The 56,000-nt window shown below is 42.7% G+C and carries 62 protein-coding genes (2 of these 62 running past the window's edge); 38 read left to right on the forward strand and 24 right to left on the reverse strand.

What is annotated here, in order from left to right:
- Together yhaM and BQ5796_RS04145 are read left to right on the forward strand one after the other, a co-directional pair.
- Positions 1-776, forward strand: partial view of a 3'-5' exoribonuclease YhaM gene (yhaM, locus tag BQ5796_RS04140; protein WP_071459069.1) — the 3' portion only. Its footprint begins 169 nt before the window's first position; the window shows 776 of its 945 coding nt (coding positions 170-945); its start codon lies beyond the left edge, outside the window; the stop codon is at positions 774-776.
- Between the two features lie 136 nt (positions 777-912).
- Entirely contained in the window at positions 913-1,095 is a 183-nt protein-coding gene (locus BQ5796_RS04145; RefSeq protein ID WP_071459070.1) for a sporulation YhaL family protein, read from the forward strand.
- A gap of 45 nt (positions 1,096-1,140) precedes the next feature.
- Here BQ5796_RS04145 and BQ5796_RS04150 read toward each other — a convergent pair whose 3' ends face one another.
- Positions 1,141-2,010, reverse strand: a complete 870-nt coding sequence (locus BQ5796_RS04150) for a peptidylprolyl isomerase (RefSeq protein WP_071459071.1) — start codon at positions 2,008-2,010, stop codon at positions 1,141-1,143.
- Between the two features lie 206 nt (positions 2,011-2,216).
- Between BQ5796_RS04150 and BQ5796_RS17295 the strand changes: the two genes are divergently transcribed.
- Both BQ5796_RS17295 and BQ5796_RS04155 read left to right on the forward strand, forming a co-directional pair.
- Positions 2,217-2,330, forward strand: a complete 114-nt coding sequence (locus tag BQ5796_RS17295) for a YjcZ family sporulation protein (protein ID WP_074033893.1) — start codon at positions 2,217-2,219, stop codon at positions 2,328-2,330.
- 34 nt (positions 2,331-2,364) lie between these two features.
- Positions 2,365-2,454 (forward strand): YjcZ family sporulation protein, encoded by a 90-nt coding sequence (locus BQ5796_RS04155; RefSeq protein WP_071459072.1) that lies wholly within the window; start codon positions 2,365-2,367, stop codon positions 2,452-2,454.
- Positions 2,455-2,510: 56 nt separating this feature from the next.
- Here the strand turns inward: BQ5796_RS04155 and BQ5796_RS04160 are convergent, their stop codons facing one another.
- The gene (locus BQ5796_RS04160; protein ID WP_071459073.1) at positions 2,511-2,699 is read right to left on the reverse strand and encodes a hypothetical protein; all 189 of its coding nucleotides are present in this window, start codon (positions 2,697-2,699) and stop codon (positions 2,511-2,513) included.
- Between the two features lie 155 nt (positions 2,700-2,854).
- Between BQ5796_RS04160 and BQ5796_RS04165 the strand changes: the two genes are divergently transcribed.
- Positions 2,855-3,196 carry a DUF1878 family protein gene (locus BQ5796_RS04165; RefSeq protein WP_071459074.1) on the forward strand — a complete coding sequence of 114 codons (342 nt, stop codon included), beginning with the start codon at positions 2,855-2,857 and terminating at the stop codon, positions 3,194-3,196.
- Positions 3,197-3,203: 7 nt separating this feature from the next.
- Here BQ5796_RS04165 and BQ5796_RS04170 read toward each other — a convergent pair whose 3' ends face one another.
- Both BQ5796_RS04170 and BQ5796_RS04175 read right to left on the reverse strand, forming a co-directional pair.
- A complete protein-coding gene (locus tag BQ5796_RS04170; protein ID WP_071459075.1) occupies positions 3,204-3,779 on the reverse strand; it encodes an HTH-type transcriptional regulator Hpr in 576 nt (191 codons plus the stop codon).
- Between the two features lie 238 nt (positions 3,780-4,017).
- A complete protein-coding gene (locus tag BQ5796_RS04175) occupies positions 4,018-4,386 on the reverse strand; it encodes a YtxH domain-containing protein (protein WP_234969301.1) in 369 nt (122 codons plus the stop codon).
- A gap of 171 nt (positions 4,387-4,557) precedes the next feature.
- Between BQ5796_RS04175 and yhzF the strand changes: the two genes are divergently transcribed.
- Positions 4,558-4,749, forward strand: coding sequence for a membrane protein YhzF (gene yhzF / locus BQ5796_RS04180; protein ID WP_071459077.1), 192 nt, complete (start codon positions 4,558-4,560; stop codon positions 4,747-4,749).
- Positions 4,750-4,797: 48 nt separating this feature from the next.
- Here the strand turns inward: yhzF and BQ5796_RS04185 are convergent, their stop codons facing one another.
- The 3 genes from BQ5796_RS04185 to BQ5796_RS04195 form a co-directional block, all read right to left on the reverse strand.
- Positions 4,798-5,316 (reverse strand): tryptophan transporter, encoded by a 519-nt coding sequence (locus tag BQ5796_RS04185; RefSeq protein WP_071459078.1) that lies wholly within the window; start codon positions 5,314-5,316, stop codon positions 4,798-4,800.
- A 133-nt stretch (positions 5,317-5,449) separates the two neighbouring features.
- Positions 5,450-6,529, reverse strand: coding sequence for a 3-phosphoserine/phosphohydroxythreonine transaminase (serC, locus tag BQ5796_RS04190; protein ID WP_071459079.1), 1,080 nt, complete (start codon positions 6,527-6,529; stop codon positions 5,450-5,452).
- A gap of 136 nt (positions 6,530-6,665) precedes the next feature.
- Positions 6,666-7,085: an HIT family protein gene (locus BQ5796_RS04195; protein WP_071459080.1), complete on the reverse strand. Its 420-nt coding sequence runs from the start codon at positions 7,083-7,085 to the stop codon at positions 6,666-6,668.
- A 557-nt stretch (positions 7,086-7,642) separates the two neighbouring features.
- On the opposite strand from BQ5796_RS04195, the gene BQ5796_RS04200 reads away from it, so the two are divergent.
- Both BQ5796_RS04200 and BQ5796_RS04205 read left to right on the forward strand, forming a co-directional pair.
- Positions 7,643-8,383 carry an ABC transporter ATP-binding protein gene (locus BQ5796_RS04200; RefSeq protein ID WP_071459081.1) on the forward strand — a complete coding sequence of 247 codons (741 nt, stop codon included), beginning with the start codon at positions 7,643-7,645 and terminating at the stop codon, positions 8,381-8,383.
- Positions 8,376-9,587, forward strand: a complete 1,212-nt coding sequence (locus BQ5796_RS04205; RefSeq protein WP_071459082.1) for an ABC transporter permease — start codon at positions 8,376-8,378, stop codon at positions 9,585-9,587. Before BQ5796_RS04200 ends, BQ5796_RS04205 begins: the two co-directional genes overlap by 8 nt.
- 38 nt (positions 9,588-9,625) lie before the next feature.
- On the opposite strand, the gene BQ5796_RS04210 is transcribed toward BQ5796_RS04205, so the two are convergent.
- Positions 9,626-10,147 (reverse strand): antibiotic biosynthesis monooxygenase family protein, encoded by a 522-nt coding sequence (locus BQ5796_RS04210; RefSeq protein WP_071459083.1) that lies wholly within the window; start codon positions 10,145-10,147, stop codon positions 9,626-9,628.
- Positions 10,148-10,410: 263 nt separating this feature from the next.
- On the opposite strand from BQ5796_RS04210, the gene hemE reads away from it, so the two are divergent.
- The 5 genes from hemE to BQ5796_RS04235 all read left to right on the forward strand — a co-directional run bounded on the left by hemE (position 10,411) and on the right by BQ5796_RS04235 (position 17,313).
- Positions 10,411-11,457 carry a uroporphyrinogen decarboxylase gene (gene hemE, locus BQ5796_RS04215; RefSeq protein ID WP_071459084.1) on the forward strand — a complete coding sequence of 349 codons (1,047 nt, stop codon included), beginning with the start codon at positions 10,411-10,413 and terminating at the stop codon, positions 11,455-11,457.
- Positions 11,458-11,521: 64 nt separating this feature from the next.
- Complete coding sequence (gene hemH / locus BQ5796_RS04220; protein WP_071459085.1) at positions 11,522-12,451, forward strand: ferrochelatase; 930 nt, start codon at positions 11,522-11,524, stop codon at positions 12,449-12,451.
- 33 nt (positions 12,452-12,484) lie between these two features.
- Positions 12,485-13,900: a protoporphyrinogen oxidase gene (gene hemY / locus BQ5796_RS04225; RefSeq protein WP_071459086.1), complete on the forward strand. Its 1,416-nt coding sequence runs from the start codon at positions 12,485-12,487 to the stop codon at positions 13,898-13,900.
- Between the two features lie 182 nt (positions 13,901-14,082).
- The gene (locus BQ5796_RS04230) at positions 14,083-14,661 is read left to right on the forward strand and encodes a TetR/AcrR family transcriptional regulator (RefSeq protein WP_071459087.1); all 579 of its coding nucleotides are present in this window, start codon (positions 14,083-14,085) and stop codon (positions 14,659-14,661) included.
- A 72-nt stretch (positions 14,662-14,733) separates the two neighbouring features.
- Positions 14,734-17,313 carry a YhgE/Pip family protein gene (locus BQ5796_RS04235; RefSeq protein ID WP_071459088.1) on the forward strand — a complete coding sequence of 860 codons (2,580 nt, stop codon included), beginning with the start codon at positions 14,734-14,736 and terminating at the stop codon, positions 17,311-17,313.
- 161 nt (positions 17,314-17,474) lie between these two features.
- On the opposite strand, the gene yhfH is transcribed toward BQ5796_RS04235, so the two are convergent.
- The gene (yhfH, locus tag BQ5796_RS04240) at positions 17,475-17,603 is read right to left on the reverse strand and encodes a protein YhfH (RefSeq protein WP_071459089.1); all 129 of its coding nucleotides are present in this window, start codon (positions 17,601-17,603) and stop codon (positions 17,475-17,477) included.
- Between the two features lie 170 nt (positions 17,604-17,773).
- Between yhfH and BQ5796_RS04245 the strand changes: the two genes are divergently transcribed.
- The 10 genes from BQ5796_RS04245 to BQ5796_RS04290 all read left to right on the forward strand — a co-directional run bounded on the left by BQ5796_RS04245 (position 17,774) and on the right by BQ5796_RS04290 (position 27,854).
- Entirely contained in the window at positions 17,774-18,508 is a 735-nt protein-coding gene (locus BQ5796_RS04245) for an MBL fold metallo-hydrolase (RefSeq protein ID WP_071459090.1), read from the forward strand.
- 12 nt (positions 18,509-18,520) lie between these two features.
- Entirely contained in the window at positions 18,521-19,510 is a 990-nt protein-coding gene (gene lplA, locus BQ5796_RS04250) for a lipoate--protein ligase (protein ID WP_071459091.1), read from the forward strand.
- Between the two features lie 212 nt (positions 19,511-19,722).
- Positions 19,723-20,952, forward strand: coding sequence for an arginine deiminase (gene arcA, locus BQ5796_RS04255; protein ID WP_071459092.1), 1,230 nt, complete (start codon positions 19,723-19,725; stop codon positions 20,950-20,952).
- 27 nt (positions 20,953-20,979) lie between these two features.
- Positions 20,980-21,972, forward strand: coding sequence for an ornithine carbamoyltransferase (gene argF, locus BQ5796_RS04260; RefSeq protein ID WP_071459093.1), 993 nt, complete (start codon positions 20,980-20,982; stop codon positions 21,970-21,972).
- Positions 21,973-22,065: 93 nt separating this feature from the next.
- A complete protein-coding gene (gene arcD, locus BQ5796_RS04265) occupies positions 22,066-23,466 on the forward strand; it encodes an arginine-ornithine antiporter (protein WP_071459094.1) in 1,401 nt (466 codons plus the stop codon).
- A gap of 23 nt (positions 23,467-23,489) precedes the next feature.
- Positions 23,490-24,443: a carbamate kinase gene (gene arcC / locus BQ5796_RS04270; RefSeq protein ID WP_200792900.1), complete on the forward strand. Its 954-nt coding sequence runs from the start codon at positions 23,490-23,492 to the stop codon at positions 24,441-24,443.
- 197 nt (positions 24,444-24,640) lie between these two features.
- Positions 24,641-25,420, forward strand: a complete 780-nt coding sequence (locus BQ5796_RS04275; protein ID WP_428839286.1) for an enoyl-CoA hydratase-related protein — start codon at positions 24,641-24,643, stop codon at positions 25,418-25,420.
- A gap of 31 nt (positions 25,421-25,451) precedes the next feature.
- On the forward strand, positions 25,452-26,183 hold the full coding sequence (locus BQ5796_RS04280) for an AzlC family ABC transporter permease (RefSeq protein ID WP_071459096.1): 732 nt from the start codon (positions 25,452-25,454) through the stop codon (positions 26,181-26,183).
- Positions 26,170-26,478 (forward strand): AzlD domain-containing protein, encoded by a 309-nt coding sequence (locus BQ5796_RS04285; RefSeq protein WP_346190278.1) that lies wholly within the window; start codon positions 26,170-26,172, stop codon positions 26,476-26,478. The genes BQ5796_RS04280 and BQ5796_RS04285 overlap by 14 nt, the downstream gene beginning before the upstream one ends.
- A 95-nt stretch (positions 26,479-26,573) precedes the next feature.
- The gene (locus BQ5796_RS04290) at positions 26,574-27,854 is read left to right on the forward strand and encodes a M48 family metallopeptidase (protein ID WP_071459097.1); all 1,281 of its coding nucleotides are present in this window, start codon (positions 26,574-26,576) and stop codon (positions 27,852-27,854) included.
- Positions 27,855-27,949: 95 nt separating this feature from the next.
- Here the strand turns inward: BQ5796_RS04290 and BQ5796_RS04295 are convergent, their stop codons facing one another.
- Complete coding sequence (locus BQ5796_RS04295) at positions 27,950-28,186, reverse strand: IDEAL domain-containing protein (protein ID WP_071459098.1); 237 nt, start codon at positions 28,184-28,186, stop codon at positions 27,950-27,952.
- Between the two features lie 191 nt (positions 28,187-28,377).
- Between BQ5796_RS04295 and BQ5796_RS04300 the strand changes: the two genes are divergently transcribed.
- The gene (locus BQ5796_RS04300; RefSeq protein WP_071459099.1) at positions 28,378-28,947 is read left to right on the forward strand and encodes a competence protein ComK; all 570 of its coding nucleotides are present in this window, start codon (positions 28,378-28,380) and stop codon (positions 28,945-28,947) included.
- A 20-nt stretch (positions 28,948-28,967) separates the two neighbouring features.
- Here BQ5796_RS04300 and BQ5796_RS04305 read toward each other — a convergent pair whose 3' ends face one another.
- Positions 28,968-29,369, reverse strand: a complete 402-nt coding sequence (locus BQ5796_RS04305; RefSeq protein ID WP_071459100.1) for a YhjD family protein — start codon at positions 29,367-29,369, stop codon at positions 28,968-28,970.
- Positions 29,370-29,645: 276 nt separating this feature from the next.
- Between BQ5796_RS04305 and BQ5796_RS04310 the strand changes: the two genes are divergently transcribed.
- From BQ5796_RS04310 to ltrA, 7 genes are all read left to right on the forward strand, one after another.
- Positions 29,646-30,584 carry an LCP family protein gene (locus tag BQ5796_RS04310; RefSeq protein ID WP_428839314.1) on the forward strand — a complete coding sequence of 313 codons (939 nt, stop codon included), beginning with the start codon at positions 29,646-29,648 and terminating at the stop codon, positions 30,582-30,584.
- Positions 30,585-30,693: 109 nt separating this feature from the next.
- A complete protein-coding gene (locus BQ5796_RS04315) occupies positions 30,694-31,299 on the forward strand; it encodes a TVP38/TMEM64 family protein (RefSeq protein ID WP_071459102.1) in 606 nt (201 codons plus the stop codon).
- Positions 31,300-31,333: 34 nt separating this feature from the next.
- Positions 31,334-31,894, forward strand: a complete 561-nt coding sequence (gene lepB, locus BQ5796_RS04320) for a signal peptidase I (RefSeq protein WP_071459103.1) — start codon at positions 31,334-31,336, stop codon at positions 31,892-31,894.
- Positions 31,895-31,981: 87 nt separating this feature from the next.
- Complete coding sequence (locus BQ5796_RS04325) at positions 31,982-32,308, forward strand: hypothetical protein (protein ID WP_071459104.1); 327 nt, start codon at positions 31,982-31,984, stop codon at positions 32,306-32,308.
- Positions 32,309-32,583: 275 nt separating this feature from the next.
- Complete coding sequence (addB, locus tag BQ5796_RS04330) at positions 32,584-36,057, forward strand: helicase-exonuclease AddAB subunit AddB (RefSeq protein ID WP_071459105.1); 3,474 nt, start codon at positions 32,584-32,586, stop codon at positions 36,055-36,057.
- Positions 36,050-39,802: a helicase-exonuclease AddAB subunit AddA gene (gene addA / locus BQ5796_RS04335; protein ID WP_071459106.1), complete on the forward strand. Its 3,753-nt coding sequence runs from the start codon at positions 36,050-36,052 to the stop codon at positions 39,800-39,802. Before addB ends, addA begins: the two co-directional genes overlap by 8 nt.
- 625 nt (positions 39,803-40,427) lie before the next feature.
- Complete coding sequence (gene ltrA, locus BQ5796_RS04340; protein ID WP_071459107.1) at positions 40,428-41,690, forward strand: group II intron reverse transcriptase/maturase; 1,263 nt, start codon at positions 40,428-40,430, stop codon at positions 41,688-41,690.
- 76 nt (positions 41,691-41,766) lie between these two features.
- On the opposite strand, the gene BQ5796_RS04345 is transcribed toward ltrA, so the two are convergent.
- The 6 genes from BQ5796_RS04345 to BQ5796_RS04370 are packed head-to-tail and all read right to left on the reverse strand — an operon-like array spanning position 41,767 to position 43,683.
- Complete coding sequence (locus BQ5796_RS04345; RefSeq protein WP_071461141.1) at positions 41,767-41,985, reverse strand: spore germination protein; 219 nt, start codon at positions 41,983-41,985, stop codon at positions 41,767-41,769.
- A 31-nt stretch (positions 41,986-42,016) separates the two neighbouring features.
- A complete protein-coding gene (locus BQ5796_RS04350) occupies positions 42,017-42,400 on the reverse strand; it encodes a spore germination protein GerPE (protein WP_071459108.1) in 384 nt (127 codons plus the stop codon).
- A gap of 3 nt (positions 42,401-42,403) precedes the next feature.
- Positions 42,404-42,592 (reverse strand): spore gernimation protein GerPD, encoded by a 189-nt coding sequence (locus tag BQ5796_RS04355; RefSeq protein WP_071459109.1) that lies wholly within the window; start codon positions 42,590-42,592, stop codon positions 42,404-42,406.
- A gap of 20 nt (positions 42,593-42,612) precedes the next feature.
- Positions 42,613-43,197, reverse strand: a complete 585-nt coding sequence (gene gerPC / locus BQ5796_RS04360) for a spore germination protein GerPC (RefSeq protein ID WP_071459110.1) — start codon at positions 43,195-43,197, stop codon at positions 42,613-42,615.
- 29 nt (positions 43,198-43,226) lie between these two features.
- Positions 43,227-43,445, reverse strand: a complete 219-nt coding sequence (locus BQ5796_RS04365; RefSeq protein ID WP_071459111.1) for a spore germination protein GerPB — start codon at positions 43,443-43,445, stop codon at positions 43,227-43,229.
- Positions 43,446-43,461: 16 nt separating this feature from the next.
- Entirely contained in the window at positions 43,462-43,683 is a 222-nt protein-coding gene (locus BQ5796_RS04370; RefSeq protein WP_071459112.1) for a spore germination protein, read from the reverse strand.
- A gap of 208 nt (positions 43,684-43,891) precedes the next feature.
- Between BQ5796_RS04370 and BQ5796_RS04375 the strand changes: the two genes are divergently transcribed.
- From BQ5796_RS04375 to BQ5796_RS04385, 3 genes are all read left to right on the forward strand, one after another.
- Positions 43,892-45,046 (forward strand): DUF418 domain-containing protein, encoded by a 1,155-nt coding sequence (locus BQ5796_RS04375; protein WP_083413038.1) that lies wholly within the window; start codon positions 43,892-43,894, stop codon positions 45,044-45,046.
- Positions 45,047-45,073: 27 nt separating this feature from the next.
- Positions 45,074-45,976 (forward strand): fumarylacetoacetate hydrolase family protein, encoded by a 903-nt coding sequence (locus tag BQ5796_RS04380; protein ID WP_071459113.1) that lies wholly within the window; start codon positions 45,074-45,076, stop codon positions 45,974-45,976.
- Between the two features lie 181 nt (positions 45,977-46,157).
- Positions 46,158-46,520, forward strand: coding sequence for a DUF1516 family protein (locus BQ5796_RS04385; RefSeq protein ID WP_083413039.1), 363 nt, complete (start codon positions 46,158-46,160; stop codon positions 46,518-46,520).
- Positions 46,521-46,553: 33 nt separating this feature from the next.
- Here BQ5796_RS04385 and BQ5796_RS04390 read toward each other — a convergent pair whose 3' ends face one another.
- Positions 46,554-47,117, reverse strand: coding sequence for a DUF2777 family protein (locus tag BQ5796_RS04390; RefSeq protein ID WP_071459115.1), 564 nt, complete (start codon positions 47,115-47,117; stop codon positions 46,554-46,556).
- A gap of 259 nt (positions 47,118-47,376) precedes the next feature.
- Between BQ5796_RS04390 and BQ5796_RS04395 the strand changes: the two genes are divergently transcribed.
- On the forward strand, positions 47,377-48,867 hold the full coding sequence (locus BQ5796_RS04395) for an alpha-amylase family glycosyl hydrolase (protein WP_071459116.1): 1,491 nt from the start codon (positions 47,377-47,379) through the stop codon (positions 48,865-48,867).
- A gap of 44 nt (positions 48,868-48,911) precedes the next feature.
- Here BQ5796_RS04395 and BQ5796_RS04400 read toward each other — a convergent pair whose 3' ends face one another.
- The 3 genes from BQ5796_RS04400 to BQ5796_RS04410 all read right to left on the reverse strand — a co-directional run bounded on the left by BQ5796_RS04400 (position 48,912) and on the right by BQ5796_RS04410 (position 52,277).
- The gene (locus BQ5796_RS04400; protein ID WP_071461143.1) at positions 48,912-49,775 is read right to left on the reverse strand and encodes an SDR family oxidoreductase; all 864 of its coding nucleotides are present in this window, start codon (positions 49,773-49,775) and stop codon (positions 48,912-48,914) included.
- Positions 49,776-49,976: 201 nt separating this feature from the next.
- Positions 49,977-51,629 (reverse strand): CoA-disulfide reductase, encoded by a 1,653-nt coding sequence (locus BQ5796_RS04405; RefSeq protein WP_071459117.1) that lies wholly within the window; start codon positions 51,627-51,629, stop codon positions 49,977-49,979.
- 156 nt (positions 51,630-51,785) lie between these two features.
- The gene (locus tag BQ5796_RS04410; protein WP_071459118.1) at positions 51,786-52,277 is read right to left on the reverse strand and encodes a YajQ family cyclic di-GMP-binding protein; all 492 of its coding nucleotides are present in this window, start codon (positions 52,275-52,277) and stop codon (positions 51,786-51,788) included.
- 105 nt (positions 52,278-52,382) lie between these two features.
- On the opposite strand from BQ5796_RS04410, the gene BQ5796_RS04415 reads away from it, so the two are divergent.
- Positions 52,383-53,267, forward strand: coding sequence for a CvfB family protein (locus tag BQ5796_RS04415; protein ID WP_071459119.1), 885 nt, complete (start codon positions 52,383-52,385; stop codon positions 53,265-53,267).
- Between the two features lie 31 nt (positions 53,268-53,298).
- Here the strand turns inward: BQ5796_RS04415 and BQ5796_RS17300 are convergent, their stop codons facing one another.
- Positions 53,299-53,430, reverse strand: coding sequence for a DUF3941 domain-containing protein (locus tag BQ5796_RS17300; protein ID WP_074033896.1), 132 nt, complete (start codon positions 53,428-53,430; stop codon positions 53,299-53,301).
- A 115-nt stretch (positions 53,431-53,545) separates the two neighbouring features.
- Complete coding sequence (locus tag BQ5796_RS04420) at positions 53,546-54,406, reverse strand: DegV family protein (RefSeq protein ID WP_071459120.1); 861 nt, start codon at positions 54,404-54,406, stop codon at positions 53,546-53,548.
- A 126-nt stretch (positions 54,407-54,532) separates the two neighbouring features.
- Between BQ5796_RS04420 and BQ5796_RS04425 the strand changes: the two genes are divergently transcribed.
- On the forward strand, positions 54,533-55,375 hold the full coding sequence (locus BQ5796_RS04425; RefSeq protein ID WP_071459121.1) for a YitT family protein: 843 nt from the start codon (positions 54,533-54,535) through the stop codon (positions 55,373-55,375).
- A 13-nt stretch (positions 55,376-55,388) separates the two neighbouring features.
- The gene (locus BQ5796_RS04430) at positions 55,389-55,886 is read left to right on the forward strand and encodes a BsuPI-related putative proteinase inhibitor (protein ID WP_071459122.1); all 498 of its coding nucleotides are present in this window, start codon (positions 55,389-55,391) and stop codon (positions 55,884-55,886) included.
- A 60-nt stretch (positions 55,887-55,946) separates the two neighbouring features.
- Here the strand turns inward: BQ5796_RS04430 and BQ5796_RS04435 are convergent, their stop codons facing one another.
- Positions 55,947-56,000: the 3' end of a DUF3813 domain-containing protein gene (locus tag BQ5796_RS04435; RefSeq protein ID WP_071459123.1), read on the reverse strand. It continues 135 nt past the right edge of the window; only the last 54 of its 189 coding nucleotides appear in the window; its start codon lies off the right edge, out of view — the gene reads right to left on this strand; it ends in the stop codon at positions 55,947-55,949.

Consider the following 56,000-nt stretch of genomic DNA (forward strand, 5'->3'; position numbering starts at 1 on the left):
ATGAAGTCAGGTACGGTCCTGAGAAAATAGTGAAAATCCAGGGAGATATTCAGAATTATCGGGGGAGGATCCAACTTAAGATCAGGCAAATAAGGCCGTCAGCTCAAGGAGATGGGGTAAAGCTAGCGGATTTTCTCGAAACTGCTCCTCTAGGCCAGGACGAAATGACCTCAAAGCTTACTCAGTATATTTTTGATATGAAGAATCCCAATATCCAACGTATTACAAGGCATTTGTTGAAAAAGCATAAAGCTGAATTCATGGAGTTTCCTGCTGCAACGAAGAATCACCATGAATTTGTTTCAGGTCTTGCTTATCATGTTGTTTCCATGCTTGACTTGGCGAGAGTAATTGCAGAACTGTATCCAAGCCTCGACAAGGACTTGCTTTATGCAGGTATCATCCTTCACGACCTTGGAAAGGTCAAGGAGCTTTCTGGTCCTGTAGCTGCAACGTATACAGTGGAAGGAAATCTTCTTGGGCATATCTCCATCATGGTGACGGAAATTGGGAAGGCTGCAGAAGAGCTAGGTATTGCCGGAGAGGAAGTGGTCATCCTTCAGCATATGGTTCTATCTCATCATGGCAAAGCTGAATGGGGCAGTCCAAAGCCTCCGATGATCAAGGAAGCAGAAATTCTTCATTATATCGATAATCTCGATGCAAAAATGAACATGCTCGACAGGGCTATGGCGAGAGTGAAGCCTGGAGAGTTTTCCGAAAGAATATACGCACTCGATAATCGTTCATTCTATAAGCCGGTTTTTCAAAAGTGACAGAATAATAGAAGAAGAGGAAGCATTTAAACTGCTTTCTCTTTTTTTTGTATGGAGAGAGATTCGCAGTTATAACGATTTCCGGGAAAGCATATACTTCTAGAAAAGTGGACAACCATTATTAGGAGGGGAAATGATGACAATTCCAATCTGGGTTATGGCGGTTGCTGCAGGGGTGCTGATTAGCGCCATTATGGCAGTCAAGACAGGGAAAGAAGAAAGAAGGATGGAAGAAGAAATTATCGAGCGGGAAGGCGATGCGTACATGAAGCGCTTGGAGGAAGAAAAAGCGAGAAGGACTGGCTCTATGGAGGTATAGAAAAAGGTTCCCGCGAATGGGAACCTTTTTCTATATTTATTTTTATTACTGAGCTTGGGGCTGGCTGTTAGTCTTGAGAGCGTCTTTTAGGTCTTTATCTTTAATTTTTACGTCAGCTGCTTTAACTTCGTCTTGAAGATTCTGCTGCATTTTTTGTGGATCTACTTTGGAAAGCTTTAGATCGTACTCTAGCTTGTCCTTCATTTCATCATACGATTTTTTCTCTTTCTTATCCGTCAACTTGATGATATGCCATCCCATTTCTGTTTTGACAGGCTTGCTGATTTCACCAACTTTTAAGCTGTAGGCTGCTTTTTCAAACTCAGGAACCATCTTGCCTGGACCAAAGTAGCCGAGGTCGCCGCCGTTTTGAGCAGAGCCAGGATCCTTAGAGAATTCTTTAGCAATACCCTCGAACTTTTCTCCTTTATCAAGCTTAGCTTTGATTTCATTTATAAGCTTTTCGTCTTTTGCTTCAACGAGGATATGGCTAGCCTTGATATCTGGCTTGTATTCATCGTAGCTCTTCTTGATGTCTTTTTCAGAAACTTTGATGTCTTTCATTGCAGCTTTTTCCATCATAATTTGGTCTTTCAGCACTTTTTTTAGTTCTTTTTCATTTTTCAGGTTGTTTTGCTGAAGGACAAGTTCAAAGTTTTCACCAAGCTCTTCCTTTAGTTCTTTTAATTTCTTGTCTACTTCTTCGTCTGTAACTTTATATTTCTTGGAAAGCACCTTTTTGTAGACAAGCTCCTGAACTGCCTGCTCGCCATACTTATCTTTCATTGATTGATACAACTCGTCCTTTGTAATGTCACCTGCATCCGTCTTGACGACGACATCCGAAGAACCGGCATTACATGCACTTAAAGTTAAAACCCCAGCAATACCTAGGGGAAGCATCCACTTTTTCATAAGAACAACTCCTAACAAAAAATTCTGGTTATTTTTCACGTTCATATTTTTTACTATAACACAAAACAAGGGGAGTACAAAAAGTTTTCTTACACTTTTCGGTCTGTCACATGTTGGCGAATGTTTGTTTATTGAAAAATCGGGCACGAAAAAGGCACTTATGCGGGATAAACGCCCATGCTCAAATGCAAGCGGCTGAATAGGATATGTTATCAACCAGGGAAGGAGGTGCCAGTATGGGTGCAGGTTACGGCGCTGGTTTTGCGCTGATTGTCGTATTATTCATTCTGTTGATTATTGTAGGTGCGGCGTGGCTGTAAAAAATCACGTTTTCATATAGAAAGGAGGGTTACTATGTCCGGATCTTGCGGTTTTGGCGGAGGATTTGCCTTGTTGGTTGTCCTCTTCATTTTGCTTATCATCATTGGAGCATCCTGGTATTAACTTTGGAGATTGAAAGCAAAAGCGGTGAGTTTATTCTCACCGCTTCAGTCATGCCGTTATGCAAACAGGACCTCCACATAGGAAGATACCAGTAAAATCGTGATAAGGATATTGATTTTCCTGAACACGCCGGGTTGCCTTTCTTCTGGTATTTCTTTTTGCGTACAGAGGGAATCTGTCAGCCTGTTAATTTGATAGAGGATGAATGATGCAAAAATGATGAACACACCAAAAATGGAAATCATCCAGAAATCCCTCCCTTTACCAATATTGTCTGTTTATAAGATTATCAAAAAAAAATTCAAAAAGATAGTTTTTTATAACCGCTTTCCTGCCGATATTGTAAAATATAGGGTGTATACATAGCAACATGGACGGCAATAAAGGAGTGTTAGATTAAATGGATATAACAGAAATTTTGGATAGAATAAAAAGGCTGGAATTTCATCAGAAGTTGCTGCTGCAGTTGATAAAGGATTCTAGTTATCCTTTTTACGAATATATTCTCCGACAAACCTTGTCGGAAGAAGAAGTTTCACGAATAATGAAAACTTGTGAGCGTTTGAGCAAAGAATTCCAAAAGCAGAAAGCGGAGGGGTTTGTGCACTTTCATCCGCTTTATAAGGATTTCTGCGAAAGCCTTGCGCCTCGGTTGGAGGCCGAGGAAATCATGGAGGCGCTCAGAAGGCAGGGGCTTTATGTAGCTTTGATGACAGAGTTAGAAAAATATAAATTAAATTAAAATTAAATTATACTACTTCTGACTCTATCTCTTCCTTTTTTCGAAGTTTACCTTCAGCTTCAGTGAATTGACTGTCGATGTTGTTGAAGGACTTCTCAAAGATTTCCATGAAATCATCTCCGTAGATGTTTCGGACAATTGCCATGATTTCAATGACATCTGGGAATTTGCCATACAGGTTTTTAAGCGGAAGGGCGCCGGTAAAAACCGCGTTTTTGTCAGGCTCATAGTTTTCCATTAACGCTAGGAGAACTTCTTCTCCTTTTGGTGTAAGCTGTATATAAGTGTTCCGCTTATCGCTTTCCTTTTTAGAAAACTTGAGGTATCCGCGTTCCTCCAGTTTCTTTGAAAAGTTGAAAGCAGTGGAAACATGCATGACACCGAATTTCGCAACATCCGAAATGGAGGCCCCGTTTAGATGGTAGGCAATCCAGAGAATATGATGCTCATTGATATTGAGGTCAAACGGTTTGATCCATTGCTGCCAGTCTTTCTCGATGGACTTCCAAAGCGCTTTACTTAGTTGTGCAATTCTCTGGCTGAAAAGCATTGCTTCTTTCATTGAATAATCTTTCTCAGTCATCCTATTGTCACCCACTTTATTGTTTCTATTAACATTATGCCAATAAAACAAAAAATAATAAAGTATTAATATACTAAATTTTTAGAAAACCACTCTTTTATTTTTGCATTCTTTGTTTAACAAAGACAGAAAAACGGATGCCATCCTATTTTTCTTTTCTTAGCATTTTGTTCGCCATAGAATAAAAAACTCCTCCATCGCCGGCAGACGAACGAGGAGGAGAGGAAAGAATCCTTCACTACTTTTTTGCCGGGGAAGCTAGCTCACTTTCAAGACTCTGGATAGCCGCTTCTATTTCTTTGATGTTTTTTTGCAGCTCTGCTTTATTGTTCTCTGTATTAAGTTTCCATTCGTAAACAGATAACTTAATATCGTGAAAAAAAGCTTTTAAGCTGTCTTTGCCTTCTTTGGAAAGTGTAGATATGCTTTCCTTCATATCCATAAGACTGCTCTTTACATCTGCAAGCTGCTGCATGACTTCCTCTTTATTTTCGCTAAGCTTCCTCCGTGTTTCTTTTCCGGAAGCTGGAGCTGTCAGCAGGGTTGCAACAGCTGCTGCAGTTCCGCCTGCTAGGATGCCGAGTATTAGTGATTTTGCCTTCATCATTATCACCTCTAAATTTCTTTTGTCTACATTATTTTCTCCATATAGTGGATTAAATCCTTTTTTTGGCCAAAAAAGTGTGTAAGCCGTATACCTTATTTATTTTCCTAATATACATGAATTAAACCGGAGGGGATTATTTAGAAGCGCTGTTCCGGAAAGGAGGGAGCAGGTATGGGTACTATTGCGGTATTCATTTACTTTTTGAGCGTTTGCTGTTTTGCAGGCTGTATCCATCAATTTATGGAAACGGGAAGACCGGGTATCTTTCCGTCCAAAAGACTGCTGAAGAAGAGGGCGGTGACCCTTGGAATGGCAGGAGGGGGATTGCTCGTATTTGGGGCGTTGATATCCCTATTGAACTAAAATGTGGAAACAGAGAAAGCCGACCTGTAGAGGCCGGCTTTTTTATTTTCATTTTGATTCCGCAAGCTTTGTTTTCTTAAAAATGCCAAAAGCTATCGGAAACAGGATCATCATAAAAAAGGTGTTAAATAATGCAGCAGGCAATACCGCTCCTGCAAATAGTCCTGCAAAGGCGCCGGGAAGGCCGACGATATAATAGGCTGATGCAAGGAACACAGTACCTGAAACAATGGTTCCAATACTTGTAAGGATGGCCGCGTGAAGCATTGATCCGTAGTGATTCTTTGTTACTGTGAACAAGGCGTAAAAAAGGGCGGCTGTTAAAAATTTATCGATGATGTTTGGTAATAGCCCTCCTGGAAAGGTTGTTGTAAGCCCTGAAAGTAATCCTGTTACAGCAGCAACAAGAAATACACCTTTCCGTTCAGGAAATAACAAGATTGCTAAAAACATCATAGACAGCATCATATCTGGCTTCATACCCATGATGAAGCCTGGTACCACGATGTGGAGCGCAGCACCCATGCCAATTAGAAGCGACAGCGCCACAAGATTTTTCGTATTCAATTCTCATCTCTCCTCTTCTCTGCTAGTCTAAATAAATTCACTTCTCCTGCAGTGCCCTCGTTGCCTGCAGCGAAAAGCTTGCAACCATTATAACATATTTCCATTCATGATAAAGCCTAACAATTCAAAAAATTTATTTATTGGAAAACTCTTTCATAAACAATGCAAGCTGTTCCACATGTTCTATAGGGACGGCATTATAGATGGACGCCCTGCAGCCCCCGACCGAACGGTGGCCCGCAAGCCCGGTGAATCCAAGATTCTTAGCTTCTGCCAGGAACGTTTTTGTTCGTTCTTCAGATTGAAGCGTGAAGGTGACATTCATCAGTGACCTGCTGGCATGTTCGGCATGACCATTATAAAAACCATCGCTTTCGTCGATTGCAGCATAAAGAATGTCCGCTTTTTCTTTGTTCTGTTTCTCAAGCGCTCCAACGCCTCCAAGTGAATCAGCCCATTCCAACACGAGCTTAAGCAAATAGATGGCCATGGTAGGAGGGGTATTATAGAGGGAAGTATTTTTAGCGTGGGTACGATAATCCAGCATAGTCGGAAGCGTATCCTTTGAACGCTGGAGCAGGTCTTTCCGGATGATAACGACGGTAACTCCGGATGGACCAAGGTTCTTTTGTGCACCTGCATAAATCAAGCCATAGTCGCTAATATTTACTTGCCGGCTCATGATATCACTCGACATATCCGCTACAAGCGGGATATCGGGACATGATGGAGGCACATGCCATTGCGTCCCATATATCGTATTGTTTGTTGTGATATGGAGGTATGCTCCGCTTTGCTCAAGCTTTAATTCTGAAAGCGAAGGAATAGCCCTATAACCGTTCTCTTTTCCAGATGCGGCTATCACGGCCGGCCCAAGCCTTTTTGCTTCCGTCAGCGCTTTTTCTGCCCATGATCCTGTCAGGACATAATATGCTTGCTTGCCCTCTATCATCAAATTCATTGGCACCATGGAAAACTGTAGACTGGCCCCGCCCTGCAGGAAAAGAACTTCGTAATCGTCCGGAATGGACATCAGTTCCCTTAATAGCTTTTGAGCGGAATCGTTTATTTCTTCGAATTCCTTGCTGCGATGGCTCATTTCCATTACTGCCATCCCTGTACCTTTGTAGTCCACCAACTCTTTTTCAGCTCTTTTTAGTACGGCCTCCGGCAGGGCAGCAGGCCCTGCGTTAAAGTTTAATGCTCTCTTCATTCTCGAATCCCCCTGGTTTCCTTATAATGCTGTAAAGCAATAAAGAGATAAAATATTAATATTATGCTAGCAGAATCTCAGGCAGATTTCTATTTATTCTGATAAAAAAGAAAAAAACTTCTGCAAAAAACAGAAGTTATAGATTGTCGGCAATATTGGCAGCGATTTTTTTTAAGTCCTCCGGTGTATAGGCAGAGTTATTGGCTTTCCAGACAGCACCGAATCCATCTCCTTCTCCATAGCGTGGAATCAGGTGCATATGGAAATGGAAAACGGTTTGTCCTGCAAGCTCGCCATTATTGTTTAAGAGGTTAAGGCCTACAGGATTATAGGCACTCTTGATAGCGTTAGCGATTTTTGGGACACGTTTGAAAATTTCTTGTGAAACGGTTTCGTCCAATTCGTATAAGTTTTCTTTATGTACCTTTGGAATGACAAGGGTGTGACCTTCTGTCACTTGGCCGATATCAAGGAAAGCTAGTACATGCTCGTCCTCATAAACTTTTGCTGCTGGAATGTCCCCATTGATGATTTTACAAAAAATGCAGTTATCCATTCTAACCATCCTTTCTAGTCCGTTTTCTGGTATTTTATCACAAACCAAGGTGACTTAGGAGAAGGGTTTTCGTTTCTAGCGCAGAATTTAAGAAAATGTAAAGAGACAGGATTTTAAAATCCTGTCCCTGAAGGGGAAGCTATCATGCATTTACATCAGGTATACCTTTTTTAATACTTCATTTACAATGAAATGGAGCATTTTTGTAAAGGATTAATGTTCAATCGGACCATCCCCTGTTCATTTTTATGTTTCGCAACATATAAAAGCGGATGATAGTCGCCGACAAGCACCTCATTTCAGTTGATGGAGTGCGGTTTGAACTATTTTTATGTGGCACCATCTGTAGCATTGGGCAAATCGAATTATTTGTCTTTGACAGACACCTCATTTCGATCGGCTTGGTGCTCCCCTTCAAGAATTATATTGTCCATTTTCCTGAAGAGTATTTGCTCTTTTTATCATTTTTCTAAAAAGTTTTGTTGGTGTGGCCAACTGTCAATATCAGCATCGTTTTGGTAAAATAAAGCCATAAAATTCGTGGAAGGACGTTGCTCATGTCTCTATTGGAAATAAATAACCTTACTGGCGGTTATACGAGAAACCCCGTCTTGAAGGATGTTTCGTTTGAAGTCAGGGAAAAGGAAATCGTCGGTCTTATCGGGTTGAATGGAGCCGGTAAGAGTACAACAATTAAGCATGTGATCGGCTTGATGGAAGCACAAAAAGGGGAAATCAAAATTGGCGGCAGGACTTTCCGTGAAGAAAAGGAGGCATACCGGAAGCAATTCACATTTGTTCCCGAGACGCCGATTCTTTACGATGAGTTAACCCTAGAAGAGCATTTAAGAATTACCGCAATGGCTTATGGATTATCGGAAGATGTATGTTTGGAGCGGATGGATGTCCTTTTGAAGGAGTTTCGGATGGAAAAGAGGTTAAAATGGTTTCCTGCGCATTTTTCAAAAGGAATGAAGCAGAAAGTAATGATTATGTGTGCATTTCTTGTCCAGCCATCGCTTTATATTGTAGATGAACCTTTCGTAGGGCTAGATCCGCTTGGTATTCAGTCCTTGCTGGAACTTATGGGAAAAATGAAGAATAAGGGTGCGGGAGTATTAATGTCGACGCATATTCTCGCCACAGCGGAAAGGTATTGCGACAGGTTCGTTATTCTGCATGAAGGAAAAGTGCGCGCTAAAGGCGACCTATCTGAACTGCGGAAACAATTCTCCATGCCTGATGCCAGTCTCGATGATTTATACATAAAGCTTACAAAGGAAGATAGCTATGTTTGACGCAAATGTGCTATGGAAGGAAAGATTCAGCTTGTTCATGAAAGAAACAGGACGCTATCTCCGTTACATTTTTAACGGGCATCTTGTCATTGTGTTCCTATTTCTGATTGGCACAGCAGGATTTTACTACCAGCAATGGGTGGAATCATTGAGTGAAGGCTTTCCGACCCCGGTTATCATGGCAGCACTCCTGGCATTCGTGCTTGCTTATAGTCCTATTCATACGTTTTTGACAGAGGCAGATAAAATATTTTTGCTTCCTCTTGAAATGAAGCTTAAATCTTATTTTCAAAAAACAGCTATCGCAAGTTTCTTTTTTCAAATATATACGATTGTTATCTTGTTGGCTGTGCTTATGCCAATGTATGTGCAAACGGAAAAAGGTGCTTATGGAAGCTATTTGCTATTTCTTGCTGCTGCGTCTTTCATGAAGATATTGAATCTTTTTGCGCGCTGGAAGGTCCAATATTTCATAGAACCATGGGTGCTGGCTGCCGATTCCTGCATCCGGTATTTTGTTAACTATGTGTTTTTGTTTCTTCTGTTTTCTCAAGCTTCGCTCCCAATCGTCACAGTGCCAGTGGTTATACTTGGAGTTATTGGATTATACTTCCACTCTACTGCAAGAGAGCGCGGGTTGAAGTGGGAGTATTTAATAGGGCAGGACGAAAAGCGAATGGCTGCCTTTTACCGTCTTGCTAACCTCTTTACGGACGTACCGCAGTTAAAAGATATTGTGAAGCGGAGAAGATGGCTTGATTGGATATTTGCCCGTCTTCCATATGGACAGGATCAGGTGTATTCTCATCTTTATAGCAGGACATTTTTTCGTACAGGAGATTATCTTGGATTGGTGACAAGGCTTATCTTAATCGGAGGGATGGGAGTTTACTTTTTAACCTATGGGCCGGGGCAAATCATTTTGGCATTATTGTTCCTGTACCTTACTGCTTTCCAGCTCCAGTCATTGTATGGCCATCATGATCACAAATTGTGGATTGAGCTTTACCCGATTCCATCAAAACAAAAAGAAAAATCGTTTGCTGTTTTTTTTACAGCAATTCTCGTTTTCCAGACAGCGGCTTTTTCCGCAGTTATTTTGTTGAAAGGTCAATGGGAAAGTGCGCTGTTAACCGTTGTCTTAGGTATTCTGTTTTCTTGGTATTTTGTCAATTATTACAGCAAAAAAAGAAGAAATCCATAACAAAAGCACCTCTGGCACTCCGGAGGTGCTTCGTGATTTTATGCAAGGCCTTCTTCCCTTTGGAACGAATGGTATTTGGATACATAAGAGGGACCGGAAAAAATGGATGGTTTGGCATCAATTCCGTCTTCTGTACCGCTCTTGTTGTGTGCATGTTTGTACGCCTGTGAAGTTTGCCACTTTTCAAAGAAAGACTCACTTTCCCAGAGCGTTAGAATGATATAAGTATTAGAGGAAAGCGGACGCAAAACGCGAATTGCGATGAAGCCGTCTTCCTTTTCAATCATCCTCGGCCTGTTTGAGAAACGGTACTCAAAAAGCGGCTTGCCCTCATCTGTAACGGGAATATTATTGAATACAGCAAAAACGGAACCTTCGAGAGGGCCGGTACTATCAATAACTTCATATTTCCTTGGTGCACTGAATACCGTTTTCCCTTCTGTTTCGTGAAGAAGCATAGCACCATCGCCGTTTGATAATAGGAGCATGTTTTCAGCAGAATATTTATCTTGCAGCCTTTGCAGGAAATCGTATGTTCCTGCAGTGATGAACAAATTCAACAGGATCACCTCTTCTATTTGCTTATCACATTATACCCTCTCTTTCATCCTTTGGAACCCAATAACACTTTATTTAGAGGAGGAAACTATAAGAGATAGAAAAACAATAGAATATACGTCTATTTTGTGAACATTGAGCGACATATTGGGAAACAGGATATTAAAAGCGATATAGTGTAATTAGCCCGATTTAGGTATTTTTATTAGGGGATTATTTACATTACAGTAGTACAGATACGAACGAAAGGTGGAACGGGATAATTATGGTGAAAGTGTTGAATGATACATTTTTAAAAGCTGCCAGGGGCGAAGAAACGACTCACACTCCTGTCTGGTATATGCGGCAGGCGGGAAGGTCTCAGCCTGAATACCGTGCAATCAAAGAGAAACATTCTCTTTTTGAAATAACTCATCAGCCGGAACTTTGTGCTTATGTGACAAGGCTGCCTGTCGAACAATATAATGTTGATGCTGCAATACTTTACAAGGACATCATGACACCACTTCCCGCAATCGGGGTAGATGTGGAGATCAAATCCGGAATCGGTCCAGTCATTTCAAACCCTTTCCGGTCTCTTTCAGATGTAGAAAAGCTTGGAGAAATTCATCCAGAGCAGGATGTTCCTTATGTTCTTGACACAATCAAGCTTCTTGTCGAGGAACAGCTGACCGTTCCATTGATCGGATTTTCAGGTGCGCCATTCACTTTGGCAAGCTATATGATCGAAGGTGGCCCTTCGAAAAACTATAATAAAACAAAAGCTTTTATGTACTCAGAACCAAAAGCATGGTTTGCATTAATGGAAAAGCTAGGCGATATGGTGATTACATATGTGAAGGCCCAGATTGCGGCAGGTGTAAAAGCGGTTCAGATATTTGATTCATGGGTCGGCGCGCTAAATGTTCAAGATTACCGTCATTACATTAAACCTGTCATGAATCGGATATTCACAAGCTTGCAGGAAGAGAATGTACCGCTAATCATGTTCGGTGTAGGAGCGAGCCATCTTGCGAAAGAGTGGAATGATCTTCCTTTGGATGTAGTGGGTCTTGACTGGAGAATGCAAATCAGTGAAGCAAGAGAGCTTGGCATCAAAAAGACCGTACAGGGCAATCTTGATCCTGCCATTCTCCTTGCACCTTGGGAAGTAATTGAAGAGCAGGCCCGCGCGATCCTGGACCAAGGATTGGAGCATCCAGGACATATTTTCAATCTCGGTCATGGAGTTTTCCCGTCAGTTAATCCTGATACTTTGAAAAGGCTTGCTTCTTTCATCCATGAGTATTCTTCTTCCAAAAGACAGGGGTAGTTTATAGAAAGTATATGAATAAGCAAAAGACGGCTGCCTAAAGCTTGAATAAAGAGGTGCAAACATGGCAAAGACAAAAATGGGCCTGCTTGTCATGGCCTATGGTACTCCATATAAAGAAGAGGATATGGAGAGATACTATACCCACATCAGAAGGGGGAGAAAGCCTTCTCCCGAAATGTTGGAAGACTTAAAACAGCGGTATGAAGCGATTGGCGGTATTTCACCACTTGCAAAAATAACGGTGGAGCAGGGAAAAGCACTGGAAGCGTATTTGAACAATATTCAGGAACAATATGAGTTCAAGCTGTATCTTGGTTTGAAGCATATTGAACCATTCATTGAAGATGCGGTAAAAGCAATGCATGATGACGGAATCGAACAAGCTGTCAGTATTGTTCTCGCTCCTCATTTCTCTACTTTCAGCGTAAAATCCTATAATGGAAGGGCAAAAGAAGAAGCTGAAAAGCTCGGAGGCCCGGAAATCGTTTCAGTCGAAAGCTGGTATAATGAACCAAAGTTTATTGAGTACTGGGGAGAGAAAGTAAAGGACACCTATGACAGCATGCCTGAGAGTGAAAGGGGTTCTGCTATGCTGATTGTGTCTGCACACAGTCTTCCTGAAAAAATCATTCATATGGGCGATCCATATCCACAGCAATTGGCAGATACTGCAGCAATGATTGCAGAAGCTGCTGGAGTGGAAAGGTATGAAGTAGGGTGGCAAAGTGCCGGCAACACGCCAGAGCCATGGATTGGCCCTGATGTTCAGGATTTGACTCGCAATCTTTTCGAAAAACACAGATACAAGGCTTTCGTCTATGTACCAGCAGGTTTTGTTGCAGATCACCTGGAAGTACTGTATGACAACGATGTTGAGTGTAAAGCAGTGACGGATGAGGTCGGAGCATCCTATTACCGTCCATCAATGCCAAACGCTAACCCGCAGTTCATCGACGCGATGGCACAGGTTATCTTGAGAAAACTGCATTAATAAGGTTAATTCATAGAAAAGCAGGCGATGTATATGTCTCAAAGGAATAAAAAAGTTGTCGTAATCGGTGGAGGAATCACTGGCTTGACAGCTGCGTACTATTTGCAAAAGCAGGCACGTGAATATGGGTTGCCCCTTGATGTCACGCTTGTGGAGGCATCCCACCAAGTGGGCGGCAAGATGCGAACGGTTGTCAAGGATGGCTTTGTTATTGAACGAGGCCCTGACTCTTTCCTCGAGCGGAAAGAAAGTGCTGGAAGGCTTGCCCGCGAGGTTGGACTGGGAGATAAAATTGTAAACAATTCAGCGGGGAAGTCGTATGTTCTTGTAAGGGACAGGCTACATCCTATGCCTGGAGGCTCTATAATGGGCATCCCAACAGAAATTGGCCCGTTTGTCACAACAAAACTGTTTTCATGGTCTGGAAAGTTCAGAGCGGCCGCGGACTTTTTTATGCCTCCTACCGAAAAAAAAGAAGATCAGACACTTGGGACCTTTTTCAGGCGCCGGCTCGGAGACGAAGTGGTGGAGAACCTTGTAGAGCCTCTTCTTTCCGGAATTTATGCAGGTGATATCGATCGCCTGAGCTTAATGGCAACATTTCCGCAGTTTTATCACATTGAGCAGAAATATGGCAGCCTTGTCCGTGGAATGAAAAAAACTACTCCAAAACGGAAGTCAGCTGCAGACGGAGAAAAAAAGAAAGGCATTTTTATCAGCATTTCCACAGGACTCCAGTCGATGGCTGAAGCAATTGAAAGGAAGCTCGATGAGGGTTCTGTTCTCAAGTGCACAAGGGTGGATAAAGTGACAAAAGATAGCAAAGGCTACGAGGTCAGATTGAGTACAGGAGAGACCTTGAAAGCGGATAGCATTGTCATGTGTGTACCGCCTGAAGCAGCGCTTCATATGTTCCCTGAGCAGGAGCATTTGTTTGCTGGCTTCAAAGAGATGCCTTTCACTTCCGTCGCAACCATCTCAATGGCTTTCCCAGAAAGTGCAATCAAAGAGGATATCGACGGAACAGGATTTGTTGTTTCGCGGAATAGTGATTATGCTATCACTGCTTGTACATGGACGCATAAAAAATGGGCTCACTCGGCTCCAGCTGGCAAGGCCTTGCTTCGATGCTATGTCGGAAGGCCTGGCGATGAAGCAATTGTCGATGCCGCTGATGCGGAGATCGTCCAGGTGGCACTCGGCGATTTGCAGAAGATAATGAATATTTCTGGTGAACCGGAATTCACCGTTGTTACACGCTGGAAAGAATCGATGCCGCAATATACGGTGGGGCATCGAGGAAGGATAGAAGAATTGAAAAAAGGGCTAGCGGAAGAACTTCCAGGGGTATATGCTGTTGGCAGTTCTTTCGAAGGTCTTGGCATACCTGATTGCATTGATCAAGGAGAAGGTGCTGTGAAGAAGGTACTCTCTTATTTGGATTTTTGAAAAGTAACATATTAAAAGCCTGCTCTTTCGTATGGGAGTAGGCTTTCTCCTTAAAGAAAATTGAATTGTTGCCTAAAAAACTTTGTACAAAAAGCTTGAAAAGCTGATTCAATCCTGTTAAAGTTAATTTTGTTCGAAATGACTATTTTGTACATTTGGTCATTTTTTTATAAAAAGGGGTGATGGAGGTTGGGATAGACAGGAAGAAATTGATTATCGAGGCAGCAACAAAGTCATTTTCCTTGTTTGGCTATAAAGCAACGACCATTGATCAAGTCGCCCGTCTTGCAAATGTTGGAAAAGGTACTATCTATACTTTCTTCCGGAATAAAGAAGAGTTGTTCGACGAAATCATCAAGAGTCTCATTAAAGAAATGAAAGATACTGCAGATGCTTCGATTGATCCTGAGCTTTCTTTTTACGAAAATGTGCACAGAGCGCTGTACAGCATTCTTCGTTACCGGAAAGAACACCAGCTTACAATTAAGCTTTTTCAGGAAGAGCGTGATATGGGAACGCCTGCTGTAATTGACGTCATGGTGAAGTTGGAACAAATGATTCTGAAGTATATCGCTGAACAGATTATTGTGGCGATGGAAAAGGGAGAAATTAAGCAGTGTGACCCCGAGTTGACGGCATTTGTCATGCTTAAGCTGTATATTTCCCTAATCTTTGATTGGGAAAAGACACGTGAGCCGCTTAGGAAAGAGCAGATTCTCGAACTGTTTGAGCTATATATTTTCAAGGGATTATCTAAGTAGATGACCCTGTTTTTTTAAACTGAAATGACCAAATGGACGAATCGGTCAATTTTTAATGGAGGATTGCAACGTATGAGAAATAGTTTATTAATCCAGGAGGCTCTTTCAATTTTTCAGAACAAGAAGCTTCTGATCCCTATCATTGCTGTCCTATTCATCCCGGTATTGTACACCGGAATGTTTCTCCATGCCTTTTGGGATCCATATGCCAGGCTCGATGAGCTTCCAGTGGCTGTTGTCAATATGGACGAAGGAGCAACAATGGAAGGTAAGGATATTGATCTTGGAGATGTACTTGTAAAAAAATTGAAAGAAGGAAAGAATTTTCATTTTAATTTTGTAGACAAAAAAGAAGGCGAGCGCGGCCTTAAAAATCAAAAGTATTATATGACGATCGAAATACCAAAGGATTTCTCAGAGAACGCGACAACCCTTTTGGATGAAAAACCGAAAAAGCTTGAATTGGTATATATGCCAAATGAGAGCTATAACTTCTTATCCGCGCAAATAGGCGGGACCGCAGTAGAGAAAATCAAGGCAGCTCTTTCAGAAAAGGTCTCAGAAACGTATGCGGAAACGATGTTTGATAAAGTAGGCGAACTTGCAGACGGTGTGAAGAAAGCCGGAGAAGGTGCCGGCAAGTTGAATGATGGCGCAGGCGAACTGAAAAAAGGATCAAAAGCGCTATATGATAATCTTGAAATGCTTGCAGGAAAGTCGATTGAATTTAATAATGGAATGAATACAGCCTACTCGGGATCAAAAGAACTATCATACGGTTCTTCTGAGCTTGCATCAGGGTTAGGAAAACTTCAAGATGGCGGACAAAAGCTTCAAAGTGCTTCTAGCACCCTTCAAGGGGGACAGGAAAGCCTCCATGAGGGTATCAGCAAAACGAAAGACGGGCTGAACGAGGTTAACGGAAAGCTGCCTGATTTAGTAAATGGTACGGGCCAGCTAAAAGCTGGAGCAGATGAGCTTGCAGCCAAGCAAGGTGAGCTTAAAAACGGTATCGATTCCGTTGGCAGCGGGATTGGCGAGCTTCAAAAGGGTGCTGGCAAGTTGCAAGTGGGCGCTGGAAGAGTAAGGGAAGGAGCTTCAAACCTGAAAGCGGGTGTTGATGAACTAAAGACCGGAGCAAATGATGTTAGCGACGGAGCATCCCAGCTTGCTGGAGGTTTGCAGGAATGGCAAAAAAGCTCTGTTGATGTTGCAAACGGAGCCAGTGAAGTGAATGAGGGAATCATTCAGTTAAATAATCAGCTTCAGCCGCTATTGAGCAGCCCTGCTCTTCCGGATGATCAAAAAGCAATTTTGAAAGCAACGCTTGATCAATTAATTGCTGGAAGTGGAAAGGTGAAGAATGGTACAGCTGGACTTTCTGAGGCAGCTGGTGAAATTACAACTAATGGGAATGCATTATCAGCGGGTGCAAGTAAACTATCAGCCGGTGCTGGGGCCTTGTCTGATGGCGCAACCAAGCTTGCTGGTGGAGCAAATGAGCTTTCAGCAGGCGCAGGTGGACTATCTGCTGGTCTTGCGAGTGCGTCCGAAGGTACAACAAAATTATCTGATGGTGCTGGAAAGCTTGCTGCTGGGGCTGGAGAACTTTCCGGCGGGTTGGAAGCAGTCAATGATGGCCAGCAAAAGCTTGGCGGTGCGATCGGTCAGCTTTCAGCTGGAATCGGCCAACTGGAAGATGGTTCAGGCAAACTCGTTGCAGGACATAGTCAGTTCAGTACTGGCCTATCTGCTTTAGGCCAAGGTTTAGGCAGTGCAAAAACCGGAGCTGATAAGCTTGCAGGCGGCGCTGATAATCTCTCTAATGGCTTAGGTCAGCTTGCAGCTGGTTCGGAGGCAATGCAATCAGGTGCAGGCAAGCTTTCAGAAGGAGCTCGAAAAGTTGCTGATGGCAATAGTAAGCTTGCCAATGGTTCATCTGAACTAGCGGAAAAGCTGCAAGACGGCGCAGATAAAGCGGATATAAAAGCAGGAAAAGCTAATTTTAATATGATGGCAGATCCTGTTAAAGTGGATAATAAAAGATTGAATGAAGTACCAAACTACGGAACAGGTTTCGCACCATACTTCTTGTCACTAGGATTGTTCGTCGGTGCGCTATTGATTTCAATCGTGTTCCCATTGAAGGAAGCTGCTGGGGTGCCAACAAGCGGTGTCCGTTGGTACTCAAGCAAGACAGCTATTCTTGCTGGTGTTGGTATTCTTCAATCATTGTTTGCAGATGCGATTCTTCTATGGGGATTAGGTCTTGAAGTAGACAATGTTGGATTGTTTATACTGTTTACGATTATTACAAGCTTTACTTTCCTTGCGTTGATTCAATTCCTTGTCACTTTGTTCGGTGATCCAGGACGATTCATTGCAATCTTGATTCTTATTCTGCAGTTGACTACAAGTGCAGGAACTTTCCCGCTAGAATTAATTCCTGGCTGGCTTCAAGGATTCAATCTACTGTTGCCAATGACCTACTCTGTGTCAGGATTTAAGGCAATCATCTCTAGTGGCGATATTGCTTACATGTGGCAAAATGCAGGAGTTCTCTTTGGTTATATTGCCGTTCTTTCTGTCGGAACTCTATTATTCTTCAGGGTCATGCACAGAAGGACTTATTACAAAGCGAATGAACAATAAAAAAATGGCCGTTATTGCTTTTGCAATAGCGGCTTTTTCTATTTTACTGTAAAAAACCAGCCCTAATCATGAGGGCTGGTAAAAGGATTGCAGCATTGCTGCAGGGAAAGGTTTTACATATAAACGGCACTGGGGCCGAGTAGATGGCCGTCTTTTGAAAGTTAACGAGGATCGAGGCATCTGTCACATGTGTTTCCGTAGCATTCATGCTGCTCGCTGATTGGCTCGCCGCATTCTTTACAGTTTTTTACCGGGAGATTGCGGAAAAATTCAAGTGCATTTTGAAGCATGCTGTCAGCCTCCTGTAAATGATTTGTGATGATACAGTTTCTTTGTTGTTTTTATTGTATTATAACAGAGTTTGTCCTGTCAACGTTGTTTTGAAACAAACTAACCATTAATGAAAAAATGGGCAGAATGAAGTATAGTGAAAACATGGATTAGAAGGAGGAGATTTCTATTGAAGTTGACTATCATAGGATGTTGGGGTGGCTATCCTCGTAAAGGAGGGGCAAGTTCGGGGTATCTCTTGGAACATGATGGTTTTTCTCTCTTAATCGATTGTGGCAGTGCGGTCCTTTCAAAGCTGCAGGAATACATTCATCCCGAAGAGCTGGATGCAGTCATACTGTCCCATTACCATCCTGATCATATTGCTGATATCGGTGTCCTCCTGCATGCAAGGCTGATTCAAGGGTTTATTGGAGAAAAGCCGCCTGTTCTGCCGATATTTGGTCATAACATGGACAAGAAGGAATTCTCTAAACTTACATACAAAAACATAACAAAAGGGATTGCATATGACCCTGTTCAAAAGCTTCGCATCGGACCATTTGCGATAACATTCCTCCATACCGTTCATCCGGTTCCTTGCTATGCAATGAGAATTGAAGCAGCTGGAAAATCGTTTGTTTATACGGGGGACACAGCTTATAAAGATGATTTTGCATCTTTTGCGCGAAATGCCGATATGCTGCTGTGCGAATGCAATTTTTATGGGAATATGGACGGGAAAGGTGCTGGTCATATGAATAGCATTGATGCTGGAATGCTTGCCTCACGAGCTAATGTGAAGAATCTTGTCCTTACCCATCTTCCGCATTATGGGGAACTTAATGAGCTTGCAAAGGAAGCATCAAAGCAATATGAAGGAAATATCATGCTTGCGGAAGAAGGTTTAAGAATAACGCTTTGAGGAGAAATGCCCATGCTTTTTATTGACAACAACGGAATAACAGACCCGCATATCAATCTTGCCATCGAGGAATATGCGCTGAAGAACCTTGATGTGAATGAAACCTATCTGTTGTTCTATATCAACGAGCCATCGATCATCATCGGAAAAAATCAGAACACTATTGAAGAAATTAATACAGACTATGTAGAGCGGAACGGTATCCATGTTGTTCGCAGATTATCGGGTGGCGGAGCCGTCTATCATGATCTCGGCAATCTGAACTTCAGTTTCATCACGAAAGATGATGGCGAGAGCTTTCATAACTTCCGTAAATTCACAGAGCCTGTCATCAATGCGTTGGAGAAAATCGGTGTAGAGGCAGAGCTGAGCGGCAGGAATGACATCCTTGCAGGCGGGAAAAAAATATCGGGAAATGCCCAGTTTGCAACACGCGGAAGAATGTTCAGCCACGGAACACTGCTGTTTGACTCGGAAATGGAGAACATCGTCTCAGCGTTAAAAGTGAAGAAAGATAAGATAGAATCAAAAGGAATTAAATCCATTAGAAGCCGTGTGGCGAACATTTCCGACTATATGGAAAAGAAGCTGAACATTGTGGAATTCAGAGACCTGTTGCTCAAAAATATTTTTGCCGAAAATGAGGAAATCCCTCAGTACAAGCTTACAGAGGAAGATTGGAAGCAAATCATGGAGCTATCAAAAGAACGTTATCAGAATTGGGATTGGAATTACGGGAAATCGCCGAAATTCAACGTCCAGCAGTCTCATCGCTTTCCAGCAGGAAGCATTGATGTCAGACTTGAAGTCAATAAAGGGAGAATTGAAAGCTGCAAGATTTTTGGCGATTTTTTTGGGGTTGGTGATGTCAGCGATATCGAAAGACAACTCGAAGGCATTAAGTACGAAATAGCTGCCTTAGAAGAAACTTTAAAGGAAGTCAACATAAAACATTACTTTGGTAATGTTACCCTTGAAGAATTTATCAACTTATTGTATTGATGGAACGAATCCCTTCGCATTAGCGGGGGGTTTTTCTTTTTGGATAAATTATAGGTATTTTTAGGAAGTTGCTGCGGGAAGTATTGAACCTTGTTTACCCCTATATTAACGGGGAATAAAAAAGCTGAAAGCGATAATAATATAATCGGGTCTTTAATTCAGAAAGATGCTTTTAGTTAAAGACGCGGAATGAAGAAAAAGGAGTGAGATGCTTGAAATATCCGTTGAATGTTACATCGGAAATTGGGGAACTAAAGACTGTCCTTCTGAAAAGGCCGGGCAAAGAGTTGGAGAACTTGACACCAGATTATTTGGCGACACTGTTGTTCGATGATATTCCATTTCTTCCAGCAATCCAGAAAGAGCATGATTACTTCGCTAATGCTCTGCGCAACCAGGGTGTGGAAGTGGTCTATTTGGATACGCTTGTAGTGGAATCAATACTAAATGATGACATTCGCATGCATCTCATTGATGAGTTCTTGAGCGAGAGCAAAGTTGGCGAAAGCTCTTCTTTGGAATTAATCCGTGAATACCTTGTCAGCCTTCCAAAAGATGAGCTGGTTGGGAAGATGATGGAAGGTTTGCAAAAAACCGAACTTACGCATGAATCAAAGAGACATCTTCACGAATTTATTGAGAACCAAGATCCATTTTATTTGTTCCCAATGCCGAACCTATACTTCACAAGGGACCCGGCCGCAGTCATCGGAAATGGTGTTTCTCTTAACCGGATGAACAGGACTGCTAGAGGCAGGGAATCTTTATTTATGAAATATATTATAAAGTATCATCCTCGCTTTGCGCCACATGACATCCCGCTTTGGTTTGACAGGGGAGGAGCTTATTCCATTGAAGGCGGGGACGAGCTGGTTCTTAGCAATGAGGTTGTAGCAATTGGTATAAGTGCAAGGACGACTGCCCAAGCAATTGAAAATCTCGCGCAAAAGCTTTTCGCCAAGAATAAGGAGTATAAGAAGGTCATGGCGGTGGAAATCCCCAAAACAAGGGCATTCATGCATCTTGATACCGTATTCACGATGGTAGACCGCGATAAATTTACCGTCCATCCGGCAATACTAGGACCTGGTGGAGAAATGAATATCTTCATCCTTGAAAGAGGAGACGATGAAGATCTTAAGATTACCCGCCGTGAAAATATTGTTGAAGCTTTGAAAGAAGTGCTCAATCTTCAGGAAGTTGCCCTTATTCCTTGTGGAGGCGGAGACGATATAGCATCTGCTCGTGAGCAGTGGAATGATGGAAGTAATACACTAGCTGTTTCTCCAGGGGTTGTCATAACTTACGACCGTAACTACGTATCGAATGAATTGCTTCGTGAAAATGGCATTGAAGTTATTGAAGTATTGAGCAGTGAATTGGCCCGTGGCCGCGGTGGCCCGCGTTGTATGAGCATGCCTCTATACCGGGAAAACCTGTAAACATAATCATGATTAGGAGGGCTAACGATGGGATTTAACCTTAAAGGCAGACACTTTTTGACGCTGAAGGATTTCACACCACAGGAAATTGACTTCCTCATCGATCAGTCAATTGAATTCAAGCGCTTGAAGTATGCTGGTATTCCGCACAAGATGCTAGAAGGTAAAAATATTGCACTCTTATTTGAAAAACCGTCCACTCGGACAAGGTGTGCATTCACTGTTGCCTGTATCGACCTTGGAGCCCATCCGGAGTATCTAGGAAAAAATGATATTCAGTTTGGTAAAAAAGAATCGAACCGTGATACTGCCATTGTTCTCGGCAGGATGTTTGACGGTATTGAATTCCGCGGATTCAAACATGAAACAGTGGAAGAGCTGGCAAAATATTCAGGTGTTCCGGTTTGGAATGGACTTACCGATATGTTCCATCCAACGCAAATTCTTGCTGACTTTATGACAATAAAAGAAAAGCTTGGTTATTTGAAGGGTGTTAAGTTTGCTTATGTGGGAGATGCACGCAACAACATGGGTAACTCCCTGATGATAGGTTCTGCGAAAATGGGTCTGGATTTCCGGGCTGTAGCACCGAAAGAACTTTTCCCGAACGAAGACCTTGTTGCATATGCACAGGGAGTCGCAAAGGAGACGGGTGCAAGCATTACGATTACGGACAGCATCGATGAAGGCGTTAGGGAAGCCGATGTCATTTATACAGATGTATGGGTTTCTATGGGAGAAGAGGACCAGTTCAAAGAAAGAATAGATCTGCTTGAGAAATACCAAGTAAACAAAAGAATGATGGATATGACCGGAAAAGACCATACTCTCTTTATGCACTGTCTTCCGGCTTTCCATGACCAGGAAACCCAAGTTGGCAGGGAAATTAAGGAGAAGTTCGGTCTTGAGGCAATGGAAGTTACGGATGAGGTTTTCCGGTCGAAGAACAGTGTTGTTTTCGATGAGGCAGAAAACCGAATGCATACAATCAAAGCAGTAATGGCAATGACGCTGTCATAATTAGGAAAGAAATGTGCGTGCTTCAGCCGAATTAATTAGGCTGAAGCACGTTGCATCCATTTCTATTTTATCTGGAGAGCGGGTGTTTATCGAATGGCAGAAAATGAAAAAAAGCTCGGGTTATTTGCATTGATTGCACTTGTAGTGGGATCGATGATTGGTGGGGGAGCTTTTAATATCGCTACAGATATGGCCTCTGGTGCCAGTACAGGCGCAATTATTCTAGGATGGGTTATAACTGGGATCGGGATGATATGCCTTGGGTTTTGCTTCCAAAACCTTACGAGCAAACGACCGGATCTTGAAGGCGGGGTCTTCAGTTACGCAAAAGCAGGATTCGGTGATTATTGGGGATTTAATTCTGCATGGGGATACTGGCTGTCTGCCTGGCTCGGCAATGTTGCATATGCAACACTTTTATTCAGTTCCATCGGTTATTTTTTTCCGATATTCGATGGGCAGAATGTTGCCTCGATTGTTGGCGCTTCCGTCCTCTTATGGGCTGTTGTTTTCCTCATATTAGGCGGAGTTCAGTCCGCTGCGCTTGTTAATACGGTTGTTACAATCGCCAAGCTAGTACCGATATTCCTATTCATCATTCTAGGAATTTTCGCGTTCAATATTGAACAATTTAATGTTGATTTCTGGGGTAAAGGAGAATTTAGGCTTTCTGACGTCCTGGGTCAGACAAAGAGTACCATGCTTGTGACGCTATGGGTATTTATTGGTATTGAAGGAGCAGTAGTCCTTTCGAGCAGGGCAGAGAATAAAAAGGACGTAGGGAAAGCTACTATCATCGGTCTCGTCTCTACTTTGCTGATTTACGTAATGATTTCCTTGTTATCAACAGGGATTATGTCAAAAGAAGAACTGGCTGATCTAAAGAGCCCATCGATGGCATACGTGCTTGAAAGCGTTGTGGGGCCTTGGGGAGCGACATTTGTCAATCTTGGACTCATCATTTCTGTTCTTGGAGCATGGCTCGGCTGGACATTGCTTGCGTCAGAACTGCCATATTTAGCTGCGAAGGATGGCGTTCTCCCTAAGCTGTTTGCCAAAGAGAATAAAAATAAGGCGCCGGTAAATTCTTTGATCATTACAAATGTATTGATCCAGGTTTTCCTCTTGACCTTCCTGTTTTCCGATAAGCCTTATAACTTTGCTTTTTCACTGGCAAGCTCTGCGATCCTTGTGCCTTATCTGTTTTCCGCACTATATCAAGTCAAATACAGCATGCAGGAAAAAGAGACGAAGCAGACTGCTATTGGGATAGTTGCAAGTATTTATGGTGCGTGGCTGCTTTATGCCGCAGGAATCGATTATCTCGTTCTGACGGCAGTTTTGTATGCGCTGGGGATATTTGTATATCAATATGCCCAGAAGGAACATGGCAAAAAAGCATTTAAGCCATTTGAATTGGTTTGGGCGGGATTGTTTGTCGTGTTTGGAATTCTCGCCATCTTCATGCTGACATCAGGAAAGATTAGCATCTAGGATTTTCACATCAGGAGGAATTCATTATGACAAAAACAATCGTTGTTGCCCTTGGCGGAAATGCCATTCAAACGGGAAATGGCGCTACTGCAGAAGATCAGAAAAACGCATGTTACAATACAGCCAAGGAACTGGTGAAGCTGATTAAAGAAGGGCATAAGCTGATAATTGCGCACGGCAATGGTCCCCAAGTAGGAAACATCGTTCTTCAGCAGCAAATGAACCAGAGTGACAAACTTCCTGCAATGCCTCTTGATACATGCGGGGCAATGAGCCAGGGAATGATTGGATATTGGCTTCAAAATGCTCTTTATGAGGTTTTCCACGATGAAGGGATTGATTATAACGCTGTTACTCTTGTCACGCAGGTTCTCGTAGACGAGAATGATCCAGCTTTTGATAACCCTACAAAACCGATAGGCTCTTTTTATAGCCAGGAAGAAGCAGATGAGCTTCAAAAAACAAAAGGTTACCGAATGAAAGAAGATGCTGGCCGAGGTTACCGGAGAGTCGTCCCATCCCCGAGGCCAATCGATATCATCGAAAAGAAAGCAATAATGGATCTCATTGCTGCCGGCAATATTGTAATTGCTGCCGGTGGGGGAGGAATCCCTGTATCTAAGGACAATTCAAAGCTGATCGGCATTGAAGCAGTTATTGATAAAGATTTTGCTTCAGAAAAGCTCGCAGAGCTTGTGGAAGCGGATGCATTCCTCGTCTTAACAGCAGTGGAAAATGTAGCGATTAACTTTGGAAAACCTGAGCAGCAAAACCTTCGTAACCTTTCCGTAGAAGATGCGAAAAAATACATTGAGGAAGGTCATTTTGCACCTGGAAGCATGCTGCCAAAAGTTCAGGCAGCTATTCAATTTGCGGAATCGGCAAACGGAAGAAAAGCATATATTACTTCACTTGAATATGCTTATGATGCGATCAGTGGAAAGACGGGAACTGTTATAGGAAAAATGCTGCAGTAGCGCTCGCTCAAATGAATAGGGGAAGCGAACATAATATAAGCTGTGGTGAAGTCATTCTTCCATCCAAAAAACTGGAATAAAGAATGGCTTTTTTTTGTTCGGAAAAATATCAAGTCTAAAAAGTCTATTGCCTTTAATGAAAAAGGAATTTGTCCTTTTTTGGAGAAAGAATCTAGTAAGAATACGGGGAGGAATGCATGTTGAACAATATTTCTTTGCAAGAACTGGGGCATATCGCAATAGTCACGCTTAAAAGGCCTGAAAGTATGAATGCTTTTAATTATGATACGCTGCTAGAACTACAGGAAGCGGTTGAAAAAATCCGGACGGAGAAGAATATACGGGTGGTCATTTTCACTGGTTCTGGTGATAAAGCATTCAGCGTTGGAGCAGATTTAAAAGAGCGCAGGACGCTTTCTGATGAAAAGGTAAAGCGAAACATCTATAAAATAGGCGAAGTTTTCACTAGTATTGACCAGCTTCCACAGCCAACGATTGCAGCAATCAATGGATTTGCGTTCGGAGGAGGAATGGAGCTAGCTCTCTCATGTGATTTCAGGATTGCTTCAGAGGAAGCAGTAATGGGTCTGACCGAGACTTCGCTTGCTATTATCCCTGGTGCAGGAGGAACACAGCGGCTGCCAAGGATTGTTGGTCAAGCTAAGGCGCTTGACTTAATCCTGACAGCTAAAAAGCTAGACGCTAATGAAGCTTTCCAATATGGGCTGCTTCATAGAGTGGTGCCCAAACAAGCCCTTATGGCCGCATGTGAAGAATATGCCGGACGAATGCTGGCAAATGGCCCTGTAGCCCTCATCCAGGCAAAATATGCGATCAAACAAGGTATGAACGTCGACCTTCAAACAGGATTGCAGCTTGAAAGAAAAGCATACGAAATCACGATTCCCACGGAAGATAGGCTAGAAGCTTTGAATGCGTTCAGTGAAAAGAGGAAGCCTGTCTATAAAGGGAGATAAGGAGCTTTATTCTAAAAATAGGGGGAAGATTGTGGAGAAAAATCGCACTGTAGATGATAACGATGGGGAATTCAGAGAGGGGCTTCATTCCGGGGTAAGTATCTTTATCGGATACTTGCCTGTTGCAATGACGTTCGGTTTGATTGCCAAAGCAACAGGACTGACCCTTATAGAGACAGTCATGATGAGCCTCCTTGTCTTTGCGGGGGCAGCCCAGTACATAGCTTTAAGCCTGCTAGCGGCCGGCACAGGGATGCTTGAAATTGTCCTCACTACTTTTATTGTAAATATACGACACTTTTTGATGGCGGCATCTCTCAATGAGAAGGCGGAAAGGGGCAGCGTATTTGGAAAAGTGATATATGCTTTTGGAATTACCGATGAAACCTTTACGGTGGCATCGATGCGGCAGAAGGTCATTACCACCTCCTATATGCTGGGACTGGTATCTATTTCCTACTTCAGTTGGGTAATCAACTCTGGACTGGGTTACCTACTGGGTTCTGGTCTTCCAAAGATTCTGCAGGATAGCATGTCAATTGCGCTCTATGCTATGTTCATTGGTCTTCTCGTACCTTCCATGAAAAAAGGAGTGAAAGTGGTCTTTCTTGCCGCCCTTGCCGCATGTTTGAATAGCATCTTCACTATTGGTAAGCTCCTTCCATCAGGGTGGGCGATTGTTGCGGCAACAATTATTTCTGCTGTACTGACAGAAGCTGTCTTGTACATGAAGAAAGGAGCGGATAAGCATGTTGAGGGCTGAAATTATCGTGCTGATTGCCATGATGGCAATGGTGACTTATATCCCTAGAATGCTGCCTTTTGCATTGTGGAGCAGTAAGCAGCTTCCGCGTTTTATCCAGGGAGTTCTTGGAAACGTCCCTTATGCAGCTCTGGGAGCGCTTATTTTTCCTGCGGTATTTTTAATGAAGGAAGATATTTTTTATGGGCTTGTTGGAGCGATTGCTGCATTTATTGTTGCCTTCACTGGGGCAAATGTTGTTTTGGTCGTGATTGCTTCCATTGCTGCCTTAAGTGCCTACTCGTATATACTCTAGATTCTTAGCTCATACATAGCGTGCCAGTAATGGTTCTATTTTGCTTGAAGCACGACTAAACTGTTGATAGAGGTTGTACGAAAGGATGATTGCAATTGGTGCGGAAAATGGGCTTTTACAGTATTTCGGCCTATGTTATTTTCGGCTTTTTGGCCTATTGGTACCTGTTCTATTTGGCTGATACTAGCCTGCCGTTCGAACATGGAGGTTCGAGAGCAGATCCTGCGACATTCATGAATCCAAGAGAATACATGTTGAGTGAAGAATATTCAAAGCTAAGGAATCTCCTGTTTTTTCTTTCCACCCCATACGAATGGCTCCTTTATTTCCTCATCTTAATTACAGGATTATCGGGTGCTTTTAAAAAGTGGGGAGAGGAGGCAGCAAAGCCCGCATTTCTTCAAAAGGCTGTCTATGTATTTTGGTTTTCTCTATTCTCCTATGTTGCAGCTTTTCCGTTCAGTTACATTAGCTACCGCTTTTCGAAAACGTATAATATCTCTACCCAACCATTTCCATCGTGGATGAAGGATGAAATGATCGATTATTGGATCAATTTTATGACAATGCTTATTACTGTTTTGGTCCTTTACTGGCTTATTGGAAAAAGCAAACGATTCTGGTGGCTTTTTGCTTGGCTTTTATCCATACCGTTTACCTTGTTTGTGATGTTTATTCAACCAGTGATAATCGACCCGCTCTATAATGACTTTTCTCCGTTGAAAGACAAGGAGCTTGAGGCGAAGATCCTTCAGTTGGCAAGCGAAGCCAATATTCCGGCCGACCATGTCTTTGAGGTAGAGATGGCGGAAAAAACGAATGCGCTGAACGCTTATGTTACCGGAATTGGCGGGAATTCTCGCATTGTTCTTTGGGATACTACGCTGGAAAGGCTGAATGATGATCAAGTTTTGTTCATCATGGCACACGAGATGGCGCATTATGTGGAAAAGCACATATATTTTGGTATTGCAGGTTATTTGCTACTTTCCCTTGTAGGATTATGGATTGCTTCAAAATTGATGTCATGGTCGATTGGTCGATGGGGTGGATATTGGAAGATAAAAGATACTGGGGATATCCGGGCGTTGCCGCTATTTTTGATGATCCTTTCTATGTTGCTGTTCTTATCCTCTCCGGTCAGTAATTTTGTATCCCGTTACCAGGAAAGTCGTGCTGATCGCTACGCCATCGAGATGACAGGAAATACAGAAGCAGCCATCACTTCGTTTCAGACGTTGACAAAGGCAGGGCTTAGCCAAGTAAATCCGCCAATTCTAGTCAAGATTTTCCGCTATGGCCATCCCACCATGCTTGAACGGATATCGCGGCTTGAAGAGTACGAAGTCGAACAAAGGAATAAAGGGGAAGAATGAAGGAATCCCCCGCAAACGAATCTTGCGGGGGATTTTGTTTTTGAGTCATATTTTCGCAGAATAGAATTTGCCTTAATGGAACTTTCAACTGTTCATCATGTCCCGAAACGCTTGTCAAGATCCTTCAGTTCTTCTGTGAGGGTAAGGAAGAGCGTTTGGTCGCGGCGATCGATGGCTTCATCGATTTTGAAAAGCAGTTTTTCCTTTTTCGTTTTGAGCTGGATTTCGGAAATCAGCATGTCGACATATAGGTCCAGGACAAAGGTTTTTTTTGCTTTAATGCGGTTCATCACACTAGCCTTCATATTTTCAGAATAGGATTTATCTTTCATTGACCTCACCTCTTCGACCTTTTTTATATTATATGGACTTTGAAAAGGATAATCAACAAAATTATTTTAATTTTGGGAAAGTTTTTATATCTAACTTTTGTGAAGACTTTCTGAACGTTGTTAATTTTTTACTAAAAAAAGAACCATACATGTTATTATGAAAGAAAAATCCTTTGCAGGGAGATGGTGGAATGGAAACAGGGCATAAAAGTATCATAGAAGAATACGAAATAAACCCATTAACGATGATCCTACTTCCATATCAGTATGGCAGCAAAACCTTTTCGCGGGTATACGAATATGAGGACGATTATATTGTCCCATCGAAGCCGCTTGACATTATTAAAAGAAGCTGCCAATATTTCGGCTCGAGTTATGAAGGAAGAAAAGAAGGAGCCAGAAACATGGCTGGAATAACCCACAAGATCCCTATCATCATTGATCCTCTTAATTCGATTTACTTCCTGCCGACTATTTCGCCATCTAAGCCTGCGTGCATTTGGATTTCTCATGAGCATATACTTAGCCATAAAAAAGTAGACTCTCAGCAGACATCTGTCACTTTTCGAAACAAGCGATCTATTACTCTTCCAGTATCCTTTAGCTCGTTTGAGAACCAGCTGCTGAGAACAGCGCACCTTAGGACAAGGATGATTCAGAGGATGAAGGAATCGGAGCGGCGGGCAGGATATTTATTCGAAGGCCCGAAGTATTTAAGTCGGGAAAAAGCTGATCTTGTCAGTGAACTTCCGTATGAATAAGTGCTATTGGGAATAAAGCGTTAACCTTTCGCATGATATTCAGGGCCTTCATTTCGGGAAAACAGATGGGCTTTCTTACGAAGATAGAGCTCAAGCAACTCTTCTGTTCTGTTGCGAAGACGGGGATTGAAATAATTGTGCCGCTCCTCATATCCTCGATAGAGGAATAAATACATAGTAAAAGCTTCATCTCGCTTCAGCCTCTCAACACGGAGGCTGTTTTGTTTTAAATAGCGCTTTACCGCCGCTAGGTCTTTTTGGATTGTCAGCATTGTTTCATCAATTAGGTTAATATACGGTTTTTTCAATTTAAAGGGACCTGACTCAATTATCGCCCTATCCTTCAATAGTACAGTTAATACCATTGGAAGATAGATGGCCAAATCCAGCATGTCACGGTCCTTCTCAGGAATTCGCGTCATTCGTGCCTACTCCTTTTACAAAAACGAACATTTGTTCTTGTTTTATTTTACTCCAAATGACCATTGTTTATCAAGCTAATTTTTATCTTTTCCCCCAGCTTCTAAAAAATGTGCTCATTTCCTTTTCTCACAAAAGATTTCTAAAAAATTTTTGAAATAAAAGTTTAAGTATAGGATATAAGAAGGAAAATATAACGAGTCTAGCGAAAAGCATTTATTCTAAAAAAGTTTTAAAATGAAAAGGTAATAAACGAAAAGGTGGAAAGCTCTTTGATGATGAATGGCAGACGTGTAATCAAGAGAAGAAGAAGGAGAATACGCTGGGGTCGTGTATTCCTTCTCTTGCTGGCGGTTGTTGCTAGCGTTTCAGGCTATAACTTTTACTCTCAGTATCAGTCAGGCCTGCAACAGTCACAGAAAAGCAGCAGAGCGAAGCAGGAAGTATATGAGTTTAAAGGAAAGCAGGACGAAAACGGATCAACAAACATCCTAATCCTTGGAAGTGACGCCACAGGCAAGGACAAGCCGAGGGCAGATACTATCATGATTGGAAGTTACAATAAAGAAAAGGGAACATATAAGCTCGTTTCTGTAATGAGGGACTGTTATGTTGACATCCCGGGTCATGGGAAAAATAAGATTAATGCAGCATTTGCCTTTGGAGGGCCGGAATTGCTAAGGAAAACAATAAAGTCGAATTTCGGAATAGACTTGCAATATTATGCAGTAGTGGATTTTGAAGGCTTTGTCCGCCTAATTGACGAGGCATTTCCAAATGGAGTAAAAGTCGATGTCGAAAAAAGAATGGAAGAGAACATTGGAGTAACGATTGAACCAGGAGAACAGCGATTGGATGGAGAGCACCTTCTCGGATATGTCCGATTCCGACAGGATGCAGTCGGAGACTTTGGAAGGGTAGAGAGACAGCAAAAAGCAATCAAAGATGTTGCAGATCAATTGGTAAGTGTGAGTACCTTTAGGAAGCTCCCTAAACTGTTGGGAGTGGTTATGCCTTTCGTTACCACGAACATGGATACAGGGGATGTGCTATTCATTGCAAAGGGCTTTATTACCACAGAAAACAGAAATATCGAAACGTTACGCCTTCCGGTGGATGGCACTTTTGAAAACAAGCGGGTAGAAGAGGCAGGTTTAATTTTAGAAGTCGATGAGACTGCTAATGAAAAGGAATTGAAGCAGTTCCTGTCGAACTAACTAGTAAAAATGAATACTAAACTTTCCATTTATTTTCTTGCAGGTGTACAATATTAGCAAAAAGATTTTCTATGCGAAGAAGCCTGCAACATGGAAAAAGGAGTTTGGAATGGATTCTCAATTTCTTCAAGAATGGTTCACCATTGAAAAAGTAATGGATTTAATAAAAGAATACAAGGCACTAGGACCGTTGCCGGGAGTGATGCTCCCAATGCTTGAGGCATTCTTGCCATTCCTCCCGCTCTTTTTATTTGTAATGGCGAATGCTAATGCCTTTGGACTCTGGTTCGGTTTTCTTTTCTCCTGGATTGGTGCTTGCACCGGTGCATTCATTGTCTTTTTGCTTGTTAGGAAGTACGGTCAGCGTCGCATCCTGATATTTGTAAAAAAGCATCCTAAAGTGCAAAAAGGCATGAACTGGGTGGAACGCCATGGATTCGGTCCGTTGTTTGTCCTGTTATGTTTTCCGTTTACCCCTTCCGCGGTGGTCAATATTGTTGCGGGAATGTCCAAAATCAGCGTAGCTCAGTATATGCTCGCAGTCATTGCCGGTAAAATGGTGATGATTTTTACTATTAGTTTTGTTGGGTATGATATTCGATCCCTTATTACAAAACCTGTGCGGACAGCTATTGTAATTCTCATCATTTTTATTCTTTGGTATGTTGGTAAGAGAATTGAAGTAAAAATGAATAGCAGCATTGAAAAAACATGATGAGTGAAATAGCCGTAGTCAGGAGGCGAATATTTTGAAAGATAAGGTTAGAAGGGGAAGCACTGAATGGTTAAAGGCCTTTGCTGCCGGAATAATTATCTTTGCTTTTATCAGAACTTTTTTCTTTTCAAATTATGTGGTGGAAGGAGAATCGATGCTTCCCACCCTCCAGGAAGGAAACAAGCTTGTCGTTAACAAGATAGGTTACGACATCGGGGACGTAAAGCGTTTTGATGTCATTGTGTTTCATGCGAACGAGAAAGAGGATTATGTAAAACGCGTTATTGGCTTGCCGGGCGATAAAATCGAATATAGGGAAGACAGGTTGTTTATCAACGGAAAGGTAGTAGAAGAACCGTTTTTGGAGAAATATCAGGAGCAAATCCAAGGGCATTATTTCACTGGGGACTTTACCTTAAAGGAAGTTGCAGGTAAGGAAACAGTTCCGGATGGGAAGCTCTTTGTTCTTGGAGATAACCGTCTTGGGAGCTGGGACAGCAGATACTTTGGATTCATTTCTATCGACCAGGTGGTTGGGAAAGTGAATCTTCGCTATTGGCCAATCGACGAAATGGTCATCTCTTTTGATAAATAAACCTAGTCCCTCTATCATTTTATGGCTGCATGGTTAATCCACCGTTTCTTGTGGTAAAAGCATAGTAAAAAGCGAGGAGATGAGAGGATGGAAGAGCAGAGGCGGCCATATTTTGTCAGTATTGCAAGCGGGGAGGTACTGGAACAACCTGCTGAAGATACAGGGTATTTTAGGATTACTGCAACAGGAGAAGAAGTGAAGCAACTTCGTGAATTCCTTGGAGAAAATGATAAAGCAGATTGGGAGACTTTTGCAAGAGCACACGTCCCATTCAAGGAATATCATGATAATAAGGCAGACGCAGATTACGATCGTACAATTGATGAAGTCTATCATTTGATTTATCAACTAGGCGATGACAAAGCAAAAAAACATATAGAGAGCATGGGGATTTTGGATAGCAACCGTTTGTAGGTTTGGAATTGTCCAAAAACAAACAGTGGTCGAAACTCTATAAAAAGGCATTCCTTCACTTTGGCCTCAAGAGGAATGCCTTTTTATTGTGGTTTGAAGCAACGGCAGTTATCCTCGATTGAAAGCAGTGAACAGCTTCTCACCTTGATATCCAGTAACGGCAAAATTGGAATAACACGCAAAAAGAGGTATAATGAAAAATGTGAACATGTGTTTGGTATAATATTTAATATGATGATAGAAAAGCAATTAACGAAGAAAGAAGGGGAGTGCCTATGCCGGTTCGTATGGTGCTTGGCCGCTCCGGGAGCGGAAAGACGGAGCTTTGTTTAAGGGAAATACGAAATGAACTTGCTCAAAACCCAGAAGGAAATCCAATCATATACCTAGTGCCAGAGCAAATGTCCTTTCTGTCAGAATATCGTCTTGCTACTACTCCTGGTCTTGGAGGCATGGTGAGAGCGCAGGTATACAGCTTTCCTCGCCTAGCGTGGAGAGTTCTTCAGGAAACGGGAGGCGCTTCCCGCCGCCATTTGACTAGTGTTGGAATCAGTATGATGATTCGTAAAATTATTGAAGACAAGAAACAGGATCTAAAGATTTTTCAGCGTGCAGCAGACAAGTCCGGGTTTATTGCACAGATGGAAGGGATGCTGACAGAGTTTAAACGGCATGCGATTGGGCCCGAATATTTGAGTCAGGAGATTCCAGGTAGTAAGGCTTTAAAGGAAAAACTTCACGATATTGAAATGATTTACCGCCGTTTTGAAGAGGAGCTTTATGGTAAATACATTGATTCAGAGGACTATTTCCGATTCCTCGCTGAAAAAATTCCGCAATCAAAGTATTTAAAAGGCGCAGAAATTTTTATAGATGGATTTTACCAGTTTACTCCCTTGGAGATTAAGGTCATCGAACAGCTAGCTCTTTCCTGCAGAAAGGTCACTATAACACTAGCTCTTGACCAGCCTTTTTATACTGCAGGTCCAGATGAGCTTCATATGTTTCGCTTAACTGGGGAAACATGTAAAGCCCTTTATGAGTCATTTAGACAACTCGGAGTGGAGATAGAAGATGAGGTTATACTGAAGGGTCAAAAGCGTTGGAACAATGAAGCGTTAAGGCATTTGGAAGCAGAATTTGATACAAGGCCGGTAAACCCAGCAACTGCAGGAGAAGCAGTTAAGCTGTTTCAGGCTGTAAACCGCCGTGCTGAGATAGAAGGAATAGCAAGAGAGATACTGAGCCTCGTTCGTGACAAGGGATACCGGTTCAAGGATATTGCGATCTTGATGAGGAATGGAAATGATTACAGGGAAATCCTCGAAACGATATTCCGAGATTATCAAATTCCTTATTTCATTGATCAAAAGAGGACGATGCTGAACCATCCGGCGATAGAACTAGTGCGATCCAGCCTGGAAACAGTGCTCGGGAATTGGCGCTATGAACCTATATTTAGAGCGGTCAAAACAGACTTGCTCTTTCCGCTTGAGGCAGATATCTATACTTACCGGGAGAAAATGGATAAGCTTGAAAATTATGTTCTCGCTTATGGAATTCAAGGAGAGAAGTGGACACGGAAAGATCGTTGGGTCTACAGGCGCATAAGGGGACTTGAGTTTACGGATACAGCCCAGACAGATGCAGAGAAAGAAATGGAACAAGAGCTTAATGAAATGAGGCTAATCCTCACAGCTCCTCTTCTTAGAATGGCAAGGCGCTTAAAAAGGGCAGATAACGGCAGAAAGCTTTGCGAGGCAGTTTATTTGTTTCTGGAAGAACTAGATGTACCAGCTAAACTGGAAAAATGGAGGAGCATGGCAGAGGAGCAGGGGGATCTTGTGGCCGCGAGAGAGCATGATCAGGCATGGAACGGAATAATCAGCCTTCTTGATGAATTTGTAGAAATGCTCGGAGATCAAAAAGTGGCTCCGCGAGATTTTATGTCGATTTTAGATGCTGGCTTTGAATCACTTCAGTTTTCGCTTATTCCGCCAGCGATTGATCAAGTATTGGTGGCTAACTTGGAAAAATCGAGGGTTTCTGAGATCAAGGCGGCCTTCGTTATTGGTGTAAACGAAGGGGTTCTCCCTGCGAAGCAAACCGAGGAAGGTATTCTTGGCGATGACGAAAGGCAAGCATTAGGGCTGATGGGGATTCGAATCGGTGCAGAAAGCAGAATAAAGCTTCTTGACGAGAACTTCCTTGCGTACAAAGCTTTTACCACTCCTTCTGAATACTTATACGTCAGCTACCCGATTGCGAATGAAGAAGGAAAGGCGCTCATACCATCCTCTTATATAAAAAGATTCCAGGAAATTTTCACGGATCTTGTACAGAGAATCTTTGCAGCAGAGCCATCAGGGCTTAAGGAGATGGAACAGCTGACTTTTGTTTCAAATGAAACATCCGCTCTTTCCTTCTTAGCAATTCAGCTTCAGCAAAAGAAGCTAAATTATCCTATCTTCGACTTTTGGTGGGATGTGTACGACTATTTCATGGAAAGCGTCCAATGGAGGGGGACGGCGAAAAAAGTTCTTTCTAGCCTTTTTTACGAGAACAGGACAAAAAGGCTATCAGAAAGTGTCAGCAGTGATCTATTTGGGGAAGTCATTGAGGCAAGTGTTTCAAGGATGGAGCTGTTCAACAGCTGTCCGTTCTCTCATTATGCCCAGCATGGCTTAAAGCTGAGAGACCGGAAGATTTTCAGGCTGGAAGCTCCGGATATTGGAGAGCTTTTCCATGCAGCATTGAAGTATATTGCAGAAACAGTAATGGATAGGAACCTAAGCTGGGCAAGACTCACCCAGCAACAGACGGAGGAATTGGCCAAAGAGGCGGTTGTCACGCTTGCGCCAAGGCTTCAGAACGAGATTCTCCTAAGCTCTAACAGGCACCATTATATTAGGCAAAAACTACAAAACATCATTACAAGGGCTTCTCTTGTTCTTGGGGAGCATGCTAAGCTTAGCGGTTTTGCACCTGTTGGTGTAGAACTGGGCTTCGGGCGAAACGGAGATTTGCCGCCGTTAGGATTTTCCTTGAAAAATGGTGCGAAAATGCAGTTAGTCGGAAGGATTGACAGAGTAGACAAGGCGGAGGATGAGAGCGGGATTTATTTAAGGGTTATAGATTACAAATCTAGCGGTAAAGAACTGAACTTGACAGAAGTATACTATGGATTGGCACTTCAAATGCTTACCTATTTAGATATCGTCCTGACCCACTCAAAAGGAATTGTCGGAAAACGAGCAGTTCCTGCGGGCGTCCTGTATTTCCATGTCCATAACCCGATTATTAATGCGCGGAAAATGCTGACGCTTGATGAGATTGAAGAGGAAATCATGAAGCAGTTTAAAATGAACGGCTTGCTTTTAGCGGATGAACATGTCATTAGATTAATGGATCGAAGCCTTGAATCAGGAAATTCGGATATTATTTCTGCTGGCTTTAAAAAGGATGGCACGTTAACGAAAGCATCAAAGGTGGCCACAAGAAATGATTTTGATTATCTCCGGCAGTTTGTTCGGGAGAAGTATGTGGAAACGGGAGATGAAATAATCGGTGGCAATGTCGACATCTCCCCGTACCGTCTAAAGGACAAGCTGCCATGTACTTTCTGTTCTTTTAAATCGGTTTGCCAATTTGACCCGTCACTCGGAACGAATGACTATCGAAAGCTTGATCCAAAGAAAAAAGACGATATCTTGGCTGCCATCAGGGAGGAGGGCAATGGTAATGGCTAAACTTAATATACCCCCAATGCCGGAGGGCTTGACATGGACAAGTGATCAATGGAAGGCAATCACAGCAAAAGGACAAGACACACTTGTCGCAGCAGCTGCGGGCTCCGGTAAGACAGCGGTTCTCGTTGAGCGGATTATCAGGAAGATTACGGACTGCAATGAACCGTTGAATGTGGATGAATTGCTAGTCGCCACCTTCACCAATGCATCTGCTGCCGAGATGAGGCATAGGATCGGAGTGGCGCTTGAAGAGGCGATAGATAAAGATCCGAAATCTCCTCATTTGAAAATGCAGCTAAGTCTACTTAACCGTGCTTCTATTTCGACTCTTCATTCCTTTTGTCTAGAAGTTATTCGAAAATACTATTATTTAATCGATATAGATCCAGGGTTTCGGATTGCAGAGGATACGGAAGGACAGCTGCTTAAGGATGAAGTAATGGACGATATTTTTGAAGAGGAGTACGGAAAACCCGAGAACCAAGCGTTTTTTCGATTAGTAGACACCTTTACAAATGATAGAACCGATGAAGCATTAAAGGATATTATCCTAGATTTATACGAGTTTTCCAGAGCCAATCCTTCTCCTGATTGTTATTTGAGTTCGATTGTCGATATGTACGACGCAGGAGAGGAAACAGAAGTGGCAGAATTGCCTTTCATGAAAAATCTCTTGTTTGATATCAGGCTCCAGTTAAATGGAGCAAAGGAGATGCTGAACAAGGGTTTGGAATTAACGAAGGTGCCAGGAGGTCCAGCACCCCGTGCTGAGAATTTCCTTTCTGACATCCATGTCGTCGATACGCTGCTTGCGGCTTTGAAAGAGTCATGGAAGGATCTACATGATGCAATGCAGGTTGTTGAATTCGAAAGGGCTAAACCTGCCAGTCCGAAAACATATGACAAGGGATTAATCGACAAAGCCCAAAAGCTTAGAGATAAAGCAAAAAAGATCGTGTTAGATATAAAAGAGGAACTTTTCACAAGAAAGCCTCAAAGCTTTTTGAAAGACATGGCCGAAATGAGACCTGTTATCAAAACGCTTGTTGAACTTGTTAGGCTTTTCTCCAAAAGGTTTGATGCCGTTAAGCAGGAGAAGGGACTTGTCGATTTTTCTGATTTGGAGCATTATACGCTCTCAATCTTGGCTGAAGGGAGTGACGAAAAGGGAAACCTGCTTCCTTCTGAGGCAGCAGCGTATTATCGAAGGCAGTTCAAAGAAGTGCTCGTAGATGAATATCAGGATACGAACATGGTTCAAGAAGCCATTCTACAGCTCGTTACTGCCGACGGAGAAAGCACCGGGAATATGTTTATGGTTGGGGACGTGAAGCAGTCGATTTATCGCTTTCGCCTCGCTGAACCTAACTTATTCCTCGGCAAATACAATCGATTTAAGGATAATGGAGAAGGAACAGGCCTGAAGATTGATCTTGCAAAAAACTTCCGAAGCCGGAACGAGGTGTTGGAAGGCACCAACTATCTTTTTAAGCAAATCATGGGAATTACGGTTGGAGAGATTCACTATGATGAGCAGGCCGAACTGAAGAAGGGCGCCTCCTATCCGGAGGATGAGCCATTTCCGGTAGAAGTTCTCCTGATAGAATCAGCCACTCCTTCTGAACATGGCGACGCGGAAACTTCAGCATTAGAAGACGGTGTTTTTGACAGTGCAGACCTAGAACAATCTCAGTATGAAGCAAGAGTGATGGCGAAGGAAATCAAAAAAATGATTGGAGAGCGTCGAACTATTTTCAATGGCAAGACAGGGACATCGCGTCCGGTAAATTATCGCGATATCGTTATCTTGCTCCGTTCCATGACATGGGCACCGCAAATTATGGAGGAGTTTAAGCTGCAAGGAATACCTGTATACGCTAATCTTTCGACAGGCTATTTTGAAGCAACCGAAATATCCATTATGCTGTCACTGCTAAAAGTAATCGACAATCCGCTTCAAGATATCCCGCTTGCATCTGTTCTCCGGTCCCCAATTGTAGGGATTGATGAAGAGGGAATGGCGAAAATCAGGCTTGCAAACAAGAGGGGCGCATATTTTGATGCATTGGAGGAATTTTCAGCAAAAGCTCCGGCGGAGGCTGATGAGAGCCTGCAAGAAATCACGAGCGTTTTTTTAGAAAAACTAAAGAGATGGAGAACAACTGCAAGGCAAGGATCCGTTTCAGAGCTGATTTGGCAGTTGCTCCGCGAAACTGGCTTCTATGATTTTGCTGGAGGAATGCCGGGAGGGAAGCAGCGGCAGGCTAACTTGAGGGCGCTCTATGACAGGGCAAGACAATATGAATCAACCTCTTTCAGGGGACTGTTCCGTTTCTTGCGCTTTATCGACCGAATGAGAGAGCGCGGGAACGACCTGGGTACAGCGGGAGCAATCGGTGAACAGGAGGATGTCGTAAGGATGATGACGATCCATAGCAGTAAAGGATTGGAGTTCCCGGTTGTATTTGCCGCTGGTCTTGCAAGGAATTTCAATATGATGGACTTGAAGAAATTTTATATGCTGGACAAGGAATTCGGATTTGCTGCAAAATATGTCAATCCTGAAAAGCGGATATCCTATCCTTCCCTCCCGCAAATTGCTTTTAAAAGAAAAAAGAAATTAGAGATGCTTGCCGAGGAAATGCGAGTCCTTTACGTTGCCATGACAAGAGCTAAAGAGAAATTGTACTTGCTGGGATCGGTGAAAGATGCAGAGAAGACAATTTCTCAATGGTGCGAAGATGCTGGAAGTGATTGGCTGCTGGATGAGTATATTCGTGCATCTGCAACAAGCTTTATGGATTGGATAGGACCTGCTGTAATGAGGCATCGAGATGCGGGGAGCTATGGTGACCGACAGGGACCGCAATGCGAAGTGTCGGAACACCCTTCAAAATGGAAGATTACTATATTCAAAGCGGAAGATGCCGGTAGATTAGAGGAAGGCGGCGTTTCTGAATATGATAACAGATTGGATTTTGTCGCAAGAGGGGAAAAAGTGAACATAGAATCATGTCTTGGCAAAGAGGCCGTCGCAAGGTTAAGCTGGAGATACGGAAATACGGAAGCGACGGTACATAGGGCCAAGCAATCTGTTTCGGAGTTAAAGAGAAACCAAGAAGCGAGGGATGAGGAGAGCGGAACGGAAATAGTGCGTCGCTTCTCTAAACCCATTTTAAACAGACCTAAGTTTATGTTAGAAAAGAAAATGACCCCTGCTGAAAAGGGTACGGCAATGCATATGGTCATGCAGCATATTGATCTGTCTGAGCCTATCACTCCCCAAGCTGTCAAAGAACTGATGAACGGGATGGTGGATAGGGAAATGCTCCTTCCTGAACAAAAGGATGCAGTGGAGATAGACTGGATTGTTCATTTTTTTGAAAATAAAATAGGCATGCGCCTTTTAAACGCTAAGAATGTCAACCGAGAAGTCCCGTTTTATCTGTCCTTTCCATCTTCAAGGGTCTATCCGGGTTGGAAGGGAGAGGAAGAAGAAATCTTCATCCAGGGTATTATCGATTGTGTCTTTGAAGATGAGCATGGTACGGTCCTTCTAGACTTCAAAAGTGATAACATCCATGAAAGGTTTAAAGGTGGATTTCAAGAAGCACATGATATTCTGAAGGAGAGATATAGGCTCCAAATCTCCTTGTACACAGAAGCTCTTGAAAAGGTTACAAGGCGAAAAGTGGATGAAAAGTACCTGTATTTCTTTGATGGCGGTCATTTGATTGATATGTGATGGAGGAGAGAAACAAACGTTTGAGTGTTTCTCAAGTTGAAAAAGATCCAGAAAGCGATAGCTTCTGGATCTCTTTTGTGTGCCCGGCATGGGTACAGGCTCTAAGGTGAAAGTCCTGAACAGTGAAGGCAGTAGTAGCTGTAGCTCAAGACAAGGGTATAAGGGGCGACCCTTATATCTGAAGGAAGTCGGCGGCAAACTTCCGCTCCGAGGAACACGAACCTCATATAAGGCTAGGTGGCATTGGGTGAGTCTGCAAAACAAGACAAAGCCCTTACTGCCGAAGGTGCCACAGAGTAAATGAGGCGGAGACGTGGAAGGAAAGTCTGTACTCTTACCCGGGGAGAACCTGTCGGAATGCCGTACTCATGCGGTAAGCCTATCCGTGAGGGTAGGTTGAACGGCAGGCGTCAGCAGAAGCCATAGTACTTGTCCGCTTAAGAGGATAAGGAAGGGCTGAACCAGTTATGGAAAATAGGGGCTAGGCGAATCTTGCCATTCAGTGAAACAGAAAACAGAGAAACCTGTCTATTGAAAGAAATGGTGAATCCATGGGGGTCAATAGGACAGGGTGGAGAATGGAAGAACACAAACAGAAACCCTATTTACGCAGGAGGTTATATCAATGTTAATGGAACGAATCCTGTCACGGGAAAATCTACTTCATGCGATTAAAAGAGTAGAAAAGAACAAGGGAAAGCATGGAGTGGACGGAATGCCCGTCACCGCTCTGCGCGCACATATCGTGGATAACTGGAGCGAACTGCGCAAATCCCTTGCCGAGGGAACCTATGTCCCTTCCCCCGTCCGTCGAGTCGAAATCCCGAAACCAGACGGCAAAGGGAAAAGGAAATTAGGAATCCCGACCGTGACGGACCGTTTCATTCAACAGGCAATAACCCAGGTGCTTACCAGAATGTACGACCCAGGCTTTTCTGAAAGTAGTTTTGGGTTCCGGCCGAACAGGCGGGCGCACCAGGCAGTCAAACTAGCGCAAAGCTACATGGAAGAAGGATATAGATGGGTGGTAGACATTGACCTCGAAAAGTTCTTCGATAAGGTTAACCACGACAGGTTAATGAGTAAATTAGCCGGGAGAATAGAGGATAAATCCTTACTCCGTTTGATTCGACGATTCCTAACCGCGGGTGTTATGGAAGGCGGACTTCTCAGTCCGAACCAGGAAGGCACTCCGCAAGGAGGACCATTAAGCCCCCTCCTGTCCAATATAGTCCTGGATGAATTGGATAAGGAATTAGAGCGCAGAGGACACAGGTTTGTCAGGTATGCGGATGATTGCAACATCTATGTGAAATCCAAAAGGGCTGGAGAAAGAGTAATGAGAGCAATGACTCATTTTATAGAGGGGAAGCTTAAGCTGAAGGTGAACAAGGAGAAAAGTGCCGTAGACCGACCGTGGAAGAGAAAATTTCTCGGCTTCAGTTTCACAAGCAACCTAAAACCGAAGGTGAGAATATCACCTCAAGCAATAAAACGGTTTAAGGATAAAGCTAGGAAATTGACTAGCAGGCGAAGTTCAATCTCTATGGAGACAAGGATTCATATCCTAAATGAATATCTAGTGGGGTGGGTCAACTATTACCACCTGGCTGATACCCGGTCAGTAATTGTTAGCCTGGAAGGCTGGCTAAATCGAAGAATGCGAATGATTAGGTGGAAGGAATGGAAACTTCCTCGAACCAAAGTCAGGAAACTCATCGAACTGGGTGTACCAAGAGGAAAAGCTTACGAATGGGGAAATACGAGGAAAGCCTATTGGAGAATATCCAAGAGCCCAATTCTTCATAAAACCCTAGGGAAAGCCTACTGGCTTTCCCTAGGGTTAAAAAGTATTTCTGCAAGATATGACATACAGCGTCAGACATAACTGGAACCGCCGTATACGGAACCGTACGTACGGTGGTGTGAGAGGGACGGAGGTTAGTCACCTCCCCCTATCTCTATTATGAATTCCCCACCAATGGCTGATCAATTAGGTTTGTGTCGAGGAGATTATTGGCACTAAGTCCATTGTTCGTAATAATAAAGCCCCCGGTGTTAAGTGCACCTTGACCTGAAACGGTTTTTCCGGCGCTTTTAGGAGCAACATTTACCGTGTCTCCAAATTGAACAACTCCGCCGCCTACATTAATGATTTGGACAGGTCCTAAAAAAGCAGGCATATAAACCTTCCTTTCAAATTGTTTTGAATGCTTAAGAGCAATTACCTCTATTTCCAAGCGGCAATAGCTGCCTAATATGTTTAACTCTTGCCTCCATTTTGATATCTTGCGCATTTCCGATTTGAAGAACGGAGGAACTGCTCATACCGAGAATATGAATATTGTTGACGTATATATTCGGTCGAAGGTCCCTTCGTATAAAAGGCATCTCCTCCGGAATCGGGGGAATCATAATAGGTTCTGTGAATGTTCGAAAAGTAGAGAAGTTGCCTTCATTCCCGAAAAACAATTCTTTTTCTCTTTGGACGGCGAGTGCCTTTAAGGTTCCGTGTACGGAAACAGTATCGCCAATTTCTATGACAGAGGAAATGATAAGACTGAGTACTTTCAAATTGTTCACAACAGAGGTGCGCATCGGTTATTCGTTGTTCCTTTCGGGGGACAATGGAATAAAAGGGCCAATAATCAATGATTCTGGAGGAGTATCATAAATGGACCCAAGCTGAATGGTCCCGGCATCTCCGACAAGAACCATTGCAGAACTGGAGACACCGATAATTTTAATATCTACTACTTGAAGGTCTCTGTTATACACAGTAAAATTCAACAGGTTCACCTCTTATCCATTTAAGGAAGGTTTTGCAAAAATTGATGGATTCCGTTTTCTATCTCTGTTTTCAGCTTTATAATGATGTTGCTATAGACAGTTTCTTCTTTCCCTTCACCTGTTTTCTCAGGCAATTCAGAAGTGTAAGCAGCTATCCTGTTCGGAATTTGTCTTTTTAGGTCCTCCTGAATGAAAGGAAGATAAGAATCATCCACCTCGATTCCTAAAAGGTCTTTACTTTTGTGAAAAATTGCAGGAACTTCCGTATCGATAAAGGTGGAGATTTCCTGTTCAATGTCCATTGATCGATAAAACATATCCTTCGGAGAAGGCGCTTTGACCTGTTTATTATCTACAGAAAAGTCCTCCAATCCTTGCAAGTCACTAGGATTCAGACCGATACTCAGCGTACCTTCTAGCCGCTCAACCTTTAACTGGTCAAACTTGTATTCGATATTTCCTACCTGCATTGGAGGTCTTTCCTTTAAGCCCTTCATTTCTTTCCGCATTTCCTTTACAGTTCGCTCCAGTTTGCTTATTTTCTCGCTTTGCTGTTGTACAAAGGAATGCAGCTGCGCCAAATACTGATAGATTTCTAGGTTCATTCTTTCACCTCAATCTCCGAAGGTAGCTATTAAAGCGGAACAGCGGGAGCTTGGAACACAGAATTGCCGGCTTGCTGCTGGATAGGAGTAAGCGCATGCGGCGCAGGGCTTGTGAATCCCCCTGTATTATAAAGATAGGAGGCAGGCTTAATAATCCCTGCACTTCCAATTTGAAGTACGGAAGAGTTTGTAACCGAGTTTATTTTTATTGTGTTGATTGTGATGGATTGCTGGATATAGAAATTCATTGAAAATCACCTGCCATTAAGCATTGAAATAAAGTCCTTGATCGATGCCATCCTGGTCCTTTACATTAGTAGAGCTATTGTAATTATAAAGGGTAATTCCGTCGCCTGTATTGAAGGAACCGGATCCAGCAAAGGTCTTTGCGTTTGTGGAAGGCATGATACTATATACGTCTCCAATATTGAATACACCGCTGCTCCCGATGGAAATGACTTGCACTGCACCGACAATGGCTGGCATGCTGCCTCACCCTTACTTTTTTTTATATCGTATGCCCAATTGGCGGGAATGTGAATGGAAGGAAATCAGTAAAATCACCTACTGCTTACCAAAGGAAGTGTCAATATAGAATAATTAACTAACTTGGAATACCCTCCTCAATTTTCCAAATTCTTATTTTGCAGGTATAATAGATTAGGAATTTGAAACAAGAGAGGGGAAAAGTGATTTGCAAAGTGGGAGAATTGCAGTAATAGATAGAATGAGGGGGATTGCCTTATTCGGAATCCTCCTTGTCAACATGATGTCCTTCCATTCACCAATTTTGTACATGGATGCGGTAAAGCACTGGGATACCGGACTGGATAGCATCATCTTCTTTTTTATTGATGTATTTGTGCAAGGTAGCTTTTATCCTTTATTTGCATTGGTTTTTGGATACAGCCTTTCCCTTATGATGGAAAGAGTGGCAGGAAGGGGCTTGCTATTTTATAAGATAGCGCTTCGAAGATTCACTGTCTTGCTTATGATAGGGGCTCTTCATATTGTGCTTGTTTGGCATGGTGATATTCTTGTTACATATGCTATTTGCGGTTTCATGCTGTTAATTTGGATGAAGCTGTCTGGAAAGGTACTCGTATGGCTTGGCAGCCTGTTTTATGCAATTCCTAATATACTCTTGTTCTTTACGCTGTTATTCTTGTGGAGAATGATGCCAAGTGAAATGGCATTGCCACAAAATGTTGAGTCTATTAGGCAATCGATGGAAATTTACGCGAATGGCAGCTTCGCGGAAATCACGAGTTTACGGATGAAAGACTGGGGATTCGCCAACCTTGGGTCCTTCCTGCAATTCTTTATCAGCATCCTTCCCTTCTTTATGATGGGAGTAGGTGCCGCAAAATGTAAGCTGTTTGAAAACGTTGATTGCTATAAAGGAAAAGTAGCTGCTTTTTCTATTGTTATGTTTCTCATAGGCACCGCATTTAAACTGCTTCCTTTTCTACTGGAAAGCAATATCTTTACTGTCTATTCCCAAGACATGCTGGGTGGGCCGCTTCAGGCGTTTTCGTTTGCTGGTTTTATCGCACTAACAGGGAAAAAGAAATATAGCGATATATTTTCAGCGGCAGGAAAAATCTCTCTAACAATCTATTTAAGCCAAAGCATTATCCTTTCGTTTCTTTTTTACGGTTATGGCTTTGGTTTATACGGTAAGGTTACCTTGACCGAAGGCACAATGATCGCAATCTGTCTTTATGTGCTTCAGCTTCTATTCAGCAGATGGTGGGTTAAACAGTATTATTATGGCCCTGTCGAATGGCTGCTTCGAGCTGGAAGCTATTGGTCTTTGCCAAAATGGAAACGAGAGAGAAATCTTTAGTAATAAATTGATAAAGAGGTGAAAGATATGAAATTTGTCACAGCAGAGGAAAACGGACGCCAATTTATAGGGGTCGTTGGAAATAAAGGCGAGGGTGTTCTTGACATCGCAAGGGCAGAAGAACAAAGATTCGGAAAAGCCGAAAGTCCCGCAACCTTGCTGGAATGTATCGAGCTTGGGGAAGAATGGATAGAAAGAGTCCAGGAAACCTTCACTTGGTCGGAGAGGGAAGGAAAGACTTGCTTTAGACCAGTTAATTCGATTACGCTTGCAGCTCCTATCCCACGTCCATTCAAGAATATAATGTGTGTTGGCAAGAATTATGCTCAGCATGCGATTGAAATGGGCAGCGAGAAAGATATTCCAGAGCATATTATGATATTCACCAAATCACCGACTTCAGTGATGAGACCTGATGGGGAAATACCTATTCATTCTGAAGTGACTGAAGAGCTTGATTATGAGGGTGAGCTTGCCGTTATCATTGGTAAAAAAGGTAAAGGCATCAGCAAAGAAGACGCCTTGTCCCATGTTTTTGGCTATACCATCATCAATGATGTCACTGCACGTGATCTACAGCGGCGCCATAAACAGTTTTTTATTGGTAAAAGTCTTGATGGGACATGTCCAATGGGACCTTGGATTGTTCATGCATCAAAGATTGAAAAACCGAACAGCTTGAACATCCAGACAAGAGTAAACGGAGAAGTGCGGCAGAATGGGAACACAGAACAGTTTATCTTCTCTGTGGAGGAAATAATTGCAACATTGTCGAAAGGAATGACATTAGAGCCGGGTGATATTATTGCGACAGGAACACCAGCTGGTGTAGGCAAAGGATTCAAGCCGCCTAAATTCCTGAAGCTTGGAGACACAATAGAAATAACAATAGAAAAAATCGGAACCCTTACCAATACGGTAGGGGAATAAGCAGGAGAACTTTTGTTAGGAGTGAGCGTAGTGGAAAGACAACTGCCATTATGGGTAATGGAGAAGGCGTTGTTATACCCTATGAAAAGGAAAATACAATTAACCTATTAACACCGTATTTTTAGGATTTCATTGGGTGATATGGTATGATATTTCTAAATAGATAAAGATAGGAGGCAGTATGATGACAACACACGCCCATTTAACTGCATGGATACTTGCATTGATACTATTTTTTGTAGCGCTATCGCTGCATGGCAAAGGGAAAGAGAAAGGCTTTAAAGTTCTGAAAATGATCGTTAGGGTTATGTACTTGCTCATTATTGGAACAGGCATCCAATTGCTTCTTGGTGTTGACACGATTGGAATGCTTTACATTGCAAAAGCAGCGGTTGGTTTATGGATTGTCGTTTTACTGGAGTTAATCCTTAACCGAAAAGGCGCGAATGTAAAAGCAAATGTGCTCTGGATTCAGCTTGCCGTAGCATTTATTCTCGTTCTTTTCCTTGGTTTCAAGCTCCCATTTGGAATATTGCTATTTTAATTAGTAAGCCTCCCGTTGTCAGGGAGGCTTGTCTTATGACGTCATTTTGTTCACTATTGTCCGCTTCCCGTCACAAAGAGTAAATTCGAAACGGTCTGATTGCTTTAAGCGGTATTCAAAGTGATGGTGGACACTGCAAATATCATTACCGTTATCAAAAATGATAAAATTCACCCCTATTGCTGTCGAGTCTTTATGAAGGAAATTCAGGTGATTATAACAGTAAATGCTGTCAAATATTGAAAAGTGCAAGGAATTTAGCGTATTTAAAAAATATAATAGAGTCTCTTCCTCAAGACATTCAACGAGTTTCTCCAATGAATAAATCAACTTTTTTCTAATCTTCACTTTTTCGCCTGTAATAAGACTGTAATAATGTCCTAGGTCTCCAATTGTCCCATCTTCTCGAATGCGCCCTCTTACCCAGCTGCCTTCACGAAAAATTTCTGCTTCTTCATGAAGATACTCTTCAAGGAGGAAAGCTTCCTCAGTCTCTTCCTCAAAATACACCCACTGTTTGTTCATATATTCCACCGTCCCTGTCTGGAAGGATCGTTCTTGTGCGTCGATCAGCTTTTTCCTCTGTTGCTTGTTCATCCTCATCCTCCGTCATCATTCTATTCTGCTCTCTACTGTTTTTCCGAAAACATACGATTTTATAACCTTAACTTTCACTGTCAGTGATCGTTTTCAGCAGTGTTGAGTAAAAGGTCATAGAGTAACAACGAAACGGAAGGTTACAAAACCTGCCAAAGGTTTTCCGGGTCTATTAGTTTGACGTGTATCCTTACAAAAGATAATCTATAGTAGGAGAATATCGGGCAGTTTGCTGCCAAGAAATAGAGGAGGAGCGGGGATGAGGAAAGCGCTGTTGACTTTCATCTTAATTCCGGTTCTGCTTTTTTACGCTAACCCAGTAGGGGCTGCGGGAAAAGAAGGACGAAAGTGGCAGGATGAAAATGTTTATTTTTTAATGACGGATAGGTTCAACAACGGAGATACCACAAATGACTTTAAGGTGGATACGCAGGACATGGAAGCCTTCCAGGGTGGAGACTTCAAGGGAGTCATGGATAAACTTGATTATATAAAAGGAATGGGTTTTACGACCATCAGGCTCACTCCAGTGTTTGATAACGGCGAAAAAGGTTATCACGGGTACTGGGTAAAGAACTTCCATCAACCAGATGAACACTTTGGCAGCATGAAGACGTTCAAGAAGCTTGTAAAAGAAGCCCATAAGCGTGATATAAAAGTGATGGTTGACTTTGTTGTCAATAATGTTTCACCAGAACACCCTTGGCTGACGGATGGAGAAAAAGAGAATTGGTTCCATCCGGAAGACGGAACAGGAAAAGATGCCATGGTGGAGGACCTCCCTGACCTCAATCAGGACAACCCTGAAGTGAAAAAGTACTTAATCGATGCGGGGAAATGGTGGATTAAAGAAAGTGGAATCGATGGATATTTTATTGACTCTGCTCAGCATGTCCCGGAAGCATTCCTGAATGACTTTGCGAAAGAGATGAGAGACGCAAAACATGATTTCTATCTTGTTGCCGATGCTGGCGGCGAGAAATTGAAACAGGCCGAAGCATTTGATGCAGTGATTGATTATAGCAAAGTGGAACCGATGAGACAGGCGTTTGCGAAGCCTGACGGGGATTTGGAGGCTGTCGTAAAAGGCAGCGATTTCAGCAGCGATAAGAGTGCAGGTACTGCAAGAATCTTGGACAATCAGGACTTCGTGCGGTTTACGAAAGAAGCAGTGGATGAGAATCAACATCCTGGAACACGGTGGAAGCAAGGATTGACCTACTTGTATACTGTGCCAGGTGTACCGGTTGTTTACTACGGAAGTGAAATTGCTCTGAATGGAGAGAAACCGCCTGAAAACCGACGGTTGATGAACTTCAAGACCGATAAGGACCTGATTGATTATATGGCAAAAATCGGCGAACTTCGGAATCAACTTCCTTCATTGACAAGAGGTTCAATGGAAGTTCTTTATGCAAAGGGCGGAGTGACAATTTTTAAACGCTCACATGAAAAAGAAACAACAGTAGTGGTTATTAACAATACAGAGAAATCCCAGGCTGTGAGCATTCCAGAAAAAGAAATTGCAGAAGGTATGGAACTGCGCGGGATGCTTTCCGATGATAAGGTGAAAAGTGAAGATGGTAAATATAAAATTGTTCAGGAAAGGGAAGAAGCACAGGTTTTCATGGTAGCGCCTAAATCTGGCTTGAACATTCCATATTTGCTGGCAATGGCTGCTGTGTATGCTGCATTCTTTGCGTTTATTTTCATTCTGATAAAAAGGGCTAGTAAAAAAAAGAATAATTAAACGAAACCGGTCCTTTAATAAAGGGCCGGTTATTGTTAATCGTTTTATCCGTTGACGACCGTGCCGCCGTTCACGTGAATGGTCTGTCCGCTGACATAGGTTGAGTCGTCGCTTGCCAAGTATACGTATGCTGGAGCAAGCTCAAACGGCTGACCCGCTCTTCCAAACGGTGTATCGGTACCGAACTTCGCTACTTCGTCAGCGTCAAATGTCGATGGGATAAGGGGAGTCCAGATGGGCCCTGGTGCAACGCTGTTGACCCGGATGCCTTTGTCTGCAAGTGACATTGCAAGGGATCTTGTGAAGGTGACAATGGCTCCTTTTGTCGCAGAATAATCGATCAGCTTCGGATTTCCTTTATAAGCTGTAATGGATGATGTGTTGATAATCGCGCTGCCTTTCTGAAGATGCGGCAATGCTGCTTTCGTCAGATGGAACACTGAAAAGATATTGGTGCGGAACGTTTTTTCCAGCTGTTCTGCAGAAATATCCAGAAGGCTGTCCTGCGGATGCTGTTCTGCAGCATTATTAACAAGGATGTCCAGCTTGCCAAAACGATCCATCGTTTTTTCCACGACTTCTTTGCAGAATACCTCATTCCCAAGGTCACCTGCTAAGAGAAGGCATTCACTTCCTTCTGCTTCGACAAGACGTTTTGTTTCGTTCGCATCCTCACTTTCTTCTAGGTAGACAATTGCCACATCGCATCCTTCTTTGGCAAAATAAACAGCTACAGATTTTCCAATCCCGCTGTCCCCACCTGTGATTAAAGCTGTTTTTCCTTTAAGCTTGTCCGCCCCTTTATAATAATCGGCAATATTGACAGGTTCCGGATTCATTTCTCCTTCGGTTCCAGGCTGCTGATTTTGATGCTGTGGTGGAAAACCTTGCTTGTTTTCATTTGTCATCATCGCGTCACTCCTTCATATAACATTTCATATTACTTACATTCCTTCTTATCGTGTAATAAAAACGTGGAAATAACTTCTATGGAAAGACGGCTTCTTGTGAAAAAGGAAGAGTTTTTGGGGGTTGGGGATTTAATTGTGTTGTTTCCAAATATTGCAAAAAACCTCCACCATGTTAGGTGGCGGTTTTTTGCAATGTTATTACTGATGGTATTTCTTGTACATAGAGTAAGTTTTATATCCGCCAGTCAGATTTTTTACTTTAAAGCCGTTTTGCGAAAGGATTCTTGAAGCGAGATAGCCTCTGAGACCCACCTGGCAGGTGATTAGAATAGTCTTGTCTTTCGGAAGTTCGTCCAGCCTTCCCCTGAGCTCATCGAGAGGAATATTGATTGATCCGCTGATGCAGCCGGAACCACATTCCTTTTCCGTCCTGACATCCAATAAATATCCGCCATCTTTCACCAAGTCATCGACTTCATGATAATGGAGGGTCTCCATCATTCCATCGACAATATTAGCTGCAACGTAGCCTGCCATGTTGACAGGATCTTTAGCAGAAGAAAACGGTGGGGCGTAGGCAAGCTCAAGCTCCTGGAGGTCATGGACGCTCAATCCTCCTCGGATGGCTGTAGCAATAACGTCAATTCTCTTATCTACTCCATCTTTTCCAACCGCTTGCGCTCCAAAGATTTTCCCAGTTTCTTTATCAAAAATTAGCTTCAGAGAGATTGGCTCCGCTCCAGGGTAATAGCCTGCATGTGAAAGTGGGTGGATATGGACAGCTTCATATTGTATGCCAAGTCGTTTTAAAGTTTTTTCGTTATTGCCGGTCACTGCAGCAGTAAGGTCGAACACCTTAACAATGGATGTTCCGAGCGTCCCTGGATAGCCTATATTGCGTCCGCATATACTGTGGGCAACAATATGGGCCTGGCGGTTTGCAGGCCATGCGAGCGGAATCATGGCAGGTTTGCCGTTGATATAGTCTCTAGTCTCAATAGCATCTCCAAGGGCGTAAATGGTTGGTTCTGATGTTTGGTGATGACTGTTTACTTTAATGCCGCCACGTTCACCGAGCTCTAAACCTGCTTCTTTTGCAAGACTGTTTTCAGGTGCGACACCAATGGCAATTATGAGGAGGTCAGCCTCTACGGATGTTCCGCTTTCCAGCATGATTCTTTTGCCGCTTTCGACAACGTCTTGAATCCCATCTCCAAGAATCAGTTCCACACCTTTATCGCGGAGGTAGTCTTCTACAATTGCGGCCATTTCAGGGTCCAGTGGAGCCATCACTTGGTTTGACTTTTCAACGATTTTAACATCTAGACCGGCCATCACAAGGTTTTCCGCCATTTCCAGTCCAATGAATCCTCCGCCAATGACAACAGCACTTTTCGGCTGAGCGTTTACGACGTAATCGTTTATTCGGTCCATGTCAGGAATGTTTCTTAATGTAAAAACATTAGCTCTTTTAAGGCCTTCGATTGGCGGGACGATCGGTTTCGCACCAGGCGATAGGATCAAGACATCATAGGTGTCTTCAAATAATTCCCCTGTTCTTAAGTCCTGTGCAGTGATGCTCTTCTTCTCAGGATGAATGCTTTTCACTTCAGTTAAGTTTTTTATAGCGATGTTATATCGTGTCTGCATACCTTCGACTGTCTGCAAGAGAAGCTTAGAGCGGTCTTCAATCACACCGCTTATATGGTAAGGCAAGCCGCAGTTTGCAAACGAAATGAATTCCCCGCGTTCGTAAATGGTGATTTCAGCTTGTTCATCAAGCCTTCTCAGCTTTGTTGCTGTAGTAGCACCACCTGCGACGCCGCCTACAATAATGATTCTCTTTTTCATCTTAATGATCCCTCCAATCGATATACCATTTATGGTATTTGAAGCATAAGCCATAAAAAAAGCAGCTTTACAATATGGAGATTATGTGACAAAAATAAGAAAAACGGACAAAAGCTAAGGATTTCTGTCCGTCTTCTAAAATTAAGGGTACGCTAATTAACGGTAGTTAACAAACTGTACATCCACAGTTAAATCCAAGGATTTGACGCCAGCGATAACTTGTTGAAGGTCATCGCGGTTTTTTCCTGTCACGCGAATTTGGTCATCTTGCATTTGGCTTTTCACTTTAATACCGCTGTTTTTAATCATCGTATTTATCTTCTTTGCATTTTCTTTGTCAATGCCTTGCACAAGCTTGGCACGCTGACGGATTGTTCCGCCAGATGCACCTTCAGTTTTGCCATAATCAAGGTTTTTTACTGGAACACCACGTTTGATCAATTTGCTGAACAGGACGTCTTTCAGCTGCTCAAGCTTATATTCATCGTCTGAGACAAGAACAATTTCTTCCTTTTCCAGCTTGATGTCACTTTTGCTGCCTTTGAAGTCATAGCGGTTCTGGATTTCCTTCATGGCAATATTGACTGCATTTGTTACTTCAGAATAATCTACTTTGGATACAATATCGAATGAGCTCTCTTTTGACATGCTAACCTCCGAAAACGTTTTTCAATCTGCTTTTATTATAGTAAAATATAGCAGTTCAAACAACTTTCGGTGAAAAATAACGGTACTATTAACAGGAGGACTAAAATGTCTTTAAATGAATATACAGGACAGACAATTGAATTGGAAGCTGTTAGGGAAAGTGAGTATGGATATTTTCTTTCAGATGGAGAGCAGGATGTATTGCTCCATGTAAACGATACAGACAGGGAAATAAAGATAGGAGAGAAAGTGCTTGTTTTTCTCTATGTAGATTCCCATGGGAGGCTTGCAGCAACAACAACCATTCCAGCTATCACTGTTGGAGTATATGGGTGGGCCCCTGTAGTGGAACGGAAGCAGGGAATCGGTGTATTTCTTGATATTGGCTTACGAAAGGATATTCTTCTCGGAGAGGAGGATCTGCCTGTTATGCAATCAGTCTGGCCGGAAAAAGGAGATATGATTTATATTACCTTGAGGGTCAATAAGAATAATCTCATTTACGCAAGGATGGCAACAGATCCTGTAATTGAATCCATCAGTATTCCTGCCACAAGGAAAGATTTTAACCGGAATGTCCATGGCTATATTTACCGAACCGCACGCGTCGGCAGCTGGATATATACTGCGGAAGGATTCAAAGGTTTCATACATGAATCTCAACGAAGGAAAGAGCCGCGGATTGGAGAAAAGGTAGAAGGCAGAATTATTGACGTGAAAGAGGATGGAACGGTCAATCTTTCCTTATTGCCTCGTAAGCAGGAAGCGGTGGTGGAAGATGCGGAAAAAATAATGGAATACCTCGAGTCTAGAAATGGGGCAATGCCTTACAGTGATAAAAGCATGGCAGAGGATATAATGGAACGTTTCGAGATGAGCAAGGCTTCTTTTAAGCGTGCGCTTGGCCGGCTTTTGAAAGAGGGGAAAATTTATCAGGAAAAAGGATGGACGTATATAAAAGAAGAGGAAAACACGCAGGGAGAATCATAAAAAGCGGCAAGCGCCGCTTTTTGCCATTCCACTATTTGTGATCAGTTTTCTTTGAATAATCATGCTTCCCTGCTTTACGGTTCTTTTCACGGAGCATATTCTTCTCATGATTCATCGCATTATGATCTTGCGCTTTCTTGTCATTGTCGGAAGTATGCGGCATGCCATATCCTCCTTTCTGAAAGAATAATAACAATCATTAGGATGCCGGAAAAGAAAGAGGAATATGCGGTCTGAAAAATGAAAAAGGCTGCCAAACGGCAGCCTCTAGTGATATATTATGATGGCAGTTGGTTTAAGAAAAATATAGCGATTGTGCCCGGTCCGGTATGGGAACCGATTGCGGCACCTATTGAGCTAATCTCGATATTGGCAGGATGGAATTCTTGCGAAATCATTTCCTTCAATTCGGCTGCAGTTTCTGCATCGTCTGCATGGCTGATTCCGATGATCTGTTTTTCAAGAGAGGCTCCACGCTCTTTCATTATTTCAATGATTCGCCTGAGCAGCTTTTTCTTTCCGCGGATTTTTTCGATTGGAACTAACTTGCCATCCTCTACATTAAGAAGAGGCTTAATATTGAGAAGTCCGCCGACAAAAGCGGAAGTTTTCGATACCCGGCCGCCTTTAGCAAGATAGTCGAGGTCATCCACTGAAAATAGGTGTTCCATATGCTTGCTCCGAAATACGATATCTTTCAAGATTTCCTCTTTGGTGGCGGAATTTCTAGCAAGGTTTGCCGCTTCCATCACTAAAAGGCCGAAGCCGAGCGAAGCGCATTTCGAATCTATAACGCTTAGATTAAATTCAGGATAATCTTCTTTTACCTGTTCGAGAATCATGACAGCTGTCTGATAAGTTCCTGACAATTCGGAAGAAAATGCTATGTATATTCCATCCTGGCCAGTTTTGGCCATTTCGGTAAAAAGCTCCTTTAGCGTGGCAGGAGAAGCCTGAGAGGTCTTTGGATAGATACCATTTCGTATAGAATTGTAAACCTGGGAAGGATGTATTGTTTTCAGGTCCTCAAATTCCTTGCCATCGAGATGGACCTTTAAAGGAATGAGCGTTATGTCATTGCTTTCATAATACTCAAGCGGAAGATCACACGCGCTGTCAGCTAATAATTTTATTGCCATGAATATTCACCTGCTTTCAACAATGAGATACTTTTAGTTTAATTGTTTGTGGATAAAAATACAATGAGTAGTGTATGGTAATGGAAAAATATGTGATGAATAATATTAAATTTGGAGGGGATAAACATGATGTTGGAGCAAACGAAAAAATTTATCATCGTCATGGCTGGAGCCTTACTCAACGCAATCGCAATGAACCTATTCTTAATCCCGGCTAATATTTACGCAAGCGGGTTTGCAGGGGCAGCTCAGTTGATTTCGAGCATTCTTGAAGGATTCACTCCTTTCAGGCTATCGACAGGGATACTGTTGTTCCTTCTCAACGTGCCTGTGACAATCATTGCATGGAAAAAAGTCGGAAAGGAATTTACTTTTTACAGCTTCCTGTCCGTTTTCGCAATGTCGTTCTTTCTTGAAGTGATTCCTATAAAGCATGTCTCAAGTGATATTTTGCTCAACGCTGTATTTGGCGGCGTCATCGCAGCTGTCGGTGTCGGCATGACGTTGAAATGGGGGGCTTCGACAGGCGGAATGGATATTGTCGCGATGCTCCTTTCGCGGGTAAAAGATAGACCTGTTGGAACATACTTCTTTACTTTGAACAGCATCATCATCATTACAGCTGGGTATCTTTATGGATGGGAAAAAGCCTTGTATACATTGGTAACTCTTTACGCTTCTACAAGAGTAATTGATGCAATCCATACACGCCATGAAAAACTGACGGCAATGATTGTAACAAAGAAATCTGAAGAACTGAAAAATGCAATCTATGCTGGCCTTGAACGGGGAATAACCACTGTCCCTGCAAAAGGGGCCTTCACGAATGAAACGAAAGACATGATGATTATTGTCATTACTAGGTATGAATTGTATGACCTTGAGCGAATCATAAAAGAAGTAGATCCCCATGCGTTTACCAACCTTGTTGAAACAACGGGAATCCTAGGGTTTTTCAGGAAAGACTAACGGAGGTGCTTCGATGAAACGCTGCTTTTCTTTGCTTATCATTTTGACATTTTTGACTTTCCCTGTAGATGTGACGAGTGTAAAGAGGCAAGGAACTGGCAGTGGTGTCCAATTTTCTATCAATGCTGTTTCAGAAAGAGATCGTGTCATTTTTTATCTCGAACTGAAAAATGACAGTGCAAGCGAGGTTGAACTATTGTTTCCAACCTCCCAGGAATATGAAATCATTGTCACCGATTCGAAAGGTCAGGAAGTGTATCGCTTTTCAGATGGAAAAGCGTTTGCCCAAGCGTTAAAAAAGGTTAGGCTAAAGCCTGGAGAGAAAAAGCGTTGGTCGGAAAGCTGGAACTACATGGTAGAGGATAAAATGGCGGAGTCGGGAAAAGCAACGGCTCAAGCGATTTTGAAAGCTCGCATTGTGAACAATAAAGAGAATCTTAAGCTTCAAGACAGAAAAAGATTTGCTATTCCATTCAATACAGATGATAAACATCCATCCAATTGTGATTGAAAATATGAATTAATGCAAAAAGCTGGCGCACTGTGCCAGCTTTTTGCATGTTAAGGCATTTTACCCTTTTACCGAGTCAAGCTCATCCTGCAAATCCCTTAGCTGTTTCTTTTC

This window comes from Bacillus massilinigeriensis (assembly GCF_900111815.1).
Classification (GTDB): Bacteria; Bacillota; Bacilli; order Bacillales; family Cytobacillaceae; genus Mesobacillus_C; species Mesobacillus_C mediterraneensis.

Excerpts from the sequence above, each read along its gene's own strand:
- serC (WP_071459079.1), bottom strand. The coding sequence starts at position 6,529 with ATGAAGAGAGCATTAAACTTTAACGCAGGGCCTGCTGCCCTGCCGGAG.
- BQ5796_RS04325 (WP_071459104.1), top strand. The coding sequence starts at position 31,982 with ATGGAAGAGCAGAGGCGGCCATATTTTGTCAGTATTGCAAGCGGGGAG.
- gerPC (WP_071459110.1), bottom strand. The coding sequence starts at position 43,197 with ATGAACCTAGAAATCTATCAGTATTTGGCGCAGCTGCATTCCTTTGTA.
- BQ5796_RS04350 (WP_071459108.1), bottom strand. The coding sequence starts at position 42,400 with ATGCGCACCTCTGTTGTGAACAATTTGAAAGTACTCAGTCTTATCATT.
- hemY (WP_071459086.1), top strand. The coding sequence starts at position 12,485 with ATGTCTCAAAGGAATAAAAAAGTTGTCGTAATCGGTGGAGGAATCACT.
- BQ5796_RS04150 (WP_071459071.1), bottom strand. The coding sequence starts at position 2,010 with ATGAAAAAGTGGATGCTTCCCCTAGGTATTGCTGGGGTTTTAACTTTA.
- addA (WP_071459106.1), top strand. The coding sequence starts at position 36,050 with ATGGCTAAACTTAATATACCCCCAATGCCGGAGGGCTTGACATGGACA.
- BQ5796_RS04155 (WP_071459072.1), top strand. The coding sequence starts at position 2,365 with ATGTCCGGATCTTGCGGTTTTGGCGGAGGATTTGCCTTGTTGGTTGTC.
- BQ5796_RS04345 (WP_071461141.1), bottom strand. The coding sequence starts at position 41,985 with ATGCCTGCTTTTTTAGGACCTGTCCAAATCATTAATGTAGGCGGCGGA.
- BQ5796_RS04300 (WP_071459099.1), top strand. The coding sequence starts at position 28,378 with ATGGAAACAGGGCATAAAAGTATCATAGAAGAATACGAAATAAACCCA.
- BQ5796_RS04400 (WP_071461143.1), bottom strand. The coding sequence starts at position 49,775 with ATGACAAATGAAAACAAGCAAGGTTTTCCACCACAGCATCAAAATCAG.
- hemE (WP_071459084.1), top strand. The coding sequence starts at position 10,411 with ATGGTGAAAGTGTTGAATGATACATTTTTAAAAGCTGCCAGGGGCGAA.
- BQ5796_RS17295 (WP_074033893.1), top strand. The coding sequence starts at position 2,217 with ATGTTATCAACCAGGGAAGGAGGTGCCAGTATGGGTGCAGGTTACGGC.
- BQ5796_RS04170 (WP_071459075.1), bottom strand. The coding sequence starts at position 3,779 with ATGACTGAGAAAGATTATTCAATGAAAGAAGCAATGCTTTTCAGCCAG.
- BQ5796_RS04165 (WP_071459074.1), top strand. The coding sequence starts at position 2,855 with ATGGATATAACAGAAATTTTGGATAGAATAAAAAGGCTGGAATTTCAT.
- BQ5796_RS04405 (WP_071459117.1), bottom strand. The coding sequence starts at position 51,629 with ATGAAAAAGAGAATCATTATTGTAGGCGGCGTCGCAGGTGGTGCTACT.
- hemH (WP_071459085.1), top strand. The coding sequence starts at position 11,522 with ATGGCAAAGACAAAAATGGGCCTGCTTGTCATGGCCTATGGTACTCCA.
- BQ5796_RS04205 (WP_071459082.1), top strand. The coding sequence starts at position 8,376 with ATGTTTGACGCAAATGTGCTATGGAAGGAAAGATTCAGCTTGTTCATG.
- BQ5796_RS04390 (WP_071459115.1), bottom strand. The coding sequence starts at position 47,117 with ATGAACAAGCAACAGAGGAAAAAGCTGATCGACGCACAAGAACGATCC.
- arcD (WP_071459094.1), top strand. The coding sequence starts at position 22,066 with ATGGCAGAAAATGAAAAAAAGCTCGGGTTATTTGCATTGATTGCACTT.
- BQ5796_RS04295 (WP_071459098.1), bottom strand. The coding sequence starts at position 28,186 with ATGAAAGATAAATCCTATTCTGAAAATATGAAGGCTAGTGTGATGAAC.
- BQ5796_RS04230 (WP_071459087.1), top strand. The coding sequence starts at position 14,083 with ATGGAGGTTGGGATAGACAGGAAGAAATTGATTATCGAGGCAGCAACA.
- BQ5796_RS04175 (WP_234969301.1), bottom strand. The coding sequence starts at position 4,386 with ATGATGAAGGCAAAATCACTAATACTCGGCATCCTAGCAGGCGGAACT.
- BQ5796_RS04195 (WP_071459080.1), bottom strand. The coding sequence starts at position 7,085 with ATGGATAACTGCATTTTTTGTAAAATCATCAATGGGGACATTCCAGCA.
- BQ5796_RS04200 (WP_071459081.1), top strand. The coding sequence starts at position 7,643 with ATGTCTCTATTGGAAATAAATAACCTTACTGGCGGTTATACGAGAAAC.
- BQ5796_RS04410 (WP_071459118.1), bottom strand. The coding sequence starts at position 52,277 with ATGTCAAAAGAGAGCTCATTCGATATTGTATCCAAAGTAGATTATTCT.
- BQ5796_RS04420 (WP_071459120.1), bottom strand. The coding sequence starts at position 54,406 with ATGGCAATAAAATTATTAGCTGACAGCGCGTGTGATCTTCCGCTTGAG.
- BQ5796_RS04370 (WP_071459112.1), bottom strand. The coding sequence starts at position 43,683 with ATGCCAGCCATTGTCGGTGCAGTGCAAGTCATTTCCATCGGGAGCAGC.
- BQ5796_RS04380 (WP_071459113.1), top strand. The coding sequence starts at position 45,074 with ATGAAATTTGTCACAGCAGAGGAAAACGGACGCCAATTTATAGGGGTC.
- BQ5796_RS04275 (WP_428839286.1), top strand. The coding sequence starts at position 24,641 with ATGTTGAACAATATTTCTTTGCAAGAACTGGGGCATATCGCAATAGTC.
- BQ5796_RS04430 (WP_071459122.1), top strand. The coding sequence starts at position 55,389 with ATGAAACGCTGCTTTTCTTTGCTTATCATTTTGACATTTTTGACTTTC.
- BQ5796_RS04385 (WP_083413039.1), top strand. The coding sequence starts at position 46,158 with ATGATGACAACACACGCCCATTTAACTGCATGGATACTTGCATTGATA.
- BQ5796_RS04395 (WP_071459116.1), top strand. The coding sequence starts at position 47,377 with ATGAGGAAAGCGCTGTTGACTTTCATCTTAATTCCGGTTCTGCTTTTT.
- BQ5796_RS04315 (WP_071459102.1), top strand. The coding sequence starts at position 30,694 with ATGGATTCTCAATTTCTTCAAGAATGGTTCACCATTGAAAAAGTAATG.
- BQ5796_RS17300 (WP_074033896.1), bottom strand. The coding sequence starts at position 53,430 with ATGCCGCATACTTCCGACAATGACAAGAAAGCGCAAGATCATAATGCG.
- BQ5796_RS04305 (WP_071459100.1), bottom strand. The coding sequence starts at position 29,369 with ATGACGCGAATTCCTGAGAAGGACCGTGACATGCTGGATTTGGCCATC.
- BQ5796_RS04145 (WP_071459070.1), top strand. The coding sequence starts at position 913 with ATGACAATTCCAATCTGGGTTATGGCGGTTGCTGCAGGGGTGCTGATT.
- BQ5796_RS04310 (WP_428839314.1), top strand. The coding sequence starts at position 29,646 with ATGAATGGCAGACGTGTAATCAAGAGAAGAAGAAGGAGAATACGCTGG.
- BQ5796_RS04235 (WP_071459088.1), top strand. The coding sequence starts at position 14,734 with ATGAGAAATAGTTTATTAATCCAGGAGGCTCTTTCAATTTTTCAGAAC.
- addB (WP_071459105.1), top strand. The coding sequence starts at position 32,584 with ATGCCGGTTCGTATGGTGCTTGGCCGCTCCGGGAGCGGAAAGACGGAG.
- ltrA (WP_071459107.1), top strand. The coding sequence starts at position 40,428 with ATGTTAATGGAACGAATCCTGTCACGGGAAAATCTACTTCATGCGATT.
- BQ5796_RS04160 (WP_071459073.1), bottom strand. The coding sequence starts at position 2,699 with ATGATTTCCATTTTTGGTGTGTTCATCATTTTTGCATCATTCATCCTC.
- BQ5796_RS04425 (WP_071459121.1), top strand. The coding sequence starts at position 54,533 with ATGATGTTGGAGCAAACGAAAAAATTTATCATCGTCATGGCTGGAGCC.
- yhzF (WP_071459077.1), top strand. The coding sequence starts at position 4,558 with ATGGGTACTATTGCGGTATTCATTTACTTTTTGAGCGTTTGCTGTTTT.
- argF (WP_071459093.1), top strand. The coding sequence starts at position 20,980 with ATGGGATTTAACCTTAAAGGCAGACACTTTTTGACGCTGAAGGATTTC.
- BQ5796_RS04415 (WP_071459119.1), top strand. The coding sequence starts at position 52,383 with ATGTCTTTAAATGAATATACAGGACAGACAATTGAATTGGAAGCTGTT.
- BQ5796_RS04285 (WP_346190278.1), top strand. The coding sequence starts at position 26,170 with ATGTTGAGGGCTGAAATTATCGTGCTGATTGCCATGATGGCAATGGTG.
- BQ5796_RS04365 (WP_071459111.1), bottom strand. The coding sequence starts at position 43,445 with ATGAATTTCTATATCCAGCAATCCATCACAATCAACACAATAAAAATA.
- lplA (WP_071459091.1), top strand. The coding sequence starts at position 18,521 with ATGCTTTTTATTGACAACAACGGAATAACAGACCCGCATATCAATCTT.
- yhfH (WP_071459089.1), bottom strand. The coding sequence starts at position 17,603 with ATGCTTCAAAATGCACTTGAATTTTTCCGCAATCTCCCGGTAAAAAAC.